This window comes from Micromonospora sp. USAFONa4 (assembly GCF_057197825.1).
Genome location: NZ_CM170072.1, coordinates 5,748,792 through 5,805,772, shown reverse-complemented (window position 1 = coordinate 5,805,772; position 56,981 = coordinate 5,748,792). Strand labels below are relative to the sequence as shown.

Here is a 56,981-nt window from a genome sequence, read left to right as displayed (position 1 = left end):
CCCGCGATGTGCACCTGACCGGTGGTGATCAGGGTCTCCACGGCGACGCGGCTGCGGGGGTCCTCGGCGAGCAGGGCGTCGAGGATGCCGTCGCTGATCTGGTCGGCGATCTTGTCCGGGTGGCCTTCCGTGACCGATTCGGAAGTGAAGAGGCGGCGTGTCACGGCACTCCTAAATTGTGGAAGTCGTTCCGCGGCAGTGTAGTCATCCGCGTCAGAGCCTGGCCTCTTCGGTCGTGCCCGTTTCCAGCCGTCAGGAACGGCCGGGCAACCGGGCCACCACGAGATCCCAGACGCCGTCGGCGAGGTCCTCCTTGGACCGCTCGGGCATCCGGCTGACCGAACCGTCCGCGCCGATGACCGTCGCCGCGTTGGTCTCGGCGCCGAAGACCTTGTCGGACCCGACCTCGTTGATCACGACGAGGTCCGCCCGCTTGCGGGCGAGCTTGGCCCGGCCGTTGGCCTCGGCGTCGCCCGTCTCCGCGGCGAACACCACCAGCACCTGCTCCGGTCGACGGCGCCGGCCCAGCTCGGCCGCGATGTCCGGGTTGGTGACGAGCTCGATGGTGGGCGCGCTGCCGTCGTCCGACTTCTTGATTTTGCCAGGCGCGTAGGTCGCGGGGCGGAAATCGGCCGGAGCCGCCGCCATCACCACCGCGTCGGCGTCGGCCGCCGCCGCGAGCGTGGCGTCGCGCAGCTCGCCAGTGGTGCCGACGCGGACCAGGTCGACGCCGGCGGGGTCGGGCAGCGAGACGTTGGCCGAGATCAGGGTGACCCGGGCGCCCCGGGCCACGGCGCAGCGCGCGAAGGCGTAGCCCTGCTTGCCCGAGGAGCGGTTGCCCAGGAAGCGGACCGGGTCGAGGGGCTCGCGGGTGCCGCCGGCGGTCACCACCACGTGCCGCCCGGCGAGGTCGGCGGGGGCCCCGACGCCCCGCGCGAGGGCCCGGCGGGCGACCGCGAAGATCTCCGCCGGGTCGGGCAGCCGGCCCTTGCCGGTGTCGGCGCCGGTGAGCCGGCCGACGGCGGGCTCGACGACGCGCACGCCCCGGGAGCGCAGCGTCGCGACGTTGGCGACGGTGGCCGGGTGCTCCCACATCTCGGTGTGCATGGCCGGGGCCAGCACGACCGGGCAGCGGGCGGTCAGCAGCGTGTTGGTGAGCAGGTCGTCGGCGAGGCCGTGGGCGGCCTTGGCCAGCAGGTCGGCGGTGGCCGGCGCGACCACCACCAGGTCGGCCTGCTGACCGAGCCGGACGTGCGGCACCTCGTGCACGTCCGACCAGACGTCGTCGGCGACGGGCTGGCCGGAGAGCGCCGCCCAGGTCGGGGCCCCGACGAAGCGCAACGCCGACGCGGTCGGCACGACCCGGACCTGGTGGCCCGACTCGGTGAAGAGCCGCAGCAGCTCGCACGCCTTGTAGGCGGCGATGCCACCGCCGACCCCGAGGACGATCCGGGGGGACATCGACGCGGGGCGGATTACGGCTGGTCGGTCGGCTCGGCGGTGAGCAGGCCCGCGTTGATCTCGCGCATGGCGATGGAGAGGGGCTTCTCCTGCGGCGTGGTCTCGACCAACGGGCCGACGTATTCCAGCAGACCCTCACCGAGCTGGCTGTAGTAGGCGTTGACCTGGCGCGCGCGCTTGGCGGCGAAGATCACCAGCGCGTACTTCGAGGTCGTCTTCTCGAGGAGCTCGTCGATCGGCGGGTTGGTGATGCCTTCGGGGTTTGCGATGGATCCCACGAATTAACCTCTGCGTCTATCGCACCGCGCTTGGCGGTGCTGGCGGTCAACCGCGCATGTGCGGTGGCGCCGGAGCCAGGAAAGAAGAACCGGACAAGCCTACCAGCTCGTCGACGACCCGCCCGGTGAGGTCGTGCGCGAGGGTGTGTTCGAAGGCGGCCGGTGTGACCTGCGGGGGGAGGCGCCCCGGCGGGTGCAGCAGCACCAGCCGGGCATCGGGCAGCACCGCCCGGACCAGCAGCGCGCCCGCCAGGTCGAGGCCGATCAGCACCGGCTGCCCGGCGGCGAGCCGGGCGCGCACCGGTTCGAGGGGGGTGCCGCGCCGGTACGGCCCGGCCCGGCTCCACTCCAGCAGCTCCCCGGCGGCGACCATCCGGTCGAACCCGGCGGGGGTCAGGAAGAGCCGGTCGACGCCGTCCAGCTCGCTCTCCCGGCGGGAGCGCGTGGTGGCCGGCACCGGAACCCACACGGACGGAGAACGCGCCCGGACGCGCTCGACGACACTCTCCGTGCCGGAGCCCGAAGGCCCCGCCAGGACAGTGAGCCGAGCCGCCGGGCGCGCCTCGTCATCCGTGCTCACTGCTTGTTTCTACACGCAGCCAGGCTCAGTTGGCGGCGAACTCTCCAAGCAGTGCCTTGCGCTGCTGCTCGCCGAGGCCACGCAGGCGACGGCTGTCGGCGATCTTGAGCTTCTCCATGATCTGGGTGGCCCGGATCTTGCCGATACCCGGCATCGCCTGCAGCACGGCGGAGACCTTGAGCTTGCCGACGACGTCGTCGGACTCGGCACGCTCGAGGACGGCTCCGAGGGTGGTCTTGCCCTGCTTGAGCTGCTCCTTCAGCTCAGCACGGGCCTTGCGGATCTCCGCGGCCTTCTCCAGCGCGGCAGCGCGCTGTTCGGGGGTCAGTGACGGGAGCGGCACCAGTTCTCCTCAGGTCCCTATCGCGACGGGCGGGACGCACCGCCGCATCTGTGAAACGTGGTGTCGCTGTGAACCAAGGGGTCCGTGGTTCCCAGCGCGGGGAAAACTAGCGGTCGACGGCGCATTCGGCAACGTGGACGCGCGATGATCTTCACAAAGGTGACCGAGCCATCAGTCAGTCACCAGGGGCGAGGGCGGCCCGGCAGCCGGTCAGGGCGCGGTCGGCGGCGGCCCGCAGCGCGTCCGGATCCGGGCCCGCGCCCAGCACCTCGCGGGAGTACGAGGGCAGCACCGCGGGCAGGGCGGAGCCGAAGACGACGCGCAGATCGGCCGCCGTGGCGCCCTGCGCGCCGAGGCCCGGAGCGAGCAGCGGACCGTTCACGGCGGACAGGTCGTGACCGGTGTCACCGATGGTCGCGCCGACCACCAGCCCGACGCTGCCGAGTGGCTGCGCACCCGCGTTGAGCTGGGAAATCTCGTCGATCACGGTCTGCGCGACGGTGCGTCCGTCGGCGGTGCGCGCGCGCTGCACGGCGGCGCCCTCGGGGTTGGAGGTGAGCGCCAGCACGAAGACCCCGCCGCCGTGCTCGGCGGCCAGTTCGAACATCGGGGCGAGCGCGCCGACGCCGAGGTACGGGCTCGCCGTCACCGCGTCCACATGGACCGGGCTGGATGGGTCGAGGTACGCCGAGGCGTACGCGGCGACGGTCGAGCCGATGTCGCCGCGCTTGACGTCCAGCAGAACGAGCGAGCCGGCCTCGCGTAACTGTCGGATAGTTGACTCAAGAATCGCGATACCTTTCGAGCCGAACCGCTCGAAAAAGGCCGACTGGGGCTTGATCACCGCGACCCGGTCACCGAGGGCGTCCGTGACCGTCCGGGCGAACCGGTCAAGCCCCCGGATGTCGTCGTCAAGCCCCCAGCGGGCCAGCAGCCCCGGGTGCGGGTCGATGCCGACGCAGAGCGGACCCCGCTCGCTGACGGCCCGGTGCAGGCGGGCGCCGAAGCTCTCCATCCGGTTCTCTCCCTCTCCTCGGCACCCGGGGCGTCCGCCGCCGGGGCACGCTCCTGTCGCGGGCGGCGCGTGCGCCCGCGTACTCCCACCGGACCGTGACCGGCGGCTCAGCCGGCCCGCACCGCGGCGGCGACCCCGGCGGCGATCCGGGCCAGGTCGGCGTCGTCGGTGACGTACGGCGGCATGGTGTAGACCAGGTCACGGAACGGCCGCAGCCAGACCCCCTCCGCGACCGCCGCGGCGGTGGCGGCGGGCAGGTCCACCTCGTGGTCCAGCTGGACCACGCCGATCGCCCCGAGCACCCTTACGTCGGCCACCCCCGGGGCGCCGCGCAACGGCTCCAGGCCGGCCCGCAGGCCCGCCTGCACCCTCGCCACCCGCCCCGCCCAGTCGCCGGCCCGCAGCAGGCCGAGGGAGGCGTTGGCGACCGCACAGGCCAGCGGGTTGCCCATGAACGTCGGGCCGTGCGCCAGCACCCCGCCGGCGGAGATGCCCCGGGCGACCTCCGCCGTGCAGAGCGTGGCGGCAAGCGTCAGGTACCCGCCGGTGAGCGCCTTGCCCACGCACATCACGTCGGGCACCACCCCGGCGTGCTCGGCGGCGAACATCGTGCCCGTGCGGCCGAAGCCGGTGGCGATCTCGTCGAAGATCAGCAGCACGCCGTGCGCCCGGGTCGCCTCGCGCAGCACCCGCAGGTAGTGCGGATGGTGGAAGCGCATCCCGCCGGCGCCCTGGACCACCGGCTCCACGACGACGGCGGCCAGCTCGTGGGCGTGCCGCTCGACCGCCTCCACCAGGGCCGCCTCGTAGGCCGGCTCGGGCGGGGTGTCGAAGCCGCCGGGCGGCACGGGGGCGAAGACCTGCCGGGGAAGCACGTCGCCCCAGAGGTGGTGCATGCCGCCCTCGGGGTCGCAGACGCTCATCGGGTGGAACGTGTCGCCGTGGTAGCCGCCCCGCCAGGTGCCCAGCCGGCGGCGCTGCGGCCGGCCGGTGGCGCGCTGGTACTGCAGGCACATCTTGATCGCGACCTCGACGCCGACCGAGCCGGAGTCGGCCAGGAAGACGTGCTCCAGCCCGTCCGGGGCCAGCTCGACCAGGGTGGCCGCCAGGCGGACCGCGGGCTCGTGGGTGAGCCCGCCGAACATCACGTGGCTCATCCGGCCGAGCTGGTCGGTCACGGCCGCGTCGAGCACCGGGTGCCGGTAGCCGTGGATCGCCGCCCACCACGACGACATCCCGTCGACCAGCTCCCGGCCGTCGGCCAGCCGCAGCCGTACGCCCGCCGCGCCCTCCACCACGTAGGGCGCGCTCGCCGGCGGCAGGGCCGCGTACGGGTGCCACACGTGCGCCCGGTCGGCGGCCAGGACCTCCTCGGGGGTCACCCGCCCGTCCCCGTGGCGCGGGCGGCGGCGCGGACCAGGGCCGGGCCGCGATAGATGAAGCCGGTGTAGAGCTGCACCAGGGCGGCGCCGGCGTCGAACATCCGGGCCGCCGCGTCCGGGTCCACGATGCCCCCGACGCCGATCACCGGCAGCCGCCCGCCGGCCTCCCGGTGCACGAAGGCGACCACCTCGCGGGCGCGGTCGGCGAGCGGGCGACCCGACAGGCCGCCGGTCTCCGCGCCGCGCGCCCGGTCCGCCGGGGCGAGGCCGTCGCGGGCCAGCGTGGTGTTCGTGGCGATCACCCCGGCCGCGCCCCGGGCCAGGCAGACCTCCAGCAGCTCGGCGATCGCCGGCTCGGTGAGGTCCGGGGCGATCTTCACCAGCACCGGCTTCTCCCCCACCAGCGCCGCCAGGATGGCGTCCAGGTGCGCCCGGTCCTGCAGCGAGCGCAGCCCCGGGGTGTTCGGCGAGGAGACGTTGACCGCGAAGTAGTCGCCGTGCGCCCGCAACGCCCGGTAGGAGGCCTGGTAGTCCGCCACCGCCTCGTCCAGCGGGGTCACCTTGGACTTGCCGAGCGAGATGCCCAGCGGCACGCCGATCGGGCGCGGCAGCGCCGCGAGCCGGGCCGCGAGGGCCTCGGCGCCGGCGTTGTTGAAGCCCATCCGGTTCACCACGGCCTCGCTGCCGGGCAGCCGGAACAGCCGGGGCCGGGGATTACCCGGCTGTGGGTGCGCGGTGACCGTGCCGACCTCGACGAAGCCGAAGCCCAGCGCCGGCCAGGCCGGCAGGGCCGCGCCGTCCTTGTCCATCCCGGCGGCCAGCCCGACCGGGTTGGGGAACTCGACGCCGAACACCCTCCGCGGCGCCCGCACGGCATACCGGGCCCGCAACACCCCAAGCGCCGCCGGCCGGCGGGACAACCCCGCCAGCCGCCGCAACGTCCACTCGTGCGCCGCCTCGGCGTCCCCGCCGCCGATCCGGAACAACCCCGGCCGGACCACCCGCTCGAACATCACGACCGACCACCCCCGTCGATCATGAAGTTGTCGCCGCGACACGCCGTGCCGGCCGGCAACAACTTCATGATCAACGCGTACGGGCGGGGGCGGGGGTGGGGGGTCATTCGGCGGCTCGGAGGGCGGCGTGCAGCTCCTGGAGCGGGCGGACCTGCATGTCGCCCCGGATCCGCGCCTCGATGCCCATCACCGCCGCCGCCGCGCCCGGCACCGTGGTGATGCACGGGATGTCCGCCGTGACGGCGGCGCTGCGGATCTCGTAGCCGTCCGAGCGGGCGCTGGCGCCCGAGCCCTGCGGCGTGTTGATCACCAGCGCCACGTCGCCGCCGAGGATCAGCGACACCGCGTCCTCGCCCCCGCCGGACTCGTAGTGCTTGCGGATCTGCTCGCAGGCGATGCCGTGCCGGCGCAGCACCTCGGCCGTGCCGGTGGTGGCGACGATCTCGAACCCCAGGTCGGCCAGGCGCTTGATCGGGAAGATCATGCCGCGCTTGTCCCGGTTGGCGACCGAGACGAAGATCTTCCCGGCGGTCGGCAGCGAGCCGTACGCGGCCGACTGCGACTTGGCGAAGGCGTGCCCGAAGGCGGTGTCGATGCCCATCACCTCGCCCGTGGACTTCATCTCCGGGCCGAGCAGCGAGTCCACGCCCTTGCCGGTGGGGGTGCGGAACCGCTTGAACGGCAGCACCGCCTCCTTGACCGCGATCGGGGCGCCGGCCGGCAGCGAACCGCCGTCCCCGGTCGCCGGGAGCAGCCCCTCGGCGCGCAGCTCGGCGATGGTGGCGCCCAGCGCGATCCGGGCCGCCGCCTTCGCCAGCGGCACCGCCGTCGCCTTGGAGACGAAGGGCACCGTCCGGGACGCCCGCGGGTTCGCCTCCAGCACGTAGAGCACGTCGTCCTTCAGCGCGTACTGCACGTTGAGCAGGCCCCGCACGCCGACGCCCCGGGCGATCGCCTCGGTGTAGCGGCGCACCTGGGCCACGTGCGAGCCCGCCAGGGTGATCGGCGGCAGCGCGCAGGACGAGTCGCCGGAGTGGATGCCGGCCTCCTCGATGTGCTCCATCACCCCGCCGAGGTAGACCTCGCCGTCGGCGTCGCAGAGCGCGTCCACGTCGATCTCGATGGCGTCGTCGAGGAAGCGGTCGACAAGCACCGGGTGGTCCGGCGAGATCTCGGTGGCCCGCCCGATGTAGTCACGCAGCGTGGCGTCGTCGTAGACGATCTCCATGCCCCGCCCGCCCAGCACGTACGACGGCCGGACCAGCACCGGGTAGCCGATCTCGTCGGCGATCGCCTTCGCCTCGTCGTACGAGGTGGCCATGCCGTGCGCCGGCGCGCGCAGCCCGGCCCGGGCCAGCACCGCCCCGAACGCGCCCCGCTCCTCGGCCAGGTGGATCGACTCCGGCGAGGTGCCGACGACCGGCACGCCCGCGTCCTTCAGCCGCTGCGCCAGGCCCAGCGGGGTCTGCCCGCCGAGCTGGACGATCACCCCGACCACGCCCGGCCCGCCGGCCGCCCTGCCGGAGGAGTCCTCGGCGTGCCAGACCTCCAGCACGTCCTCGAAGGTGAGCGGCTCGAAGTAGAGCCGGTCGGCGGTGTCGTAGTCGGTGGAGACGGTCTCCGGGTTGCAGTTGACCATCACGGTTTCGAAACCGGCACCCGCAGCGCCGGAGGCGGAACCCGCGCCCGCGGCGGCCGGGACGGCGGCGCCGACCGGCGCGCTCCGCAACGCCTGCACCGCGTGCACGCACGAGTAGTCGAACTCGATGCCCTGGCCGATCCGGTTCGGCCCGGAACCCAGGATCATCACCTTCGGCCGGGCCGACGGCACGACCTCCGTCTCCTGGTCGTACGTCGAGTAGTGGTAGGGCGTGGTCGCCTCGAACTCGGCGGCGCAGGTGTCCACCGTCTTGTAGACCGGGCGGACGTCGAGGCGGTGCCGCAGCGTCCGTACGCCGTCCTCGGCGGCCAGCTCCGGACGCAGCGCGGCCAGCTGCCGGTCCGACAGGCCGGCCCGCTTGGCGCGGCGCAGCAGCTCGGCGTCGAGCACCGGGGCGTCCACGATCTCCGCGCGCAGCTCGACGAGGGCGGCGATCTGGTCCAGGAACCACGGGTCGATCCCGCCCGACGCGGCGGTGACCTCGGCGATCGAGGCGCCGAGACGCAGCGCCCGCTCGACGGTGTAGAGCCGGCCGTCGTGCGGCATCCCCAGCGCGGCGAGGGTGTTCTCCTTCGTCGCGCCGGCCGGGTCGGGCAGCGTCCAGAACCCGCCCGCCTTCGTCTCCAGCGACCGCATCGCCTTGTTCAGCGCCTCGCTGAAGTTGCGGCCCAGGCTCATCGCCTCGCCGACGGACTTCATGGTGGTGGTCAGCTCCGGGTCGGCGCCCGGGAACTTCTCGAACGCGAACCGGGGGATCTTCACCACCACGTAGTCCAGGGTCGGCTCGAACGCCGCCGGGGTCTTCAGGGTGATGTCGTTGGGGATCTCGTCGAGGGTGTAGCCGATGGCCAGCTTGGCGGCGATCTTCGCGATCGGGAAGCCGGTGGCCTTCGAGGCCAGCGCCGACGACCGGGACACCCGGGGGTTCATCTCGATCACCACGATCCGGCCGTCGGCCGGGTTCACGGCGAACTGGATGTTGCAGCCGCCGGTGTCCACCCCGACCTCGCGCAGCACCGCGATGCCCAGGTCGCGCAGCTGCTGGTACTCGCGGTCGGTGAGCGTCATGGCCGGGGCGACGGTGACGCTGTCGCCGGTGTGCACGCCCATCGGGTCGACGTTCTCGATCGAGCAGACCACCACGACGTTGTCGTGCCGGTCGCGCATCAGTTCGAGCTCGTACTCCTTCCAGCCGAGCACGCTCTCCTCGATGAGCACCTCGTGCACCGGGCTGGCGGCCAGCCCGTCGCCGGCGATGCGGGCCAGGTCCTCCGGGGTGTGCGCCATGCCGGAGCCGAGACCGCCCATGGTGAACGACGGCCGGATCACCACCGGCAGGCCCAGCTCGGCGACCGTCGCCTCGACCTCCGCCATCGAGTGGCAGACCCGGGAGCGGGGCACCAGGCCCGTCGGGTCGTCGAGCCCCAGGCGTACGCCGGCCTTGGCGACGATGTCCTTGAACAGCTGTCGGTCCTCGCCGCGGTTGATCGCCTCGATGTTGGCGCCGATCAGCTCCACGCCGTACTTGTCGAGCACGCCGGCCTCGTGCAGGGCGACCGCGGTGTTCAGCGCGGTCTGCCCGCCGAGGGTGGGCAGGATCGCGTCGGGGCGCTCCTTGGCGATCACCAGCTCGACGAACTCCGGGGTGATCGGCTCGACGTACGTGGCGTCGGCGAACTCGGGGTCCGTCATGATCGTCGCCGGGTTCGAGTTGACCAGGCTGACCCGGATCCCCTCGCTGCGCAGCACCCGGCAGGCCTGGGTGCCGGAGTAGTCGAACTCGCAGGCCTGCCCGATCACGATCGGCCCGGAGCCGATCACCAGGATGTGCTTGAGATCGGTCCGCTTAGGCATGTGTGCGCCCCTCGCTCTGGGTCCGGCCCTCGATGAGCTCGGCGAAGCGGTCGAAGAGGTAGTCCGCGTCGTGCGGGCCGGCCGCCGCCTCCGGGTGGTACTGGACGGTGAAGGCGGGCACGTCCTTCGCCCGCAGCCCCTCGACCACGTTGTCATTGAGGCAGACGTGTGACACCTGGACGCCACCGAACTCGGTCTCGATCACCTGGTCGGGTACGACCGCCCCGGCCACGGCGCCCGGCACCTGGACGGCGAAGCCGTGGTTGTGGCTGGTCACCTCGACCTTGCCGGTGACCCGGTCGAGCACCGGCTGGTTGATGCCCCGGTGGCCGTAGCCGAGCTTGTAGGTGCCGAAGCCGAGCGCCCGGCCGAGGATCTGGCTGCCGAAGCAGATGCCGAAGAGCGGGATCCTGCGGCTGAGCACCTCCCGCGCCAGGGCCACCGGCGCGTCGGCGGTGGCCGGGTCACCCGGGCCGGGCGAGAAGAAGACCGCGTCCGCGCCGGTGGCGAGCAGGTCGTCGATGGTGGAGGCGGCCGGCAGCACGTGCGTGGTGACCCCGCGGGCGGCGAGCCGGCGCGGGACGTTGCGCTTGATGCCCAGGTCCAGCGCGGCGACCGTGAACCGGTGCTCGCCCTCGGCCCGGACCACGTACGGCTTCTCGGTGGTGACCTCGGCGGAGAGGTCCGCGCCGACCATCTCCGGGGCCTGCCGCACCCGGGCCAGCAGCGCCCGCGGGTCGCTCTCGACGCTGGAGATGCCGACCCGCATGGCGCCGCGCTCGCGCAGGTGCCGGGTCAGCGCCCGGGTGTCCACGCCGCTGACGCCGACCACGCCCTCGGCGGCCAGCCGCTCCTCCAGCCCGCCGGTGGCCCGCCAGTTCGAGCCGATCCGGGCCGGGTCGCGAACCACGTAGCCGGCGACCCAGATGCGGCCCGACTCGTCGTCCTCGCCGTTGACGCCGGTGTTGCCGATGTGCGGGGCGGTCTGCACCACCACCTGACGGTGGTAGGACGGGTCGGTCAACGTCTCCTGGTAGCCGGTCATGCCGGTGTTGAAGACCGCCTCGCCGAAGGTCTCCCCGACGCTGCCGTACGCCTCACCGTGGAACGTGCGCCCGTCCTCCAACACGAGGATCGCGGGCCTCCGCTTCGTCATAGAACAGCCTTTCCGTCCAGGACCGTCGGCTCGCCGCGCAGGAAGGTCGCCACGATGCGACCCGGCAGCGTCATGCGGGCGTACGGGGTGTTGCGGCTACGGCTGGCCAGCTCCGCCGGCTCGATGGTGCGGCGGGCGGCCGGGTCGACCAGGGTCAGGTTCGCCGGCACGCCGGGCGCCGGGTCGAGGCCGTGCCCCTCCAGCCCGGCGATCCGGGCCGGGGTGCGCGACATCCGCTCGGCGATCAGGTCCCACTGCGGGCCGAGCACGTCGAGGGCGATCGACAGCGCCGTCTCCAGGCCGAGCATGCCCGGCCGGGCGTACGCCCACTCGCACTCCTTGTCCTCCACCGCGTGCGGGGCGTGGTCGGTGGCGACGATGTCGATCACGCCCTCGACCAGGGCCGCGCGCAGCGCGGCGACGTCGGCCGCGGTACGCAGCGGTGGGTTGACCTTGTAGACCGGGTCGTAGGTCTCGGCCCGGGAGTCGGTGAGCAGCAGGTGGTGCGGGGTGACCTCGGCGGTGACCCGGACGCCCCGGGCCTTGGCCTGGCGCAGCACCTCCACGCTGCCGGCGGTGGAGACGTGGCACACGTGCAGGCGGCTGCCGACGTGCTCGGCGAGCAGCACGTCCCGGGCGATGATCGCCTCCTCGGCGACCGCCGGCCAGCCGGTCAGGCCCAGCCGGGTCGAGACCTCGCCCTCGTGCATCTGTGCGCCCTCGGTGAGCCGGGGCTCCTCGGCGTGCTGGGCGATGATCCCGTCGAACGCCTTCACGTACTCCAGCGCCCGGCGCATCAGCCTCGGGTCGGCGACGCAGTGCCCGTCGTCGGAGAAGATCCGTACCCGGGCCGCAGAGTCGGCCATCGCGCCCAGCTCGGCGAGGTGCTCGCCGGCCAGGCCGACGGTGACCGCGCCGATCGGCTGCACGTCCACCAGCCCGGCCTCCCGGCCGAGGCGCCAGACCTGCTCGACCACGCCGGCGGTGTCGGCCACCGGCGAGGTGTTGGCCATCGCGCAGACCGCGGTGTAGCCACCGAGCGCCGCCGCCCGGGAACCGGACTCGACGGTCTCGGCGTCCTCCCGGCCGGGCTCGCGCAGGTGGGTGTGCAGGTCGACGAGGCCGGGCAGGGCGACCAGCCCGGTGCCGTCGACGACTGTCGCCTCCGGCGCGTCCAGCCCGGCGCCGACGGCCGCGACGACGCCGTCGCGGATGAGCACGTCGGTCGGCGCGGCGCCGACGACGCTGACGTTGGAGATCAGGTACGAGCTCACCGGTTGTTCCCCCCGAGCAGCAGATAGAGGACGGCCATCCGCACGGAGACCCCGTTGGCGACCTGTTCGACGATGGTGGAGCGGGGCGAGTCGGCCACCTCGGGCGTGATCTCCATCCCCCGGTTCATCGGTCCGGGGTGCATGACGATCGCGTGCTCGGGCAGCCGGCGCATCCGCGGGCCGTCCAGGCCGTAGCGGCGGGCGTACTCGCGGGCGGACGGGAAGTAGGAGGCGTTCATCCGCTCGCGCTGCACCCGCAGCATCATCACCACGTCCGACTGCGGCAGCACCGCGTCGAGGTCGTAGGAGACGTCGGTGCCGGGCGCGAGCGCCTGCGCGATGTGGACGGGGATCAGCGTCGGCGGCCCGACCAGGGTCACCTTGGCGCCGAGCGTGGACAGCAGCAGGACGTTCGAGCGGGCCACCCGGCTGTGCAGGACGTCCCCGACCACCGCGACCGACAGGCCGGCCAGCCGCCCCAGCCGGGAGCGCATCGTGTACGCGTCGAGCAGCGCCTGGGTCGGGTGTTCGTGGGTGCCGTCGCCGGCGTTGACCACCGAGCCGTCGACCCAGTCGGCGAGCCGGTGCGGGGCGCCGGAGGCGGGGTGCCGGACGACCACGGCGTCGGCCCCCATCGCCTGGAGCGTCAGCGCGGTGTCCTTCAGGCTCTCGCCCTTGGTCACGCTGGAGCCCTTGGCCGAAAAGTTGATCACGTCGGCGCTGAGCCGCTTCGCCGCCGCCTCGAACGAGATCCGGGTGCGGGTGGAGTCCTCGTAGAAGAGGTTCACCACGGTGCGCCCGCGCAGCGCGGGGAGCTTCTTGACCTCCCGGCCGGCGACCGTGGCCATCTCGGCGGCCGTGTCCAGGATCTCGGTGGCGGTGGCGGCGTCCAGGTCGGCGCCGGAGAGCAGGTGCCTGATCATGAGGGAGTCCCCCCGTACAGCCTGACCTCGTCGGTGCCGTCGGTCTCCGCGAGGGTGACCTTCACGCTCTCCGCCAGGGACGTCGGGATGTTCTTGCCGACGTAGTCGGCGCGGATCGGCAGCTCGCGGTGGCCGCGGTCGACCAGGACGGCGAGCTGGACGGACGCCGGCCGCCCGACGTCGTTGAGCGCGTCGAGCGCGGCCCGCACCGTGCGGCCGGAGAAGAGCACGTCGTCGACGAGGACGACCCGCTTGCCGTCGATGCCGCCGGGCGGCACCTGGGTCGGCCCGACCGCGCGGGTGGCGTGCCGGCGCAGGTCGTCGCGGTAGAGGGTGATGTCGAGCACGCCGACCGGGACGGTCACGTCCTCGAAGGTGCTGATCCGGGCGGCGAGCCGCTTCGCGAGCGGGGCGCCCCGGGTGGGGATGCCCAGCAGCACGGTGTCCGCGGCGCCCTGGGTCTTCTCCAGGATCTGGTGGGCGATGCGGTCGATCACGCGCTGGACGTCGGCGCTGGCGAGGATCACCTTCACCGAGGGTTGTCGCGGCGGCGACGACTGGGCAGCAGGTGGGTAGGCCACGGCGGACCTCCTTCCCCGCCTCACGGGACGGGTCGTTAAAGGACGTCGGATGCCGGCACCGGGACGCGAGCGGCCCGGACCGGGGCTTCCCGCCACGTTACCAGTGGTCACCGCACCGACCGCCGCCGGCCACTGACCCCCTGGTCAGCCCGGCGAAATGGGGACAACTCCCCCGGTGATCCCAACGGTAAGGTCACGACCACTTGACCAGTTGTGCCAATCCCCGTACCGTCACGCTCCGTAGCGATCGCTGGGAGAACCCCGAGCAGCACTGGGAGTGTTTAATGCCCTCTGAATACGCCAAGTCTCTGGGCGCCCGCCTGCGCTCCATCCGCCAGCAGCAGGGCCTGTCCCTGCAGGGCGTGGAGGAGAAGTCGAACGGGCGGTGGAAGGCGGTGGTGGTCGGCTCCTACGAGCGCGGCGACCGCGCCGTCACGGTGTCGCGCCTGGCCGAGCTTGCCGACTTCTACCGCGTTCCCGTCTCGGAGCTGCTGCCCGACGGCAGCGGGGTTCGCCACGAGCCCACCAGCAAGATCGTCCTCGACCTGGAGCGGCTCTACGACGAGGCCTCCGAGGACCTCGCCTACGTCGCCCGGTACGCGCGTGCCATCCAGCAGCAGCGCGGTGACTACAACGGCCGCGTGCTCTCCATCCGCGCCGACGACCTGCGCGCGCTCGCGATCGTGTACGACGCCTCGCCGTCCGGCCTGATCGAGCGGCTCACCGAGCACGGCGTGCTGGTCGCCGACCCGCGGGCGTTCTTCGCCAGCTGACCAGGAACGCGAGAGGGGCCCGTGCCGTCCGGCACGGGCCCCTCTCATCGTCGTCGTTCGTGTCGCGTCCCGCCTGTTGGGCACACCGGCTGTGACGCACGTCTGGGTGTGACGTGCGCCGCGTCAGCGGGTGGCGTACTCGGCGATGCGGCCGAGGATGCCGTTGAGGAAGCGCGGCGAGTCGTCGGTCGACATCTGCCGGGCCAGCTCGACGGCCTCGCTGATGGCCACCGCGTCGTCGATCTCGTCGACGTAGAGCAGCTCGTAGACCGCGATCCGGGCGAGGTTGCGGTCGACCGCCGGCATCCGGTCCAGCGTCCACCCCTCGGCGTAGCTGGCGATCACCTCGTCGATCCGGTCGAGGTGGGCGGCCACGCCCTCGACGAGGCTCACCGCGTATCCCAGGTGCTCGGGTCGGGGCTTCTCGATCCGCTCGATGTAGCCGGCGAGCACCTCGACCGGCGGGCGGTCCCGCAGGTCGGCCTCGAAGAGCACGTCCAGCGCCCGCTTACGCGCCTTGCGGCGCGCAGGCATCTGCTGCTTGGGGCCCTCGGCCATCAGGCGCGGCCGAGGTAACGGCCGTCGCGGGTGTCGACCTTGATCTTCTCGCCGGTGGTGATGAAGAGCGGCACCTGGACCGTCGCGTCGGTCTCGACGGTGGCCGGCTTGTTGCCGCCGGTCGACCGGTCGCCCTGCAGGCCCGGCTCGGTGTAGGTGACCTCCAGCACGACGCTGGTCGGAAGCTCGATGTAGAGCGGGACACCCTCGTGGGTGGCCACGGTCGCCTCAGCCTCGGGCAGCAGGTAGTTCGCCGCGTCGCCGACGGTGGCACCCGGCACGTTGATCTGGTCGAACGTCTCCAGGTCCATGAAGACGTAGTCCTCGCCGTCGGCGTAGAGGTACTGCATGGTGCGCTTGTCCACGGTCGCGGTCTCGACCTTGGTGCCCGCGTTGAAGGTCTTGTCGACCACCTTGCCGGACAGCACGTTCTTCAGCGTGGTACGCACGAACGCACCACCCTTACCGGGCTTGACGTGCTGGAACTCGACGACGGCCCAGAGTTCTCCGTCGAGGTTGAGTACCAGGCCGTTCTTCAGGTCGTTGGTGGTGGCCATTTCCTGCCTTGATCATCAATTGGCGGACAGACCTGGCAAGTCTACTAGTTGCGCCGAACGCCGCTGTCCGCCGCTTCCCACCGCCCTCCCGCCCGCCCTTTCCGCCGCCCTCCCACCTTTCCTTCCGCCGCCCTTCCCACCGCCCTCCCACCTCCCTTCCGCCGACTTTCCGCCGCGCTTCCGCCACTCTCCCGCCGCCCGCTCGCGACGCTTTCCGCCGTGCCATGCCGTTCTCCGCCGCCGCCGCAGTTGCCCCGCCGAACCCGCCACTGATTGCCCGCCGACCGGCCGAGCCGCAGCCGACACAGCCGCGTCACCGCGCCGCCCAGCCACCGCTGCCCCGCCGGCCGAGCCGCCAGCCCAGCCACCTTGCGGGGTTGCCGGCGACAACGCACGCCGGCGCTCACACTCCGTAAGCCGCCGCGCTCTCCGGCAGAACCCCTCCACCCTCCCTTTGCTCTGCGCCCACGGACGCACCAGTTACGCATGGTGACTTTGTCGCCTCCGGCCACGATTCGCCGCCGACAAGAAATACCAGCTCAGCCCCGTGGTGCGTATTCGGATGCAGAGCAAAGCGCCGGAAGGGCAGAGAGCACGAGCCGCAGAAGCGGTCACTGACAGCAACGAGGAGAGATGTCACTCACCGTCACGACAGCTGAAGCGCAGAGCGCGCCACTGGCACTCATATCGCCGCTCCCGCACGCGACGGGCAGGACGGGCAGGACGGACGGAGCGGGCGCGGGACGCTAGGGCAACCGGGGGTCAGCGGATCAGGGCGGCCAGGTGGTGCAGGGCCAGGCGGTAGCCGTCGACGCCGAGGCCGCAGATCACCCCGGTCGCCACCGCCGACACCACCGAGTGGTGCCGGAACTCCTCGCGGGCGTGGATGTTGGAGATGTGCACCTCGACCAGCGGCCCGCGCAGCATGGCGCAGGCGTCCCGGACCGCGTACGAGTAGTGCGACCAGGCGGCGGGGTTGAGCACCACGGCGGCGCCCTCGTCGGCGGCGGCGTGCAGCCAGGCCAGCAGCTCGTGCTCCGCGTCGGTCTGCCGGACCGTCACGTCCAGGCCGAGCTCCCGCCCGGTCGACTCGCAGAGCGCCACCAGGTCCGCGTAGCTGGTCGCCCCGTAGACGTCCGGCTGTCGGGTGCCGAGCCGGCCGAGGTTCGGCCCGTTCAGCACGTGGACCTTCACGCGGCCACCTCGCGGTAGGCCGCCTCCAGCAGCTCGTCGTCCGGGCCCTCCAGGATCGCCGGCCGGGCCAGCCCGTCCAGCACGACGAAACGCAGTTGGTTGCCCCGGGCCTTCTTGTCCACCCGCATCGTGGCGAGCAGTCCGGGCCAGGCCTGGGCGGGATAGCTGGTGGGCAGGCCGAGCGCCGCCATGGCCGTCCGGTGCCGCTCGGCGGTGGGAGCGTCCAGCCGCCCGGCCAGTCGGGCCAACTCACCGGCGTAGACGACGCCGACCGACACGGCGTGGCCGTGCCGCCAGCGGTAGTCCTCCGCCTTCTCGATGGCGTGGGCCAGGGTGTGACCGTAGTTGAGCACCTCCCGCACACCCGACTCGCGCAGGTCGCCCGAGACCACGTCGGACTTCACCCGGATCGCCCGCTCGATCAGCTCGCGGGTCACCGGGCCGGTCGGGTCGGTGGCCGCCGCCCGGTCCCGCTCCACCAGGTCGAGGATCACCGGGTCGGCGATGAAGCCGCACTTGACCACCTCGGCCAGGCCGGCGGCGAGGTCGGCCTGCGGGAGGCTGTCCAGCGTCGTCAGGTCGGCGAGGACGCCGACCGGCGGGTGGAACGCACCGACCAGGTTCTTGCCGGCGGCCGTGTTGATCCCGGTCTTGCCGCCCACCGCCGCGTCGACCATGCCCAGCAGCGAGGTCGCCACCGGAACCCAGCGCACCCCCCGCAGCCAGCAGGCCGCGACGAAGCCGGCCAGGTCGGTCACCGCGCCGCCACCGACGCCCACCACCGCGTCGGTACGGGTGAAACCCGCCTCGCCCAGCCGGTCCCAGCAGGTCGCCGCCACGTCGATGCGCTTGCCCGCCTCGGCGTCCGGCACCTCGATCAGCAGCGGTGCGACGCCGGCGGCGCGCAGCCGCCCGCCGATCGCGTCGGCCAGTTCCCGGAGCGGGTGCGCGTGCAGCACCGCCACCCGGGTCGCGTCCGGCAGCAGCCCGGGCAGCGCGTCGAGCAGGTCGCGTCCCACCAGCACGTCGTACGGGCGCTCGCCGCCGACCGGGATCCGGGTCACCTCGTCCATCGCCGGCAGCCTAGTCCAGCCGCCCGATCCGAGGTGGGAACTGTCCACTTCGTGGCCACCCGTTCGCGCCGTCCCGCCGTCCCGTAGCCGCCCGCCTCGTCCCCGTGGCCCCCGACGCGAGGCCACGCCCCCGGTGCGGCGCCTGCACGAGATCGCGGCGGCCCAGCCTTCGAGGAGCCGGGCGGCTCAGCGCTTGAGGAGCGCGGCGATCTCGGCGGCGATCTCTGCCGGTTCCCGCCCGTCGGTGACGATCGTGGCGGTGGCCACCTCGGCGTAGAGGGGACGGCGCTGGTCCAGCAGGTACTTCAGCGTCGCCCGGGGGTTTATCGCCAGCAGCGGGCGGCCCCCGCCGAGCCCGACCCGCTTCACCGCGTCGGACAGCTCGACGGAGAGGTGGACCACGGGGTGCCCGACCAGGGCCGCGCGGTTCTCCTCGGCGAGGATCGCGCCGCCGCCGAGGGCGAGCACGCCCTCGCACGAGGCCAGTCCCGCTGCCACGGCCGCCCGTTCGAGGGTACGGAAGTGGTCCTCACCCTCGTCGATGAAGATCTCGGAGATCGGCTTGCCGGCCAGGCGCACGATGTCCACGTCGGTGTCGCGGAACTCCACGCCGAGCAGCTCGGCAAGCGCCAGCCCGACGGTGGTCTTGCCCGAGCCGGGCGCCCCCACCAGCACGCAGACCGGCGCCATCAGCGGCACCGCCGAACCGCCGCGCGCCCCGCCCGCCGGCCCGCGCTCACCGGATCACCAGGGCGTCGAGGTAGCCGGCCAGGTTGCGGCGGATCTCGGCGACCGAGTCGCCGCCGAACTTCTCGGTGGCGGCCTCCGCCAGCACCAGCGCCACCATCGCCTCGGCGACGACGGCGGCGGCGGGCACGGCGCAGACGTCCGAGCGCTGGTTGATCGCGGTGGCGGGCTCGCCGGTGGTGACGTCCACCGTCGCCAGGGCCCGGTTGAGCGACGAGATCGGCTTCATCGCGGCCTTCACGCGCAGCGGCTCGCCGGTGGTGATGCCGCCCTCCAGCCCGCCGGCCCGGTCGGTGACCCGGCGTACGCCGGTGGCGGTGGGGATGATCTCGTCGTGCGCCTCGGAGCCACGGGAGCGCGCCTGCTGCCAGCCGTCGCCGATCTCCACGCCCTTGATGGCCTGGATCGACATCAGGGCGGTCGCGAGCCGGGCGTCGAGCTTGCGGTCCCACTGCACGTGGCTGCCCAGGCCCGGCGGCACCCCGTACGCCAGCACCTCGACCACGCCACCCAGGGTGTCGGCGGCCTTCTTCGCGGCGTCGACCTCGGCGACCATCCGGGCGCTGGCCTCCGGGTCGAGGCAGCGCAGCGGGTCCGCGTCGATGCGGTCGGCGTCGGCGGGCGTGGGGCGCAGCCCCGGCTTGGCGGCGACCGGGCCCAGCTCCACCACGTGCGAGACGATCTCGATGCCGAGGGCCTGCCGGAGCAGCGCCTTGGCGACCGTGCCGACGGCGACCCGGGCGGCGGTCTCCCGCGCGCTGGCCCGTTCCAGGATCGGCCGGGCGTCGGTGTGGCCGTACTTCTGCATGCCGGCCAGGTCGGCGTGGCCCGGACGGGGGCGGGTGAGTGGCGCGTTGCGGGCCTGGCTGGCCAGTTCCTCCGCGTCGACCGGGTCGGCGGCCATCACGGTGCGCCACTTGGGCCACTCGGAGTTGCCGACGCGGATCGCGACCGGGCTGCCGAGGGTCGCCCCGTGCCGCAGCCCGCCGATGACCTCCACCTCGTCCTGCTCGAACGACATCCGCGCGCCCCGGCCGTAGCCGAGCCGGCGCCGGGCCAGCTCACCGGCGATGTCCCCGGTGGTCACCTCGACGCCGGCGGGCACGCCCTCGAGCATCGCGACGAGGGCGGGACCGTGCGATTCCCCTGCAGTCAACCAGCGCAACACAGCGGTCAGTCTGTCACGCCCGGTGGCCGCCGCCGTGCGGTGCCCGCCGCGTCCCGCCCTGCGGACGCGGCACGGCCCGCCCGCGACCGCCGGGGTGGCCCGCCCGGCCCGGCCTCAGCCGCTTCCGTCTGCTCCGGGCCGGTCACCTCCGATAGCGCTGTGCCACTGCCGCGAAGGCGGCCTTGGGCTCCCATTCCATGTCGGGGTAGGTCTGCCCACGGCGTCCTTCGAGGAGCTTGACGATGCCCAGGCTGGCCCGGTCCAGGTCGTCCCTGGGGTCGCCGTCCGGGCGGTGCGGGTAGCCGGGCAGGGCGAACAGGAACACGAACGCGCTGTCCACGCCCTCGGTCTCGAAGATCTCCAGGAGCTCGCTCAGATAGCTGGCCTGGCCGGCCTCGTCCCGCTCGTACACGCCGTTGAGCCGGACCGGGGCCCTGGTCCCGGGGTCGTACTCGACCACTTCCAGCACCCGCCCGCCGCGGTCTCCCGCGCCACGGTAGGCCGCGGTGCCGAACCCGGTGATGGCGAGCGGCTTCGGGCCCCGGGCCAGGGTGCGCACCGCGTCCCGGAACCGGCCGGCGACCTCGGCGGAGCGGATCAGCTCGAACGCCACGATGTCGAAGGGGGTCCAGTCGACCTGCTCGAACTGGATGGATGCGTAGGTGAGCCTGCCATGGAAGCGCTCACGGACCGTGGCCGTGGCGTCGCGGAGGAACGCGTTGATGCGCACGCCGAGTTCGCGGATGGCGTCGGCCCGCCGTTCGGGTCGGCTCATCAGCCGCGCGACCCGATCCTCGGGGCTCTCGCCGGGCAGGAACCCGCGGTTCATCACGCTGAGCTCGACCCCTGCGACGAACACGACTGCGGCCCCCTGCTGCCGGAGCCGTTCCGCGTGCTCGGCGCAGTCGCGGAAGAGCGTGAGGATCTGCTCCGGATCCAGCTCCAGCGGATAGGGCGAGAACCAGACCTCCAGGCCCAGTTCGGCGGCGGCGCCGGCGGCCAGCTCCAGTCGATCCGGGTCGCCGCCGATGATCTGGACCGCGTTGCAGTGCAGGTCGTCGCGGATGGTGGCGAGCTCGCGCCGGACCACCGCAGGATCGAAGTGCTCGCGGGACACCTGGCCGTGCACGACGAATCCGGTGTCGTAGGTCATTCCTCTTGCGCGCATGGCGGCGTCCTCTCCGTCGTCCCGGTCGGGTTGAGACTGACAGGAAACGTGCGCGTACGCAAGTTTTCGTTCGCGCAACTTTGCGGGCGCGTAGCCCTGCGTGGGACGCTGACACCGTGACGACGCCACCACCACCAGGGCTGCGGGAGCGGAAGAAGCAGGCCACGCGCGAGGCGCTACGCGAGGCGGCCCTGCGCCTGGCCGTGCAGCACGGACCGGACCAGGTGCGGGTCGAGGACATCGCCGAGGCGGCCGGGGTCTCGCCGCGCACCTACAACAACTACTTCGCCAGCCGGGAGCAGGCGATCGTCTCCGCCGTCACCGCCGACCGGGAGGCGCGGATCGCGGCGGCGGTCACGGCCCGGCCCGCAGGAGCGCGCCTGGCCGACGTCGTCACCGAGGCGGTGGTCGAGCAGTACGCGAACACCGGCGAGCACGAACGCCAGGTGCTGCTGTTGATCACCACCCGGACCGCGCTGCGCGACGCGTTCCTCGACACCACCACCGGCATCGAGCCCCCGCTCACGGCAGCGATCGCCGGACGCCTGGGTGACGCCGGAGCGCACACGGCCCGCGTCCTCGCGGCAAGCGTGGCCGCGGCGGTGCGCATCGCGCTCGAGGGCTGGCTCCAGCCGGCCGGGAACGCGGGAGCCGCCGAGGGCTTCGGAGCCGGAGGACTGGTCGTGCCCTCCGGCTCGCTGCCCGACCAGCTCCGCGCGGCGCTGGCCCCGCTCGCGCCCGCGTTCGACGCGGCGGAGCGACGCACCCGGCCCTGAACGCGGCTCAGATGCCCCGGCCGCGCTTGTGCAGGGTACGCAGCACCGCGTCGGCGCGGACCATCCGCCCGGCCACGGCGAGGGCCAGGTACGCCCGCGGCTCGCGCGGGTTGCGCCGGATGGTGTGCCGGGCCCAGCGCATCGCGCCCCGCCGGTCGCCGGACGCGGCTCGGGCGAAGGCGATCTGCCCGGTGACCCGCGCCTCGCCGGCCGGCTGGGTGCCGAACTCGGGGTAGCGCTCCAGCAGCCACTGCAACGCCTCGGAGATGGTGTCCCAGCGCTGCGCGAAGTAGGAACGCTTGTGCCAGCGCACCAGCACGTACGGCGTGCGCAGGTTGACCAGCGGCGCGCTGCGGGCGGCCCGGAGCAGGAACTCGTAGTCCTCCGCGTAGCTGCCCGGGATCTCCTCGTCGACCAGCCCGAACCCGTCGCGCAGCGCGGCGGCGCGGATCAGGAAGGTCGACGGGTGCAGCTCCGTCATCCGGTCCCGCAGCAGGTCGGCCAGGGTGACCGAGTCCTTCGGCAGCGCCCGGTCGACGGTGTGCCCGTCGTAGCTGACCCGGATGCCGCAGCTGACGAACTCCGCGTCGGGGTGGGCGGCGAGCGCCTCGACCTGGGCCCGCAGCTTGCCGGGCAGCCACTCGTCGTCGTCGTCGCAGAAGGCGACGAGTTCGCCGGTGGCGGCCAGGACGCCCGAGTTGCGGGCGCCGGCCAGGCCGGGGGCGCGCTCGTTGCGGATCACCCGGACCAGCCGGTCCGGGCGGGACAGCTCGGCCAGCGAGGCGTCCGGCTCGGACTGGTCGTAGACCACCACCACCTCGATCGGGCCGGGGTGGTCCTGGTCGAGGATGGCGCGCACGGCGGCCCGGAGCAGCTCCGGGCGGTCCCGGGTGGGCACCACCGCGCTCACGCTCGGGTGTTCGGTCATCGCCGCTCTCCGTTCCGGGCCGGCCGTGCCCACGGCCGCCACCTCGTCCGCTGCCGTCGTCCGGTCGACGCGGCCACCAGGTCCTCCACGATCCGTCCCACCTGCTCGACCGCCTCGCGGCGCGCCCGGGACGCGTCCGGGTCGGCCGCGACGGCGAACCGCGACGGGTCGGCGAGGCCCGCGGTGAGCGCCTCGAACAGCGCCTCCCGGGTCTCGGCCAGCGCCACCATGCCGGCCGCGCCCAGGCGACGGGCGAACAACTGCTGGTGGTCGTCGACGTGTTCGCCCCGGGTCGGGTCCCGTGGGACGACGATCGGCAGGTGACCGTGCCGGCGGGCCTCCAGGATGGTGGCGGGGCCGCCGTGGCAGACCACGAGGTCGGCCTCGGCCATCGCCGTCTGCAGCTCGTCGTGGCCGAGGAAGGGCATCGCCCCGGGCACCCCGGGGGCCCGGGTGTGTCCATGCTGGACGGTCAGCCCGACGTCCTCGGCGACGGCGGGATGCCACTCCTCCAGCCAGCCGACCAGGCGGTCGAACGGATGCTTGTCGGTGCCGACGGCGACCAGCAGCCGGGCCTGTGCGAGGCCGCCGGAGTCGCGCGGCCGGGGCACCCGGGTGGCGGGCGCGGGCCGGGGACGACCGGGGGCGACGCGGTGGGCGGGGGCGGTTCCGGTGCTCTCGGCGCTCACAGCAGGGTCCCCACGACGGTGGCCTCCGGGTACTGGCGGCGCTGCTCGTCCCACTGCACGAGCATCGCGGAGAGGAACGGCCGGCAGAGCCGGGCGGTCAGGGTCGGGGTGTCGATGCGGTCGTACACCTCGATGTAGACGGTCGGCACGCGCCGGAGCCGGGCCAGCACCACGAACGGGACGGCCACCCCGGCGCCGGTGGTCACCACCGCGGCGACCCGGCGCGACCGCAGCACCCGCCAGGCGAGGACGGCGTTGCGCAGCAGGTTCGGCACGTTGCGGGTGGTCGGGTGGTGCGCCGGGACGAGCTCCTCGCCGGCCAGCAGCGAGAGCGCCTCGGGTGTGTCGAAGGTGACCCAGCACCGCCGCCAGCGTTCGTACCACGGGCGCAGGGCGAGCAGTTGGGCCAGGTGGCCGCCGCTGGAGCCCACCAGGAGCAGGACTCCGGGCTCGCCGGCTTCCTCGGTCGTCGTTTCCACGCGACTCCCCACAAGTTCGCTTGGATGTTCGGTGGTCGCCACGCGACAGCAGATCACACGTCCCCCGGCTGGTGAAATAGGGCGACCGGGCGACAAGTCGATCTCCGCGGGTGGCGGATCGGGTGCGCCGCGTCGACCATCGGTATCGACGATCGTCACGACCTGGAGTTTCTTCGTCACTATCCGGAGTCGACGGTGGCCCGCAGGCCCCGGCGATTTCGGTGGATCAGCCGCTATGTCGTTTCTCGACGACGTCCAGCAGGGCGGGATGCAGCGCCGCGTTCCAGCCCGCGCCCGCGTCGGCGAGGCGCCAGGTGCGCAGCCACATCTCCAGCAGGTAGGCGTCGGCCACCAGCCGGCGGGCCGCCGGCCCGAGCCCGAGGTCGGTCCCGTGCCGGTCGAGGTGGGCGTCGACGGCCCGCGCCGCCGCCGCGGCCGGCTCGCCCCGCAGCACCAGGGCCCGCTGGAACGCGTCGTGCGCCAGGTCGAAGCCGAGCGGCACGTCCGGCCCGCTGTGCTCCCAGTCCCAGGCGACGAGGCGGCCGGCGTGCACGCCGAGGTTCCAGGGCACCCAGTCGCCGTGCCAGTGCCCGAACTCGACGGCTGTGTCGCCGTGCCGGTCGGTCAGGGCGGCGACGGCGGCGACCGCCCGGGCCCCGTCCGGCGTGCCGGCGGCGGCGCGCCCGGCGTCGGCGGCGAGCCGGGACAGGAACGCCGACCCGGCCAGGGGGCGCGGTGGCGCCGGCGGGCGGCCCCGGCGGGCCACGGCCAGCAGGGCCGCGATCCGCGGCGCTTCGCCGGCCGACACGCCCCGCACGGCCGGCGGCAGCGGCTCGACCAGCGCGACGACCTGCCCGGCGGCCGTCGTCTCGGCCAGCAGCCGGGGCGCCGCCGGGTGGTCGGGCACCCCGGTCACCGCTGGCAACTCCCGCAGGGCCGCCGCCTCGGTGGTCACCAGCGCCCGGGTGGCCCCGTTCCAGCCGATCTTCGCGTAGCCGAGGGCCCGGCCGTCCGGGGCGAACAGTTGCAGGGTGGGCTTGTGGTTCGGGTCCGGCGGGCGGACCCCGCAGGCCGCGTACACGGCCTGTCTCCCGAGCGCGGCGCCCAGCCGCCCGGCCAGCAGCGCCTCGTCGGCCGCGACGCCCTCGGGCAGCGACACCGTCAGCCGGGGGAACGGGGCCAGGTCGACCGCGCCGACCCGCGCCAGCGTGCCGAGCCCGGCCCGCACGGCCCGCACCTTCGGCGGGCGCAGCGCGTTGTACGCCAGCAGCGAGGCGGCCGTGGCCCGGGGCGCGCCGAGCGGCAGCAGGAAGCGGGCCCGGGCGAGCGACGGGACGACGGCGTACCGGGCGACGGCGCGGTGCCCGGCCGGCGGCGGGGCGCCCACGGTCAGGGCGATCCGCTCGTCGTCGAACACCGCCCTGGTGACCCAGCCCAGCCCGTCGGTGCGCGTGCGGGGGTCGGCGGCGGTGGTCCGCGCCGTCACGGGGCCTGGTCCGGCCAGTCGAGCTCCAGCCCCAGCCGCTGCCGCAACGCGTCGTTGTACGGGCGGTAGTACTCGGTCAGCTCGGCGCGCACCGCCGGCTCCAGCGGCGACGAGCGGCGGTCGTTGTAGACCTTGAAGTCGGGCAGGTCGTGCGGGGGCAGGCCGAGGAAGTCCAGCGTCCGGCGGTAGGTGGACCGGGCGTCGCGGTAGAGGTCCTCGCTGGGCAGGAAGAGGATCTGCTCCCGGTCGAAGCGCTCCAGCCACGGCTCCAGGTGCTCCAGGTAGCGGCCCCGGGCCCGGTAGGTGTACCAGTCGTACGGCTCGCTGAAGTACTCCGGCTCGGCGATCAGCCGCTCCCGCTCCCCCGCCGTGCGCTCCTGCTCGGCGGCCAGCGCGGCGGCGAAGTCGAGCGGCTCGATGCCGTGCGTGCGCCGCTCCTTCCAGTGCGAGTACGCCCGCTCCACCGGGTCGCGCAGCAGCACGATCAGCCGCACCGACGGCATCAGCGCGGCGACCCGCTGCGCCGCGAGGGGGTGGAACATGTACAACGGCGCCGCCTCGCCGACGCGTACCGGCCCGCCGTGCCGCTTCTCCAGCGCCTCCCGGTGGCGCTCGGTGGGGAAGTGCGAGCGGTACCAGGCCTCGCCCCGGCGCCAGTGCTCCTCGAAGTAGTGCGAGGACTTCGTGTTCCAGGCCGGGAAGAGCCGGGGCACCAGCGGGTGCTGGATCAGGTAGTTCCACAGCGAGGTGGTGCCGCCCCGCTTGGTGCCGATGATGAGGAAGTCCGGCAGCGGTCGCCGGTCGCTGGTCCGTACCCCGTAGTCGACGAGCGACTCCCGCACCCGCTCCGTCACCTGGGTCGGTACGAGCTGCTTCACCCGGTCTCGGATGGACGGCACGACGAACCTCACCTGCCCTTCGATTCCTCCGGGGCGTGCCCGGTGGCGGCCGGGGCCGCCTCCTGCCGCCCACGAACCTGCACCATGGTCACCCGGATGCGGTGCCGCACCCGGGGCAACGTCAACAAGCCGACGCAGCCGGCGGCCAGCACGCCCAGGGCCACGGCCAGGCCGCCGATCCCCCGGCCGCCGGCCAGCACCCCGATCCCCGCCGCGGTCCCCACCCCGGCGACGGTGGCCGCCCCGGCCCGCAGCATCGCCGCGTCGACAAGCGGCTGGCCGACCACGGCCCGGGCGCAGCCGACCGCCGTGAGGTTCTCGGTGGCGATGCCGAGCGCCCAGGCCAGCGCCGCCCCCGTCGCGCCGTGCGCCGGGATCAGCCACAGGCCGAGGGAGACCGTGACCAGCAGCCCGGCCAGCGTGGCGGCCAGGTGCAGCCCGCTGCGCCCGCCCATCAGCAGCAGGCTCTGCACGTTGCCGACCCCGGTGTTCACAAGCATGGCCAGCGCGAGCACGGTCATCGCGGGGGCACCGGCGGTGAACTCGGGCCCGAAGAGCTGGAGGAAGGCCAGCCCGAAGACGGCGAGCAGCAGGTAGACCGGCCAGGACAGCACCAGCCCCCACGTGGTCAACTGCCGGTGCACGGCCGCCGCCGCGGCCCGGTCCCCGCGCCCGAGCAGCCGGGACAGCTGCGGTGACACCGCCACCCGCAGCCCCTGCATGGCCAGCTGCCCGGCGAGGATGTAGCGCCCGACGGCGCCGAACACGCCGGCGTCGGCCGGCCCGGCGAGCACCGACGTGAGCAGCACGCCCACCCACATGTTGCCGGCGTCGATGGCGGCCGACGCGGCCCTCGGCAGCGCGAAGCGCCAGAACGCCGACCAGTCGTCCCGCGCGGGCCGCAGCGGTGCGCCCCGGCCGACGCCGAGCGGGCCGGCCACCAGCGTCAGGCAGGCCAGCAGGGCGAGCGCCGCCGGCACCAGCCAGCCGGTCATGCCGGCCAGCAGGCCACCGCCGGCCAGGGCCGCCGCGCCGACCAGCACGGGCCGGGCCACCGGCAGCAGGAAGAACTGCACCCCGACGTACGCCCGGATCGGGCGCACGCAGCGCAGCGCCGCGAGCAGCAGCGTCATCGCCACCACCACCGGCACCGCGGCGAAGCTGGCCGTCAGCAGGGCCGCGCCGTCGACGCCGGATCCACCGAGCAGGCGCGGGGCCAGCGCGTCGGCGGCGAGCACCCCGCCCACGGCGACGGCGACCGCGACCAGCAGCGGCGGGACCAGCGCCACCGGGAGCACCCGGGCGGCGTCGCCCCGCGCGCCGAGGCGCCGGCGGGGCAGCGCCCACATCAGCCCGGTCTCCGCGCCGAGGGTGCACACGGCGGTGGCGACGGTGACCACACCGATCGCGGCGAAGAACGCCCCGGAACCGACCGTGCCGTAGCCGCGGGTGATGACCACCGCGAGCAGGAAGCCGAAGAGGCCGCTGGTGGCCGCGCCGACCAGCCCGGCCACGCCGCTGCGGACGCTGCGGCGGGTCTCCGTGTCGTCGCCGGTCGGCGCACCGCCCGGACCCGGCGCGGCGGGTGCGGCGGCCGGGTGGGGGCCGGACGGCGGGCGGGTGGCGGCGGTCATGCGGGCACCGCTTCCGGGCGCGGGATGCGGGGACGGTGCGGTCGGGCCGCCGTCTCCCGCTCGGTGAGCGCCATCGCGAAGCCGACCGCGAAGAAGGCGACCGCGAGGTTCTGGTTGGCCATGCCGTAGAAGGGGATCTGCACCAGGCAGACCACCGGCACCACGGCCAGCCACTGCCCGGCGGCGGACGTGGCCCGGGCGCAGATCAGCGCGGCGACCACGAACCAGGCGAGAAAGCACAGCAGCGCGGGGACGCCGTGGCTGAACAGCACCATCCACAACTGCCCCTGGGTGCCGATCGGCGCCTCGGCGCTGACGGTGTCGACGTTCACCGGCGCGCCGTAGCCGAGCCACGGCGACTCCCGTACCCGCCGGATCACCTCCACGTAGAGGGAGAGCCGGTCGGTGTTGGTGTCGCTGGACTCGACCCGGTTGCCGATCAGCTGGGTGACCGGGATGAACAGGGTGACGAGGCCACCGGTGACCACCACCCCGACGATCGACGCGGCCACCCGGACGTTGCCGCGCAGCGCCGCCCGGACGCCGAGCACCGCCAGCCCGGCGCCGAGGCTGAGGAACATCGCCCGGTTGAGCGTGAGGAAGGCCGGCGCCAGCGACAGCGGCAGCGACGCCAGCAGCGCCCAGCGCAGCACGCCGCGCCGGCGCAGCATGGTGAAGGCCACCACGCAGGGCAGCGTCATCGCGTACGCGCTGCCGTAGTTGTTGGTGTACGCGAACGGCGCGGCCGGCCGGTAGATCGGGTTCAACGACCGGGCGCTGTACTCCGCGGTGGTGAGGTGGACCATGTCCTGGATGAACGGGGTGTTGGCCACCCCACCCGGAAGCAGCACCTCCACCGGGGTGGTCAGCGCGAACCGGGGGGCCAGCACGCCCAGCCAGCCCAGCGCGACCAGCCCGAACCAGAAGGCGCAGAGCGGAAGGAGGACGGTGACCTGGTCGGGGCGTTCCCGGGCGACCGCGTAGACGTAGACGCCCACCACGAGCGCGGTGAGGTAGAAGGCGAGCCGCAGGGCGAACGTCAGCACCGAGGCCGGCGAATGCAACTGGGTGGCGCTGACCACCACGACGGCAAGGAACAGCAGCCAGATCCCGGCGGCCGGGGGCAGCGGCACCCGGCCCCGGATGAACAGCAGCGCGAACAGCAGGGCCCCGAGCAGGGGCCACCCGAGGTAGAACGCGCCGGCCAGCCACCACACCGGCACCAGGCCGAACATCAACGCCAGCGGCCAGAGCGGCAACCGTGGCGGGGGCGGCGGCTGCGGCAGCGACGCGGCGGCGCCCGGGCCGCCGCCCGGCTCGGTCGTGGCCGGCGCGCGGGTGACCGGCACGGATCAGCCCCGGCCGCAGCGCGTCAACACGAAGCCGAGCGGGGTGACCCCGGCGGCGCGCAGCCGCTCCACGAGGCGGCGCAGGTCGCCCTGGCGGGTCCGGTCCTGTTCGACCACGACGACCGCCGTGCCCTGCCGGGCGACGGCCACCCCGCGCTCGTCGGACTCCGCTGGCGGGGCGTTGAACAGCACCAGGCTGTGGTCGGCGCCCTGCCGCCAGATGCCGAACCGGACGCTGCCCGCGCCCACGGTCACCGGGTCGGTGCTCGCCGCCTTGCCGTTGCCGCCGGCCGCCGTCGAGGTGACCCGGGGCAGGGTCAGCGTGGCGTCCGGGTCGGTGGACGGGCGGGCGCCGATCGGGTGCGGCGACGGGCGACGGGCCGCGGCCGGCTCCGCGGTGCCGCCGCTCTTGCCGTCCGTCGTCGAGCCGGCCGGCCGGGGCTTCGGGACGAGCGGGCGGGACGGGTCCGCCGCGGCGGGCAGCCGCTCCCGGTCGGCGAGCACGGTGCTGCGCAGCCGGTCGGCGCGCCCGCTGTCGTCGGCGACGAAGACCTCCCGGCCGACGGCGGCCAGCGCCACCGCCAGCCCGGCGGTGATGGCCGTGGGGTCCTCCTCGCGGGCGGTCAGCAGCGACACCCGGGCGGGCTGGCGCACCCGCTCGGCGATGGCCATCGCCACGTACCGGATGTCGGCGTCGACCGCCTCCTTGCCGCCGCGCCACCGGCGGCTGCGGACCGTGCCGAGCAGCGGGAGCCCGGTGGCGTCCCGGCCGTCGTCGACCGACCGGATCCGCCGGTCCATCGACTCCCAGGCGTACGCCAGCACCACGCCGAGCAGCGTCCCGCCGAGCAGGCCGGCGAGCAGGTAGAGCGGGCGGTTGCCGGCGGTGGAGGCCAGGGCCCGCTCGGCGCTCTGGGTGACCCAGCCGGGGTTGACGTCGACGGCGGCGATCTCGGTGCGGGCGGAGTTGAGCTGGGTGAGCTGGTTGTTGATGCCGGTCAGCTCGGTCACCGCGGCGTCGACGGCGCCCTCCCGGGCGTTGTTGACCCGCTTCTGGAGGGCGGCCTGCTGGGCGGCGACCTTGGCGATGCTCTCGTCGTACGAGCGCAGCATCTCCTCACGCTGCTTCTCGTACATCGTGCGGCGCACGTCGAGGTATGCCTGGGCGGCGAGGTTGACGCCCTCGACCGCCTGCTCCGCCGTGGGGGCCTGGTAGACGAAGCGCAGGATCTGCCCGCCGGTGGGCACCTCGACCTCGAGGGCGTCGCGCACCTCGCGCGGGTCCATGTTGCCCGAGTCGGCCAGCCGCTGCACCACGTCGGTGCCCGTGGCGATGCCGCTCTCCACGTTCATGTTCACCGCCCGGTCGGCGGCGGCCCCGCTGGGCGTGAACGCGTCGGTAACGACGGGACGCACCGCCACGACCGCGCTGGCGGACACGGCGGCCGGTACGAGCACCACGTAGCCGAGCGCGGCGAGCAGGCCGATCGCGGCGACGGCCCCGACGAGCCGGATCCGGTGCAGCGGGACGCGCAGCAGGTCGGTCAGCGTGACGGTGCGGCCCGGTGTGCCGCCACCGCTGGCGGGTACGTCCGTGGCCCAGGTGCCTGAGGAAGCGTCAGTCATGGAACTTCTTCACCGTCTGTTGTGGATTTCCAGCGACGACGACCCGCGGCGGCACGTCCGTACGGACCACCGTGGCGGCGCCCACGACACTGTCCCGGCCGATCCGCACGCCCTTCATCACCAGGGCGTGCGCCCCGATCCACACGTTGTCCTCGATCGTGATCGGGGCACGGGTGGCCGGGACGGGCGGGTCGTGCCGCTGCTCGGGGGGCAGGTTGTGGAAGTCGTTGTCCAGCAGCTCGCAGTCCGAGAGCAGGCACCGGTCGCCGATGGTGACCGACGTCCAGGTGCCGATCCAGGTGGCGTTCAACAGGCAGTCGGCGCCGACCCGCACCTCGCCGGGACCGGCGAAGCGGACCAGCTTGTTGATCCGGGTGCGGTCACCGATGCTCACCCGTACGCCCCGGCGCAGCCGGATCCGGCCGCGGATCTCCACGCCCCGACCCAGCGTCAGCCCGGGATAGCGCAGCGTGTACCAGCGGCGCTTGACCGCGAAGACGACCCGCACCGCGAGCCCTCTGCGGTTGCCACCCGAGCCGACCAACGACCCTCCCCACGTCGTGCGGGCCGGCGACGGCTGATCCGTCGCCGGCCCAACGTGAACAATCTACCGATGTTCCGTTACGAACAGTCGACCGTCACTGCACGGAGAAGAAGGTCGACGGCGTTGACCACGTCACGCCGGCGGTCGCCGGGACCACCGTCGCCGTCGTTCCGTCGACCGCCGGGGCGGCCGTCGGGTCGAACGGCACGCTGCGCAGCGTTCCGTCGGTGGCACCGTACACGATCCGGCCGGCGACCCAGGCCATGCCCCGCACGGCCGACCAGGTGACTCCGGTGGTGGGCAGCGTGAACTCGGTGGCGCCGAGGTAGTTGCCGTCGATCTCGAAGTAGCGGTAGTAGAGGCCGCTGGCGCCCGAGCGGGTGTAGTAGAGGCGCCCGTCGAGGTAGAACGCGCCGGTCATCAGCGCCGGGTTGAACCAGTCGTTGTAGCCGGACGCCTCCCACGGGGCGCCGATCGCGCCGCCGTTGAACAGCGAGATGTCGATCCGGCTGCCCGTGGGGGTGCCGGCGACGGTGTGCGACCAGTAGATCCGGTCGTCCACCCGCCAGGTCGCGCCGGCCGCCGTGTAGTTGGGCTGGCTGACCGTGGTCGGGGTGCCCAGGCTGGTCCCGTCGAACGGCACCTTGGCCAGCTCGCCCGCGCCGGTGCCGACGTAGAGGTTGCCGGTGGTCGCGGTCGGCGCGTTCTTCGGGGTGATGGTGCGCCCGCCGGTCAGCGGGAACATCCCGAGCCGGCCGTGGTACTCGTTGCCCATGCCGTCGGAGTTGTGGCCGAAGTAGAGGCCGTCGCTGCCGCGCCAGAGCACCGGCACGGAGGAGCCCCAGTTGCTGGTGCCGGCCGGCATCGACGCGCTGCCGCTGCGGCGGGGGTTCCAGTTGACCGGCATGCCGGTGGCCGGGGTGACCGCGGCGATGCCGAGCCGGTCGATCGCGCCCTTGCCGGCGGTGTCGCTGGCGTTCGGGTTGTTCAGCCAGCGGAAGTGCCCGCCGAGGTAGATGACGTTGTCGGCGACCTCGACGGAGGTGATGGTGTCGTTGCCGGTGTAGTCGACCCAGGTGCCGAGCTGCCCGGTGCCCCGGGCGGCGGTCTCGAAGCGCACCAGCGCGTCGCAGTACGCGGCCGGCCAGCCCGAGCCGCCGTTGGTGCCGACGACGAACCAGCTGCCGTCGCCGCCGAACTTGACGTCCTGCACGTAGTGCACGAAGGTCGCCGGCGACGCGCACGGCGGCACGAACTTCTCCGTGCTCCAGTCCAGCACCGCCGGGGTGCCGGTGAGGTCGACAAGCGCCATCTGGTTGCGCGGCAGGTCGTTGACGAGCGTGAAGTTGCCGCCGACGGCCAGGGTGCCGCCGTCGGGGGCGACGTCGATCGTCCACACGTACGAGGTGGTCCCGTGGCGCCCGACGGTCGCGTCGACGTTGAAGGTCGGGTCGATCGCGCCGGTCGTGGCGTTGAGCCGGCCGAGCCCGGCGTGCGCGGTGCCGTTGAGCCAGTTGAACGCCCCGGCCACGTAGAGCCAGTTGCCGTGCAGCGCCAGGTCGCGCACGGTGCCGCCGTCGGAGCGGCCGACCCAGCTGTCGACGATCGCGCCCGTGGCGGGGTTGAGCGCCACCAGGTTCTTGCGGGAGACGCCGTTGACGTTCTTGAAGGTGCCGCCGACGATCAGCGTGCCGCCGGGCCCGGCGACCAGCGTGTTGACGGCGCCGTCCAGCACCGGCAGGAAGCTGGTCGAGATCGTGCCGGTGGCCCGGTCGTACGCGAAGAGGTAACGCTGGGTGGTCCACGCCGCGCTGGCGGTCTGGCGGATCTGGGTGAAGCTGCCGCCGACGAACACGGTGGAGCCGACCTGCGCGAAGGCGCGGGTCTCGCCGTCCCTGGCGTGCGGTGTGGCGTCGGCCGGATTGGCCGAGACCAGGGTCGCCGGTTCGGGCGCCGGCACCAGGGCGGCGGAGGTCCCGGTGGGGACGGCCAGCACGGCGGCGGCGGTCACGAGTGCGACCACCCCCGCCCGGGTGCGGAGTCCGGCGGTTCGCCGAGAGAGCGGGATGTCGGGCACGCTACGCCTCCATGTCGGGAGAGAACCCGCGTAGCGTGCCTGGTCGACCCAGGCCGGCGATATCCGCCGATTGGGCGGTCACTGCATCAGCAACATGACACCGCACACAGCAAGTCGGATGTCCGACTCGCCCGTATCACTCTGGGGCGAAGTGTGAACGCGCGGTGTCAGCGGGCGCCCCCGGTGGGCTGCCGCAGGTAGCTGTCGCGCCCGGCGCGGGCGAACCCCGCCACCGACGCGGCGTCGTGGTTCATGGTCATGTCACAGGTGTCCGTCCGGCGGGTCATCCCCGGGGAGTTGAAGTAGATCGCCGCCTTGATCTTCGGGTGCGCCTTCAGCGCCGCCGGGAACTCCTCGAACCAGCGCCGCTTCGCGTCCGGGTCGGCCGCGTCGAAGTTGGTGCCGAACTCGGCGAGCATCCGCGGCTTGCCGGCCCCGAGGCGGTTCTCGTCCAGCCAGCGGTAGAAGTTGCCGATGGTGGTGGCCGGGCTCTTCCAGACCTTGCTGCCGTTGCAGACGTGGAAGTTGTACGGGTCGTAGCCCACCCAGTCGACGTACCGGTCACCGGGATAGAGGCCGGCGTAGCGGTCGTAGTGGCCCGACCAGCCCATCATCGTCCACACCCACACCGCGTTGTCGGCGCCCGCCTTGGCGAACCGGTCGTGCACGTGCTGCCAGGCGCGGACAAAGTCGGCGTCGCTGCCCTTGGCCGGCTCGTCCTCCGGCTCGTGGTCGAAGCCCATGAACACGGGCACGCCGGTGTCGCGGATCCGGCCGGCGACCGCGTCGATGGTGGCGTCGTACCGGCCACTGTAGACGTCCTGCCAGGTCAGCACCGTGCCGGAGGAGAAGATCCGCGACTCCCAGGCGAAGAACATCAGCCGACCCTCGCGCATCTGCTGCCGCTGGTAGGCGTCGGGGAAGGCGCCGTTGCTGCCGGCGTTCGAGAAGTCGTGATAGCGGTGCACGATGTCGAACTTGCGCCCGACCTGCGCCTCGACGTCGGCGACCGCGGCGCCGTGGTCCCAGCCGTCACCGGCGCTCGACGGGGAGTACATCCCCCACCAGGCGCCGCAGGAGGGCACCAGCCTGCTCGACACCGCGCCGCACCGGTCCGTACCGGCCGACGGGCTCGCCGACGGGCTCGGGGTGGCGCGGGTGGGGCTGGCGCTGGGCGTCGGCCTCGGCGCGGGGCTCGGCGCGACCGTCCGGCTCGGCGACGGCGCGGCGCTGGTCACCACCGGCGTGGGCCGGGCGCCGACGTCGTAGCGGATCTCCAGGCGCGGGCGCAGGTCGGGGTTGCGGTTCTCCGTCGACGCCCAGTAGATCCGGGTCTCCAGTCCCGTCTGTGCGAGCGAGACCGTGAAGGAGCCGTTGCCCTTCACCAGGGCCGAGACGTCCCACTCGTTGAAGCCCTTCGCCACCTTCGAGACGGTGTCGAGGGCCGCCCCCGGCAGCGCCGGCGTCGGCCGGGCCGCGCGGGCGTCCACCGCGGAGGCGTGCGCGCTCACGGTCGCCGGGAACTCCTGCCACGCGTGCACCCGCAGGGTGGCCCGCACGTTGACCGCCGCCGCCGGCAGGGTGGTCACGGCGAACTGGACGACAGCCTCCCGGCCGCCCCGGGGGTTGCCGTCGCAGCGGGCCGCGCAGGTCGCCAGCGTCGTCTTCGCCCCGTTGTCGCCGTCCTGCGACACCATGGTCGCCGTGGTGTCGGCGGTCGCCGGGATCGACAGGTCGTCGGCGGCCAGCAGCGGCATCGTGGTGGCCACGATGCCGGCCACCACGGTGGCGCCGGCCACGCCGAGGACGACGGCCTTGCGCCGAGGGCCGGCTTGCCGGGTGAGGCGGTGCAGTCCGTGCCGAGCCAAGGTGAACTCCCTGTGTGTCGGGCGGTGACGGTCAGCAGCGTAACCACGGCCACGGCGTGACGTGGGGACGACAGCCGGACCTAAGCGCGTCTTAACCGTCGCCTAAGGATGCCCTGGATGACCACAGGGGACACTCCCGCCCCCGCGCCGGCGGTCAGGCGGCGCGGGCGGCGGCCATCGCGGCCCGGGGCGCCGCGACGCCCGTGAAGTGCGCGAACTGGCCCACCGCGTCGGCCAGGAGCAGGTCGAGGCCGCACGCTTGCGGCGACACACGTGCAGTCGGTCGGTTGCTCTTGTTCATCGGCGGGTATCTGTCGTACGCGGTCGCCGCCATGACCGGTGTCACCATCTGGTCAGGGCAGGAACTCCGACCGTGCGAATCGAAGAAGAGAATCGGGGGCCGCCGAGGTGAGAGAAGCTAGCCGGAACACGATGCAGGCCCGGGGGGCCACAATCCTGGTCATCTCAGCGCTGGTTGCCGTCGGCGCCGGTCTGCTCGTCGCCAGAGCCGACGGCAATGTCACAGCCTATGTCGTCGGTGGAGCACTGCTCGCAATCATGCTCTACATCATCGCCAGCACTGTGATCAACTGGACGAAGGCCACGGCCGGTAAGGACACGTCGCGGTGACGGGCAGCTCTTAGGCGGCGCGGGCGGCGGTCAGGGCGGCGGCCATCGCCGCCCGGGGCGCGGCAACGCCCGTGAAGTGCTCGAACTGGCCCACCGCCTGGGCCAGGAGCAGGTCGAGGCCGGAGACGATCCGGCAGCCGGCCGCCTCGGCCGACGCGGCCAGCGGCGTCGGCCACGGGTCGTAGAGCGCGTCGAAGAGCACCGTGCCGGGCCGCCAGTCCGCCGCGACGGCCAGCGGGTCGGCGACTCCCTTCGGCACGGTCGAGATCACCACGTCGGCGCCGAGGTGGGTCGCCGCGTCGTCGTCCCAGGCCGCCGCGCGCATCGGCACGTCGACGGCGCGGGCCACCGGGCGCAGCTCCTCGACGGCCGCCGGGCGGCGGGCCACCACGGTCACCGCGCGGGCGCCGAGCCGCCCCGCCGCGGCCACCGCCGCGCGGGCGGTGCCGCCCGCGCCCAGCACGGTCACCGTCGCGCCCGGGCGCACCCCGGCGTCGGTGAGCACCTCGACCATGCCGACCACGTCGGTGTTGTCGGCGTACCAGGAGCCGTCCGGTCGGCGTACCAGCGTGTTGGCGGCGCCGACGGCGGCGGCGACCGGCGAGACCTCGTCGGCCACCGCGAGCGCCGCCTCCTTGCCCGGCATGGTCACCGACAGCCCGGCCCACTCCGGGCCCAGGCCGGCGACCACGTCCGGCAGTTCCGCCGCCGCGCACTCGATCCGGGTGTACGACCACCCGGTCAACCCCGCCGCCGCGTAGCCGGCGTGGTGAATCACCGGGGAGAGGGAGTGCGCGATCGGCGTGCCGAGCACCCCCGCACGGCGTGCGGTCGCCATCAGATGATCCCGGCCTCCTTGGCCTTGGCCTCGTTCTTCAGGTGTTCCTCGTAGGTCTCGGCGAACTCGGAGTGCCCCTCCTTGTCGATCGCCACGAAGAAGAGCCACTTGCCGGGCGGCGGGTCCATCGCCCCCTCCATGGCCTGCTTGCCCGGATTGTTGATCGGGGTGGGCACCAGACCCTTGAGCTTGCGGTTGTACGGGTTCTTCGGGTTGTCCAGGTCGGCGGCCGTCATCTGCCCGGACGTCTTGGTCTTCTGCCCGGTCAGCTCCAGGTAGTAGTTGACCGTGACGTCCATCTCCAGGCAGTTGCAGTCGAACTCGCCGAACACCCGGTTGTAGGCCACCCGGGCGACCTTGCCCAGGTCGTCCTTGTTCCCCGCCTCGGCCTGCGCCAGCGACGCCACGATCAGCGCCTCGTACGGGCTGATGCCCCCGCGCTCCTTCTGCACCCGGTCGGCGAACTGCATCTCACCGGTCACGCTGAGGAAGTTCTGGACCATCAGCTCGATGATGGTCTCGGCGGTCGCCTTCGGCGGGATCTCGTAGGTGTCCGGGTAGAGGAAGCCCTCGATCGACGGCTTGACCTTCTTGTTGTCGCTGCGCTTGAACCACCAGTCCGGCACGCCCCGCGCGATGGGGTCCTTCGCCGCCGCCTCGAAGTCCTTCACCGGGATCTTGGTTTCCTTGGAGAGCAACTGGTAGACGTTCTTCGCCGTCCGGCCCTCCGGGATGGTGACCCCGTTGACGATCCGGTTCTTCAGGTCGAGCATCGCGGTGACCGCGCTCTCGCCGCTCATCTGCTTGCGCAGCTTGTACGTGCCCGGCTGGATGTTCTTGCTGCGGGCGTTGCCCTCGGCGGCCTCGATGAACGCCTTGGCGCTCTTCACCACGTCGGCGGCGACCAGCGCGTTGGCCATGTCGGCGATCAGCGCGCCCTGCTTGATCTCGACCGTCACCTCGCCGGTGCCCGCGCCGTCGTAGTCGGGGGTCATGAAGTAGCTCTGGACGCGGTCGAAGCCGTAGAAGGCGCCGCCGCCGATCGCGCCCAGCAGGACGACGGCGAGCAGCAGCGCGAGGACCGTCTTGCCCCGGCCGCCACCGCCGGAGGAGCCCTCCTTGCGCTTGCGCACCGCGCCGCGCCGGTGCTTGCCCTTCTCCCCCCGGTCCTGCTCGTCGAACCCGAGGTCAAGATCGTCCATCATCGCGTCCGCCTCCGCTGCGCGTCCAGCCAGCTCTGCAGAATCTCCACCGCGGCAGCCTGGTCGACCACCGCTCGTTGCCGTTTTCCTCGGACCCCACGCTCGGCAAGCCTACGAGACGCCACGACCGTGGACATCCTCTCGTCGGTGAGCGCCACCGGAACGGGCGCTATTACATCAGCCAGTCGGCCAGCGTACGCCTTCACGTGTACGGCGGCGGGACCGTGCTTACCGGCGAGATTGACCGGAAGGCCGACGACGACCTCCACCGCCTCGTGCTCGGCCACCAGCGCGGCGAGCGCGACGATGTCGGCCGGCACCGCGTCCGGGGCGGCGGTGAGGTCGCGGGCGAGGGTCACCAGCGGGGTGGCCAGCACGCCGTGCGGGTCCGAGCGGGAGACCCCCACCCGGACCTGCCCGACGTCCACCCCGAGCCGGACACCCCGGGACAACCCACTCACGGTCGGTGACTCCCCCTGAAACGACGAACCAGGGCGGACCACGCGGGTCCGCCCTGGCCGCTGCGAGCACGTATCACGCGTCGGCGATCGCCTTCTCGACCGTGCGGAGCAGGTTCGGCGCCTCGGCGGCCGGCAGGCCGCCACCCTGGGCCAGGTCGGGGCTGCCGCCGCCGCGACCGGAGAAGGCCGCCTTGACCAGGTCCGACGCGGCCAGGCCCCGGCTGCGGGCGGCCTGGTTCACCGCGACGACCAGCGAGGCCTTGCCGTTGGCCCGGGCCGCCACCGCGACGACCGCCGGCCGCGCCGGATCGATCTTGCCCCGGACCTCCTGGGCGAGGGTACGCACGTCGTTGCCGGCCGCGCCCTCCGGCGCCTCGGTGCCCACGTACGCGACCCCGCCCACGTCCTTGGCCTGCGCCGCGAGCGCCGCCGCGCCACCGAGCACCAGTTGGGCCCGCAGCTTCTCCAGCTCCTTCTCGGCGTCGCGCAGCTGCGTCACGGTCTGCTCGACCCGGTCGGCGACCTGGTCGTTGGGCACCCGGTACAGCTCGGCGAGGCGGGAGACCAGCAGGTGCTCCCGGGCCAGGAAGTTGAAGGCGTCCATGCCGACCAGGGCCTCGACGCGGCGCACCCCGGAGCCGATCGACGACTCGTTGAGGATCTTCACCAGGCCGAGCTGGCCGGAACGGGAGACGTGGGTGCCGCCGCACAGCTCGCGGGCGTAGTCGCCGACCTCGACGACCCGCACCTCCTCGCCGTACTTCTCGCCGAAGAGCGCCATCGCGCCGATGCGCCGCGCCTCCTCCAGCGAGGTGATGAAGGCGTGCACCTCCAGGTCGGCCAGGAGCACCTCGTTGACCTGCTGTTCGACGTCGCGCAGCACGCTCGGCGCCACCCCCGTCGGGGTGTTGAAGTCGAAGCGCAGCCGCCCCGGGGCGTTCAGCGAGCCGGCCTGGGTGGCGGACTCGCCGAGGAAGTTGCGCATCGTCTGGTGCACCAGGTGCGTCGCCGTGTGCGACCGGGAGATGGCCCGGCGGCGGGTGGTGTCGATCTCGGCGTAGCCGGTCTCCCCCGCCCGCACCTCGCCCCGCAGCACCCGGGCGCGGTGCACGATCAGACCGGGCACCGGCTGCTGCACGTCGAGCACCTCGACCTGGCCGCCGCCGACGGTGATCATGCCGAGGTCGGGCTGCTGCCCGCCGCCCTCGGCGTAGAACGGGGTGGCGTCGAGCACCAGCTCGATCGTGTCGCCCTCGACCGCCGCCTGGCGGGGGCCGTCGACGCCGAGCACCGCCCGCACCGTCGACTCCCGGGACACCTCGCCGTAGCCGGTGAACCGCACCGGGCCGCCCGAGTCGAGCACCGACCGGTACGCCGACAGGTCGGTGTGCCCGGTCTTGCGCGCCTGCGCGTCGGCCTTGGCGCGCGCCCGCTGGTCGGCCATCAGCCGGCGGAAGCCCTCCGCGTCGACCGCCAGGCCCTGCTCGGCCGCGATCTCCAGCGTCAGGTCGATCGGGAAGCCGTACGTGTCGTGCAGCTGGAACGCCTTCTCACCCGACAGCGCCGGCTTGCCGGCCGTGCGGGTCTCCGCGATGGCCGTGTCCAGGATCGTGGTGCCGGCCCGCAGGGTGGACAGGAAGGCGTCCTCCTCCGCGTACGCGTAGTCGGCGATCCGGTCGAAGTCGGCGGCCAGCTCCGGGTACGACGGGGCCATGCAGTCCCGGGCCACCGGCAGCAGCTCGGGCAGCGCCCGCTCCTGCCAGCCCAGCAGCCGCACCGACCGGATCGCCCGGCGCATGATGCGGCGCAGCACGTAGCCGCGCCCCTCGTTGCTCGGGGTGACCCCGTCGCCGATCAGCATCAGCGCCGTACGCACGTGGTCGGCGATCACCCGCAGCCGCACGTCGTCCGGGTGCGACTCGCTGGCGACGTGGCCGGACCGGGCGCCGTAGCGCTTGCCGGTCAGCTCGGCGGCCTTGTCGAGGATCGGCCGGACCTCGTCGATCTCGTAGAGGTTGTCGACGCCCTGGAGGATGGAGGCCATCCGCTCCAGGCCCATGCCGGTGTCGATGTTCTTCGCCGGCAGGTCACCGAGGATCGGGTAGTCCTCCTTGCCGGTGCCCGGGCCGCGCTCGAACTGCATGAAGACGAGGTTCCAGAACTCCATGTAGCGGTCTTCGTCGACCGCCGGGCCGCCCTCGCGGCCGTACTCCGGGCCACGGTCGTAGAACAGCTCGGAGCACGGGCCGCACGGGCCGGGGATGCCCATCGACCAGAAGTTGTCCGCCTTGCCCCGGCGCACGATCCGCTCGGTCGGCACCCCGACCGAGCGCCAGATCTCGAACGCCTCGTCGTCGTCGAGGTAGACCGTCGGCCAGATCCGCTCCGGGTCCAGGCCGAACCCGCCCTGCTCCTGGGACTTGGTGACCAGGTCCCAGGCGAGCGGGATCGCCCCGTCCTTGAAGTAGTCACCGAAGGAGAAGTTGCCGTTCATCTGGAAGAACGTGCCGTGCCGGCTGGTCTTGCCGACCTCGTCGATGTCGGGCGTACGGATGCACTTCTGCACGCTGACCGCCCGCCGGTACGGCGGGGTCTGCTGCCCCAGGAAGTAGGGCACGAACTGCACCATGCCGGCGTTGACGAACAGCAGGTTCGGGTCGCTGATGGCGGGCAGCGGAGCGGACGGCACCACGGTGTGGCCGTTCGCCTCGAAGTGGGCGAGGTACCGCCGCTTGATCTCCGCCGTCTTCATCGCTGGTGTTCCTCCGGAAAGATCTCTCGGTCGCCGATGCGCGGGTCCTCCCGCAGCTCGGCGAACTGGTCGTCGAACGCCTCGCCCTGGGCGAACGCCTCGTGGATCTCCTGCTCGCGCTCGGCCATCGCGATCCGGACGTCCTCCACGAAGCTACGCAGCGACTCCGCCAGCCCGCCAGCGGATTCGGTCACCGTGCTGGCGATGCCGGCCGGGGTGTACGCCTGTGCGGTGCGGGTGGCCTTGCGGACCACCACCACGCCGACGGCCAGCCCGATGCCGAGCCAGAACAACCGCCTCATCTCCGAAGCTCCTCCTGGTCGTGCCGGATCAGCGGTTGCCGCGCTTGGCGGCCCGCCGCTGCTGCTTGATGGTGTCGCGCACCTCGCGCTCGGTCTCGGCGTGCCGACGGGCGGAGGCGGCCTTGCGTACGCCGTAGCCGAAGGCGGCCACCTTGACCAACGGGTTGGCGGCGGCGGCGGAGACGACGGTCGCGAGGTTCGCGACGTTGGCGGTGACGTTCTGCGCGTGACTGGTCATGGTGTCGACCTTGGCGAGCTGGAGGTTGACCCCGTCCAGGGAGGTCTGCACCTGCTCCAGGGCGGTGTTGACGTTCTTCACCGTGGTGTTCACGTCGCCCAGCAGCGGCGCGGTCCGGTCGTTCAGGTCGTTGATCATCCGGGTGGTGGCGTCCACGGTGTGCCGCAGCCGCAGGATGGGCAGCGTCAGGATCAGCACCAGCATCGCGAACGCGATCGCCGCGATCAGCGCCGCGACCTCGAAAAAGCCCACGCCTGTCCTCCTCAAGCAGAGTTCCGGGAACCCGACGCCCCCGGAACGTGCGACCGTCCTGCCCACACCGCCGCCCGGCACCCGCGAGGGGCCGGCGGGGGCTGGCGGTCCGCCAGCCCCAGACCCTACCGTCCGTGATGGAAACCGGCTCAGGACGGTGAGGGTGTCGGCGTCGCGAGCGGATCCTCGCTGACCGTCGGGAAGGGATCCTCCCCGGTGAGTGACGGGTCGGTGGTGGGCTGGGGCCGGGTCCGCTCGTCGTCGATCGCGTTGCGGACCTTCACCGACACCAACGAGCCGGAGCACTGCTCCGCAGCGGTCGCCGGTTCGGGCGACGGCACGACCGCCGGTTCCCCGTCCACCGGCGGCGGCACGCAGGCGGGCTCGCGTACCCACAGGTCGAGGGTCAGCTCGTCCCGGCGCCAGCACGTGTAGCTGCCCTTCGCGGGTTGCTCGGGGCAGCGGGTCACCTTCCACGGCTGCCAGCCGTCGTCGGCCAGCGCCCGCTCGTAGACCTGTGCCGTCTCCGCCGGCGGCCGCTCGGAGGTGGCCGTGCGTTCGCGGAGCCGGCAGTCGAGCAGGCACCACCGGCTGCCGCTGACGTCGTCGACGGTCTGCACCGCCGCCCAGCCCGGCACGTCCAGCTCGTCGAGGGTGTCGAAGACCGGATCGCGGCTGAGCGTACGGATGCCGAAATAGAGCGGGACCGCGCCGAGCAGCACCACGCTGACCAGGGCGAGGATGCCCATCCGCAGCCGTCGCCGCTCACGCATCCGGCGGCGCAGCTCGGACCGCGCGCCGCGCAGCCCGCCGGGGCCGGCCGCGTCGTCGTCCGGCGAATCCGGCTCCGCGGGCCGGCGCAGCGCCGGTCCGTCCGCCGGCTCGACGGGTGGTACGACAGCCGCGGCGGCCCGCGCCACCACCGGCTCGCCCGCGGCCCCCGGCGGTGGCACCGGCGCGACGCCGGACGGCTCGGGCCGCCCCGGCTCGCGGTGCGGCGGGATCGCCCGCCCGGCGGCGCGGTCCTCGGGCCCGGGGCGGGGCACCGGGGCGCCTGCCCGGGCCACGCCGGACGGAGCGCCGGGGCCGGGTCGGGGGCCCGCGCCGGACGTCGGCTCGGGCCGGTCCCGCCCGACAGCCGGCGGCCGGGCGGCACCGGAACCCGCACCGGGCCGGGCCGGGCCCGGCGCGGTGGCGGCCGGGCCGGACGAGGTCTGTTCGGCTCCCCCCGGTACGGCTGGGTGCGTCCCCGGACCGGCGGGGCCCGACGGGCCGGGCCCGGGGCGGCGCGGGCCGGGCGGCGCGCTCAGGTTCGCGGCCGCCGGGGACGGCCCGGCGACGGACGCCGCGCCGGCGGCCCCGGGGGGCGGTGCGACGGGCCGCGCGGCACCCGCCGGGCCGGCGTCGGGACGGGCGGCGCCCCGGACGGGACCTGCCAGGCCAGGATCGGGACGCGCGGCACCCCGCGCCGGACCCGCCAGGCCAGGATCGGGACGCGCGGCGCCCAGGGCAGGACCTGCCAGGCCAGGATCGGGACGCGCGGCACCCCGCGCGGGACCCGCCGGGCCGGCGTCGGGACGCGCGGCACCCCGCGCGGGACCCGCCAGGCCAGGATCGGGGCGCGCGGCACCCAGGGCAGGACCCACCGGGCCGGCGTCGGGACGCGCGGTGCCCCGCGCGGGACCGGCCGGGGGCGGGTCGGGGTGGGGCCGGCCGGCCGGGGTCGGGGCGCCGGGCGGCGGCGGTGCACCGGCCGGCGTGGGGCGGACGGCGCCCCGGGCCGACGGCCCGGGGTGGGGGGTGTCGGCGGGCCGGGGCGGCTCGACGACGGGCCGGACCCGGCCCGCCGGCCGTCCGGGTTCGGTGGCGTCGGTGGGTCGCGGCGGCTGCGCGCCGGGCCGCGCCCGGCCTGCCGGGACGTTGCCGGTCTCGGCGCCGCGCGGCTCCGGCCCGGGCGGCACCGGCGACGGACCGCCCCCAGCGGGCGGCACCGACCGCTTGACCGTCGGCAGGGCGGGGTCGGTGTGATGTGCCCGGCCGGCCTGCCGCAGCCAGTCGGCGGGGCGCTCCGGTCGGCCGGCCCGGGAATCACCAGGCCGGCGGCGCCCCGCTTCCCCGTCGGCCGGGCGCGGCGGGTTCTCCGCCTCGTCCGGGGCCGCGGGGCCGCCGGGGGGTGGGACCACCCCGACGTCCGCACGGCGCGCGGGGGGCTGACCGCCGCCCGTGACGCGTCCGGCCCGGCCGGAGGTCTCGTCGTCGCCGGCCGCACGCCGGCCCCGACCCGTGACCTCGACATCGTCGGGTGCGGCGCGTCGGCCGCGCGGGGCGGAGCCGTGCGGCGGCTGCACCCCGACGCCGGGAGGCGCGGCGGGGGCACCGGGCACGGGCGGGGCGTTGCCGGAACGCGGCACCGGCGGGGCGTCGCCAGTGCCGGGCACCGGCGGGGCATTGCCGGAACGCGGTACCGGCGGGGCACTGCCCGTGCGCGATACCGGCGGGGCACTGCCCGGACGAGGTGCCGGCGTCGCGTCCTCCTCGGCGGCGCGGCGTCGGCCGGCCGGCGCGCCGGGGTGTCGGCTCCGGTCGGTGCCGTCGCCGTCGGGCATTGGCGGGGCGGCCGCCGGCACGGCTCCGGTGCCGTCCGGCGGGACGGGAACGCCGGCGTCGACCGGGCCCCGCCGCATCCGGCCGGAGCGGGGGTCACGTCCGTCGGCGGGGGCGCCGCGCAGCTCGCCGGTCGGCGGACCCGCGGGCGGCTGGGGGGCGCCGGGGGCCGGGACACCGACCCGGGCGGCGCCCACGGCACCGCCGGGCCGCCCGGCGGCGGCCGGTGGCGGCGTACCGCCCGGCACCGCCGCGCGGCCGTCGGGCCGCCGACCGGCCGGGTGCGGCGCGTCCGGGTGCGGGGGCACCGGCGCACCCGGCCGGGGTCCGGTCGGCGTGCCGGGGGGCGTGCCGGGCGGCGGCCCGACCTGGGGGCCTACGGCCGGACCGGGCTGCGGCCCGGTCCGCGGCTCGGCCTGCGGAGCCGCCGGGAAGCCGGCCTGCGGATGCGGTGCGGAAGCCCGCTGCGGGCCGGCCGGCGGAATCGCCTGCGGGCCCGTCGGGGTGCCCGGAACGGGGCGTGGCCGCCGGTCCGGGCCGTCCGGGCCCGGTTGCGGACGACCGGCCGCCGGGGGGCGGCGGACGGGCTGGTGCGATGGGACGGCCTCGGGGGCGGCGGGGCCGGCCGGCCGGGGTGGTTCCGGCGTACCGGGCCAGGGTCCGTCCACCGGACGGGAGCGCGGCGGCTCGGCGTCGCCGCGACGCACCGAGGGTGCGGCGGCGGGGCCGGGGCCACGGTGGGGCGGCGGCCCGGCAGGGCCGGGAGCCGTCGGGTCACCCGGACGGGGGCCGGCAGGCGAGGCGGGTTCCAGCCCGCCCGGCCCCAGCTCGGTGCGCTGCTGCTTGGCCGAGCGCAGGTCGTCGATCCAGCCGAACTCCTCGCCGCTGATCGGCTCCTCGGGCTCGGCCTCGGCCTTGCCCCGTCCCCAGCGGCGCCCCTTGGCGCGGGAGTCGCGCCGCTCTTCGGGGCCGTCCTCCGGTCGCTCCGAACCACGCGATTTCACTGCTGACCCTCCCCGGCGGTGTCACTGCCGCCCTCTCGCGCCGCGTCGGCGCCGCCCGTGTCCGTCTGCCGGCGGCCGTTGTCCGCCGAACCGCTCCCGCCCCCTGCAGCCGGGGGCGCGGCCGGCGCGGGCAGCCCCCGGACGATACGGCGCAGCAGCGGCAGCCGGGTGGCGACCGAGCGCTCGGCGCCGTGCTGACTGGGCCGGTAGTAGTCGGTGCCGGCGAGGTCGTCGGGGGCGTACTGCTGGGTGACCACGCCACGCTGGTCGTCGTGCGGGTAGCGGTAACCGGTCCCGTGCCCCAGCCCCTTGGCGCCCGAGTAGTGCGCGTCGCGCAGCCCGCGCGGCACCGCCCCGCCCCGGCCGGCCCGCACGTCGGCGATGGCCGCACCGATCGCGGTGGTCGCCGAGTTGGACTTCGGCGCGGTGGCCAGGTGGATCACCGCCTGGGCGAGGTTGAGCTGCGCCTCGGGCAGCCCGACGTACTCCACGGCGTGGGCGGTGGCGGTGGCCACGCTCAGCGCCGTCGGGTCGGCCATGCCGACGTCCTCGCTGGCGAAGATGACGAGGCGACGGGCGATGAACCGGGCGTCCTCGCCGGCGACCAGCATCCGGGCCAGCCAGTGCAGCGCGGCGTCCACGTCGGAGCCGCGCATGCTCTTGATGAAGGCGCTGGTCACGTCGTAATGGGCGTCGCCGGCCCGGTCGTAGCGCACGGCCGCCACGTCGACCGCCTGCTCGGCGGTGGCGAGGTCGATCCGCCCGGCGCCGAGGGCCGTGGCGGAGCCCGCCGCCGCCTCCAGCGCCGTCAGCGCCTTGCGTACGTCGCCGGACGCGAGGCGTACGAGATGGTCCTCGGCCTCGGTCTCGAGGGTGAGCGCGCCGCCGAGGCCGCGCTCGTCGGCGACCGCGCGGCGCAGCAGGTCGCGCACCGCCGCGTCGTCCAACGGCTGGAGGGTGAGCAGCACGCACCGCGACAGCAGGGGCGAGATGACCGAGAAGTACGGGTTCTCGGTGGTCGCCGCGAGCAGCGTGACCGTGCGGTCCTCGACGGCGGCGAGCAGCGAATCCTGCTGGGTCTTGCTGAACCGGTGCACCTCGTCGATGAAGAGCACCGTCTGCGGGCCGCCGGAGCGGCGCTGGCGGCGGGCGGTCTCGATCACCGCGCGCACGTCCTTGACCCCGGCGGTGAGGGCCGACATGGCGACGAACCGGCGGTCCGTGGCCCGCGCCACCAGGTGCGCGATGGTCGTCTTGCCGCTGCCGGGCGGGCCCCAGAGGATGACCGACATCGGCGCCGTGGCCGAGACGAGCTGGCGCAGCGGGGCGCCGGGCGCGAGCAGGTGATCCTGACCGACCAGCTCGTCGATGCTGCGCGGGCGCATCCGGACGGGCAGCGGCGAGTCCTCCCCCACCGCGGTGAACCCGTCCACACCGACGGAACCCGCGGGCGTCAGGGGCGCTCCGGCGGGTTCACCGAGGGAGAAGAGGGCGTCGGACTCCATCAGGGGAACAGTACAAGGCCCGGCCGACGGCGCCGGAAGCGCGCCGTCGGGCCGGGCCCGTGATGATCGGATACGGTCAGCCGCGGCCGGGACGACGGCCCCGGTACCAGCGGCCGCCACCGCCGCCGCCACCGCCGCGCGGGCCCCGGCCGACCCCGGCCAGGTACAGGGAGAGCAGCAGCAGGCCGATCAGTACGAGGGTGTTCCAGTTGAACAGGTCCGGGGCACCGAAGTTGGTGTCCAGCAGGTCGATGAGCAGGGCGAAGCCGAAAACGACCGCCGCGAGAATGGCGAGCATGACGTTCCTCCGGTGGGGGTTCCCAGTGGGTCGGCGCGGGATGTACCCAATCGGTCCGCTCGCCAATCTCCACCGTGGATCGGCCCCGTCTCCGGCCGGCTTCGGCGACGGCAGGAGACCGGGGTCCGCCGGCAGGAGGCCGGAGACCGTCCTAGGCTTGCTGACATGATCAGCGCCGACCAGGTCCTGGAGGGGCGGGATGCCATCCTGGCGGCCGCCGGTCACCACCCGTACGTCCGGCACGCGCTCGCCCGCGACGAGGTGCCGCGCGGCTGGCGGCGCGACGACGCGGTGGGCTGGCTGCTGCCGGCGGAGCACGGCCCGCGCGGCGGCGCGATCGGCGCCCCCGGGCCGGCGGTCGAGGTCTTCGCCGACCAGGTCGCGCGGGGCGCGCTGCGGCCTGGCCAGTGGCTGCACCTGCCGCGGCTCGACCCGGCGGCGCTGCCCGGCCGGCTGGCGGTGGCCCGGCACGACGAGTGGGACTTCCTGTGGAGCGCCGCCGCGCCGCCCCGCCAGCCCGACGAGGAGCGGGTGGTCCGGCTCACCGGGGCCGACCACCCCGCGCTGACGGCCCTGATCGACGAGGCGTTCCCGAGCACCACCTCGCGACCGGGCGACCCGAGGATCGTCGACTGGTACGGCATCCGCGACGGCGACCGGATCGTCGCCTGCGGCGCCGACCGCAGCCGGGGCGACATCGGCTTCCTCGCCGGACTGGCCGTCGCCCCCGACCGGCGGGGACGGGGGCTGGGCGCGGCGCTGACCGCCGCCATGACCCGGGCCCTGCTCGCCCGACACGACACGGTGGCGCTCGGCGTCTACAGCGTCAACGTCGGGGCGATCCGGCTCTACCGGCGGCTCGGCTTCACCGGCGCCCTGGCCCGCAGCTCGGTGCACCTGGCCTGAGACGCGCGGCACGGCCCGGGCCGGCGCGGGGACCGTCGCTCGCGCATCGTTGCGCCCCTGCATCGTCCCCGCCCGCAACGCGGGGACCGTTGCTCGTGCATCCTTGCGGCCCAGGCATGGTCTCGGCCCGCGCCGCCGGGGCGACCGTCCGCCGCCCCGGCGGAAGTCAGGCGGGCGTTTCCCGACCGCCATCGGCGTTGCCGCTCGTCAGGGCCATGTCAGCGGCGCGATCCGCGGGCCGCACGGGATCGGCGGTGTCGTGCCCGACCGGGCCCGACCGCCTCCGCCGCTCGGCCCGCCAGGCGGGCAGGTAGAGCGGGGCGGCGACGGCCAGCACCACGGCACCGACGAACATCGCGAGGCTGATGCTGGTGCGGTCGGCCAGGGCGGTCAGGACCACGGCGCCGAGCGCTCCGGCCGGCTGGGACATCATCGAGTTCAGCGAGATGACACTGGTCCGGTAGGGACCGTCGACCTGACGGTGCAGCAGCCCCATGTGCAGCGGGTTCGACGCGCCGTGGACGGCGTAGCAGGCCAGGAAGGCGATCAGCACCCCGACCGGGCCGGCGAAGAGGCCCATCCCGACGACCGTGACGCCCTGCAGGACGCGCAGCAGCGCGGCGCTGGGTGCGGCACCCAGCCGGCGCAGCATCAGCGGGGTCAGCGCGGCGCCGGCCGCGTTCGCCAGCCAGGCCACCGAGGTGGCCGGGCCGAGCAGCGCCGCCGCCCGGTCGGCGTCGCCGACGACCTCCGCGAGGCGGACCGGGAGTAGCGACTCGAAGGTGACCATGCCGAAGCCCCAGAACAGCTCCACGGCCACCAGGGCCAGCAGCACCCGGGAGCGGCGCAGCAGCCCGAACGCCTGCCCCACCATCCGGGGTGCCTCGATGATCGAGGCGCGCAGCGCGCCGGCGCCCTTGGCCGATCGGGTCTCCGCCAGCAGGATCAACAGCGCGACCAGCGCCACCGTCTGAAGGGCGATGGCGGCGAGCACCGGCAGGGTCAGCGCGCTCACCGGCCCGATCGGGCCGAGCGCGACCAGGCCGCCGCTGAGCAGCGCGCCGGCACCGATGGCGACGCCGATCACGGTGCCGGCGTGGCCGAGGCCAGGCTCGTACTCGGCCTCCGGGTCGGCGGCGAGGGTGGCGTCGACGTACCAGGACTCCAGCGGGCCACTGTCCAGCGCCCGGTAGACACCCTGCAGGGCCCAGGAGAGGAAGAAGAGCCAGAACGAGTCGGCCACCGCGAAGACGGCGAGCGAGATCACGCAGGTCACCCAGGCGGTGACCAGCACGGGCTTGCGGCCGAGTGCGTCGGCGAACCCGCCGGTGGGCAGTTCCAGCGCGAGGACGATCAGACCCTGCGCGGTGGCGACCAGGCCGATCTGGGAGAGCGAAAGGCCGCGTTCCTGCATCAACAGGATCATCACCGGGATGAGCAGGCCGGCGGGCAGCCAGCGCAGGCCGTAGAGCACGAGAAAGCGACGCCGGATCTGGCGTACGGACAGGGCGCTCATCGGTCCTCCTCGGACAACGGGTCCGCGAGCCGCATGTCCGCCAGCATCGGGAAGGCGGCGAGGTAGATCTGCACCTGCTCCGCACCCGGCTCGGCCGGGTCCGCCTCGCCGTGGAACCGCTCCAGGACCCGCCACAACTCGGCCGTGAGCGCCGCGAGCCGGTCCGGCGGGACGGTCATGAAGATGTCGCCCATGCCGAGGGCGTCACGCCAGGCCGGCGAGTATCCGTGGCGGACGGCGAACCAGTGCTCGGCGTGCTGGACGAAGTACCGGACCTGGTCGCCTTCGATCCACTCGATGGCCGCCCGGGCGTCCGGGTCGTCGTCGAAGTCGCTGGGCTCCCAGTTGGTGACGTCGTGCGCGGCACGCCAGAACCGCTGCCGCCCGGTGCCGAGGTCAGGATCCTCCACGACGAGGCCGACCTCGGCGAGCTGACGCAGGTGATAGCTGGTGGCCCCGGTGTTGGTGCCGAGCAACTCGGCGAGGCGGGTGGCCGTCGACGGGCCCTTGATCCGTAGTGCACCGAGCAGCCGCATCCGCAGCGGGTGCGCCAGCACCCGCACCTGCCGGTGGTCGATCCGGACCTCGCGAGCCGGCTCACGGGCGGCCGAAGGATTCTCCATTCCTGCACAATATCTGTGCACACTTCCTGTGCACAAGAGTTGTGCACAGGAAGTGTGCATCAACGACGGCATTCGCACGGGTCGTCTCGGGCACGGCTCCCGGGCGGGTCAGCGGGTGAGCAGTTCGCGCACCCCGCGCAGGCGGGTGGCGAGCAGCCTGGCGGCGCGGGTGGAGAGGCGCACCTCCACGGGGCGGAGCACGCCGGCAGCGGCGCCGGTGGTGGTCTTCCTGCCGGCCGGGTCGATGCCGGAGTGCGCGGCGACCAGCAGGCCCAGTTCCGCGCGGCTGACCGCGTCCGGACCGGCCACGTTGAGCGGGCCGGCGTGGTCGGTGCGGAGAAGCTCCAGCACGGCGGCGGCCAGGTCGGTGACGTCGATCGGACAAGGCAGTTCGTCGGTGAACAGGCTCGCCCGGCCGGCGAGCGCGTGGCGGCAGAGCCGGATCTGCTTGCTCCCCTCCCCGACGATCAGCGAGGTACGCACCAGCGCCGCGCCCGGGTCGAGGACGCGGACGGCGGTCTCGGCCGCTGCCTTGGCGGCCCCGTACGGGAAGATCGGGCTGGGCGGCTCGTCGTCGGCGTACAGCTCCGAGCGGCCGGCGTGCACCGCGTCGCTGGACACGTGCACGAGCCGCGCCCCCGCCTCGACGGCGGCGTACGCGACGTGGGCGGCCCCGTCGGCGGTCACCGCCCAGTCGCCGTACCGGTAGGGGGTGCCGACCACGGCTTCGGGGCGGACCCGGGCGACCAGCTCGCGCACGGCGGCCCGGTCCGTCACGTCGAGCCGGCGCGTCTCGACGCCCGGCACTCGCCCCGGCCCGAGTGGTACGTCCCCTCCCCTCTTCCCTGCCACGGACGATCAAGAGGTTTGCGTCATGTCGTCGGGGCAGATCATGACGCAAACCTCTTGATCGACACACGAGGGCGAGCCGGGGCGGAGGCCCCGGCTCGATCTCGCAGGGAAGGCGGGTGGGGTCAGGTGGGGTCGGAGACCGGGGCGGCCGGGCCAGCCGTGCCGGTGTGCGGGGCGGCCGCCGGCTTCGGCTTGGCGTCGATGCCGGCCTCGGTGCGCTGCTGGCCGGTGATCGGCGTGGGCGCGCCGGTCAGCGGGTCGAAACCGCCCCGGGTCTTCGGGAAGGCGATGACCTCGCGGATCGAGTCCGCGCCGGCGAGCAGCATGCAGACCCGGTCCCAACCGAACGCGATGCCGCCGTGCGGCGGGGCGCCGTACTTGAACGCCTCCAGCAGGAAGCCGAACTTGTCCTGCGCCTCCTCGGGGGTGATGCCGAGCAGCTCGAAGACCCGCTTCTGCACGTCGCCCCGGTGGATACGGATCGAGCCGCCACCGATCTCGTTGCCGTTGCAGACGATGTCGTACGCGTACGCCAGCGCCCGGTCCGGCGCCTCCTCGAACCGGTCGACCCACTCGGCGTTCGGCGAGGTGAACGGGTGGTGCACGGCCGTCCAGCCGCCCTCGTCCGTACGCTCGAACATCGGCGCGTCGACCACCCAGCAGAACGCCCAGGCGCTCTCGTCGACCAGGCCGGCCCGCTTGGCGATCTCGATCCGGGCCGCGCCGAGCAGCTCCTGCGCCTCGCGGGTGTTCGTGCTGGCGGCGAAGAAGACGGCGTCGCCCGGCTTCGCGCCGACCGCGTCGGCGAGCCCGCCCAGGTGCTCGGCCGAGAGGTTCTTCGCCACCGGCCCCCGCGCCTCGCCGGTCTCGGCGTCGAGCACCACGTACGCGAGGCCGCGCGCGCCGCGTGCCTTGGCCCAGTCCTGCCAGCCGTCGAGCTCCTTGCGGCTCTGCGCCGCGCCACCGGGCATGACGACCGCGCCGACGTAGCCGCCCGCGTCGATCGCGCCCGCGAAGACCCGGAACTCGGTGCCGCGCAGGTAGTCGGTCAGCTCGGTCAGCTCGACGCCGTAGCGCAGGTCGGGCTTGTCGGAGCCGTAGCGGGCCATCGCGTCGTGCCAGGTGATGCGCGGGATCGGCCGGGAGATCTCGTGGCCGGCCAGGTCCTTCCAGAGCGCCGAGACGATCGCCTCGCCGAGGTCGATGACGTCGTCCTCGGTGACGAAGGACATCTCGATGTCGAGCTGGGTGAACTCCGGCTGCCGGTCGGCGCGGAAGTCCTCGTCGCGGTAGCAGCGGGCGATCTGGTAGTACCGCTCCATGCCGCCGACCATCAGCAGCTGCTTGAACAGCTGCGGCGACTGCGGCAGCGCGTACCAGCTGCCGGGCTGCAACCGCACCGGCACCAGGAAGTCGCGGGCGCCTTCCGGCGTGGACCGGGTCAGCGTCGGGGTCTCGATCTCCAGGAAGTCCCGCTCGTGCAGCACGGTGCGGGCGAGCTGGTTGGCGCGCGAGCGCAGCCGCATCGCCTTCGCCGGGCCGCTGCGGCGCAGGTCGAGGTAGCGGTAGCGCAGCCGGATGTCGTCACCGGCCTCGACCTGGTCGTCGACGGGCAGGGGCAGCGGCGCCGCCTCGGAGAGCACCTCCAGCTCGGCGGCGGTCACCTCGATCTCGCCGGTCGGCAGCTCCGGGTTCTCGTTGCCCTCGGGACGGCGGGTCACCTCGCCGGTCACGCGGACGCAGAACTCGTTGCGCAGCGCGTGCGCGTCCTCCTCGCGGAACACCACCTGGACCACGCCGGACCCGTCGCGCAGGTCGACGAAGATCACGCCGCCGTGGTCGCGCCGGCGGGCCACCCACCCGGCGAGCGTCACCGTGGTGCCGGCGTCCGTCGCGCGCAGGCTGCCGGCGTCATGGGTACGGATCACGACTCGCGTCTCCTCATCTGCGGTACACCGTTACCCCTGGCATTCTGTCAGCCCTCCCCTGCCCGCCGTTGCGGGGTGAGGGGAGGTGGGGTCCGGCCGGCGACGCAGATCCCTCCCCCCGCTACAGCCCGATGTCCCAGGCGCGCGCGGTCAGCACCACCGTCCCGTCGTCGTTGACGTCGGTGACCTGCACCAGCGCCATCTTCCAGGTGTCGCCGCGCTCCCGGGCGTCGCTCAGGGAGGTCCGGACGCACAACACCACGCCCTTGCGGGCGGGAACGTTGATGTCCGTGCCGATGGCACCCTTCGCGATCCGGTCGTCGCAGTCGGCGGCGCTGAGCGCCGCGGCGTCGACCTGGGCGCCCCTCGCCCTGCTGGCCAGGTTGAAGTACGACGAGTCGCCGCCGCAGCGGGAGGTGAACCGGAGCTCCTCGCCGTTGCTGACCCGCACCTCGGGCTTGTCCAGGTCGATGTCCAGGTCGCTGCCGCAACTGGCCCGCAGCGTGAGGCGCTCGTCGACGTACTTCTCCTTGACCGGGGCCCGCGGGTCGAGGGACGGTTCGGCGCTCCCGCTGACGCTCGGCTCCGGTGGCGGCGGTTCCGCCCCGGTCGTCGCCGGCGCCGGCGCGGTCGACGTTCCCGCCGGCTCGCCGGAGCCCGGCCGCTCGTCCACCCGGCCCGCACCGGCCGCCCGGGCGATGTCCCGGGCGTCGTTGGCCTGGTCGAGGGCCCGCAACGACAGCACGGTGGCCAGCAGGCCGAGGAGAACCGCCAGCGCGGCGGCCCCGACCACCACCAGGGACAGTCGGCCACCACCACGCGGTTTCGTGCTGCCGGGCCGCCCTGGACGGGCGGCGGCGGGGGGCCTTGCTGGTCCGAGGTCATCTCGTGGCTCCTCACGTCGGATGGCCGAACAGCCGCCGCCCATGCCTGTTGCCGGGCAACCGCCGGGCACGGGGCGCATTTATCCCAGAAACCACGCAAGATCGCTGTCAGCAACCCGTCACCGGCCGGGGACACCACGTAACCGCCGAGCCGGGATAATGAACCGCCCCCTCGATCTTGCGCAGGTGAACCCCCATGACCGAGCCGTCAACCGGCACGGATTCCTCCCGCCGCCGGCGCGGTCTGACGCCCGGCGAGAAGACCGGCGCGGCGATCGGTCTGGCCAGCCTTCTCGTCGCCGTGCTCGCCTGGCAGTGGCCCCGGCAGAACCAGGACCCCCGGCCCACCCCGCCGCCGAGCCCGTCGCTGGTGACCACGAGCGGCACCGCGCCGGTCAGCACCCCGGCCACCACCGCCAGCGTCGTCCCCAACCGGACGTACCTCGACGCGCTGACGCCCGAGACCGGCGCCGGTTACCTGCGACCGCTGCCGCGCGCGCTCGCCGGCCGGACCGACCTGCCGCACCCGGTGCTGCTCTCCTGCCCGACCAACGACGGCGCGGACCGCGCCCGCTCGGTCAGCTACCCGCTGAAGCGCCGCTACCTCGACTTCTCGGCCACCTTCCGGGCCTGGTACCCGCCCGACCAGGACCCGGAGTCCGCCGTGCGGATCAGCGCCGTGGTGACCATCCGGCAGCCCGACGACACCTTGACCCGGCAGCCCCGACCGGGCCGCACGACCACCATGTCCCGCCCCGCGGAGACGGTCTCCTTCTCCGTGGAGGGGGCCGACCTGCTGACGCTGACCGTCGAGTGCAACCTCGGCGAAGGCCTCGCCGTGCTCGGCGACGCCGCGCTCACCCGCTGATCGGCGGCGGTACGTCGGAGACGGGCGGTTTCTCCAGGATGCCCGGGCGGGCGATCCGGGCCGGGGCACGACGCGGTCAGTCCCGGGGATCGGCCGGCAGGAGATGGTTCACCACGATCTCCCCGACGGTGAGCGCCCGGGCCCGTTCCTCGACGCCCCGGTCGGCGCCGGTGAGCCGGCCGCCGTGCTGGCGCAGATGCTCCTCCCACGACGGCACCTGGTAGACCTCGACGAAGCCGTCCTCCCGTTCGCCCGGGCGGAACAGGCCCCAGCGCATCGCCCCCGTACGCCGTCGGGACCTGCCCACCAGGCGCATCGCCGCGACGAACTCCGCCTGCCGCTCCCGCGGTACCGTGTAGGAGACGGTCACCAGCACCGGCCCGCCGCGTGGGTCCGCGGGCAGCGTCAGGTGCGGCTCCGGCCACCAGACGGCCGGGTCCCGGTCGAGGCCCCGGGTCTCGCGCAGCGGCCAGAGCGGTACGGTCACCGCGCCGACCGCCATCGTCCCGGCCGCCGCGGCGAGCGCCACCACGAGGCTGGTCAGCTCGCCGAGGGCACCCCAGGCGACCGCACCGAGCGCCTGTCCGCCGGCGAAGACCATCTGGTAGACGGAGAGGCCGCGGGCGCGTACCCAGCCGGGCAGGAAGAGCTGCATGGCGGCGTTGACACTGGACAGCACTGTCATCCAGGCCATGCCGGCGGGCACCAGGGCCAGGGCGACCGGCACCGGGCCCGGCGCCAGGGCGAGCACCACCAGGACGGCGGCGTAGACCAGGCCGGCCAGCAGCAGGAGCCGGTTGGTGGTGAGCGCCAGCCGGATCCGGGGCAGTACGAGGGCACCGGCCACCGCACCGACGCCGAGCGCGGCGAGCAGCACGCCGTACCCGCCCGCGCCCAGGTGCAGGCGGCGGCTGGCGACCAGGGGCAGCAGGGCCCACAGTGCGCTGCCCGGCACCACGAACAGTGCGGCGCGCAGCAGGATCCGGCGGACCACCGGCGAGTGCCGCACGTACCGGCCGCCGGCGCGCAGCGCGGCGGTGAACCGCTCCGGCAGGTCGTCGCCGCTGGCCCGTTCCGGCCGCCAGCGCAGCAGCGCCAGCGCGAAGACGGCGAACGACACCGCGTTGACGGCGAAGACGGTGGCGACGCCGGCCCGGGCGACCAGCACCCCGGCCACCGCCGGGCCGACCGCGCGGGCCAGGTTCACGCTGATCGACCCGAGCGCCGAGGCCGAGACGAGCTGGGAGCGGGGCACCAGCTCGGGGATGACCGCCTGCCAGGCCGGCAGGGTCAGCGCCTGCCCGACGCCGAGGGCGAACGTCAGGGTGAGCAGCAGCGCCGGCGGCATCCGGTCGGCGGCGGTGAGGCCGGTCAGCAGTACGCCGACGGTGGCCAGGAAGAACTGCACCCCGATCAGCAGCCGGCGGCGGTCGAGGGTGTCCGCCAGCGCGCCGGCAGGCAGGGCGAGCAGCAGTACGGGCAGCATGCTGGCGGTCTGCACCAGCGACACCAGGGTCGAGGCGTTGGCCTCCTCGACGAGCAGCCACTGGGCGCCGACGGTCTGCATCCAGGTGCCCACGTTGCTGGCCAGGACCGCCAGCCAGAGGCTGCGGAACGCGGCGAGCCGCAGCGGGGCCCAGGCGGACGTGACGGCGTCGGCGGGCGGGGGCGGGGAGGCGCTCACCGACCGGAACGTACCCCGGCCCGCCCGCTTGAGTCCGGCGAACCGTTCCGGGCACGCGGACGGGCCGCCGGGATCACCCGGCGGCCCGTTGCGGTGCGATCGATCAGAAGATGCTGACGCCGTAGCGGCTCAGCGCCTCGCCGACCGGCTGGAAGTAGGTCGTGCCGCCGGTGCGGCAGTTGCCGCTACCACCGGAGGTCAGACCAAGGGCGATGGTGCCGCTGAACAGCGAGCCGCCGCTGTCGCCCGGCTCGGCGCAGACGTTGGTGCGGATCAGGCCGGAGACCGAGCCCTCGGCGTAGTTCACCGTGGCGTTGAGCGCGGTCACCGAGCCGCCGCGCAGGCCGGTGGTGCTGCCGGAGCGCTGCACCGACTGGCCGACGTAGGCGTTGCCGGCGGCGGTGATGTCCCGGAAGCTGCCGTTGTAGAGGGAGACGTTGCCGGCGGCGTTGGCGGAGTTGTTGTGCCGCACGATGCCGTAGTCGTTGCCGGGGAAGCTGGTGCCGGTGCGGCTGCCC

General features: G+C 74.0%; 53 protein-coding genes (2 of these 53 cut by a window edge). 5 read left to right on the top strand and 48 right to left on the bottom strand.

Annotation, left to right across the window (positions count from 1 at the left end; translation table 11 throughout):
* The 13 genes from metK to pyrR all read right to left on the bottom strand — a co-directional run.
* A protein-coding gene (gene metK, locus AC0OO9_RS25600; RefSeq protein ID WP_091632919.1) for a methionine adenosyltransferase crosses the window boundary here: on the bottom strand, positions 1-164 show its beginning. The gene continues 1,030 nt to the left of window position 1, outside the view; 164 of the gene's 1,194 nt are visible here — the first part of the coding sequence; its start codon is at positions 162-164; its stop codon lies off the left edge, out of view.
* Positions 165-252: 88 nt separating this feature from the next.
* Positions 253-1,461, bottom strand: a complete 1,209-nt coding sequence (coaBC, locus tag AC0OO9_RS25595) for a bifunctional phosphopantothenoylcysteine decarboxylase/phosphopantothenate--cysteine ligase CoaBC (protein WP_311414453.1) — start codon at positions 1,459-1,461, stop codon at positions 253-255.
* 14 nt (positions 1,462-1,475) lie between these two features.
* The gene (rpoZ, locus tag AC0OO9_RS25590; RefSeq protein WP_007075826.1) at positions 1,476-1,739 is read right to left on the bottom strand and encodes a DNA-directed RNA polymerase subunit omega; all 264 of its coding nucleotides are present in this window, start codon (positions 1,737-1,739) and stop codon (positions 1,476-1,478) included.
* Positions 1,740-1,785: 46 nt separating this feature from the next.
* A complete protein-coding gene (locus AC0OO9_RS25585; protein ID WP_484512945.1) occupies positions 1,786-2,319 on the bottom strand; it encodes a nucleoside/nucleotide kinase family protein in 534 nt (177 codons plus the stop codon).
* 25 nt (positions 2,320-2,344) lie between these two features.
* On the bottom strand, positions 2,345-2,662 hold the full coding sequence (gene mihF, locus AC0OO9_RS25580; RefSeq protein WP_007458370.1) for an integration host factor, actinobacterial type: 318 nt from the start codon (positions 2,660-2,662) through the stop codon (positions 2,345-2,347).
* A 175-nt stretch (positions 2,663-2,837) separates the two neighbouring features.
* Positions 2,838-3,677 carry an orotidine-5'-phosphate decarboxylase gene (gene pyrF, locus AC0OO9_RS25575; RefSeq protein ID WP_484512943.1) on the bottom strand — a complete coding sequence of 280 codons (840 nt, stop codon included), beginning with the start codon at positions 3,675-3,677 and terminating at the stop codon, positions 2,838-2,840.
* 107 nt (positions 3,678-3,784) lie between these two features.
* Positions 3,785-5,059, bottom strand: a complete 1,275-nt coding sequence (locus AC0OO9_RS25570; protein WP_484512941.1) for an adenosylmethionine--8-amino-7-oxononanoate transaminase — start codon at positions 5,057-5,059, stop codon at positions 3,785-3,787.
* A complete protein-coding gene (locus AC0OO9_RS25565) occupies positions 5,056-6,075 on the bottom strand; it encodes a quinone-dependent dihydroorotate dehydrogenase (protein WP_484512939.1) in 1,020 nt (339 codons plus the stop codon). Before AC0OO9_RS25565 ends, AC0OO9_RS25570 begins: the two co-directional genes overlap by 4 nt.
* A gap of 103 nt (positions 6,076-6,178) precedes the next feature.
* The gene (gene carB, locus AC0OO9_RS25560; protein ID WP_484512937.1) at positions 6,179-9,589 is read right to left on the bottom strand and encodes a carbamoyl-phosphate synthase large subunit; all 3,411 of its coding nucleotides are present in this window, start codon (positions 9,587-9,589) and stop codon (positions 6,179-6,181) included.
* Complete coding sequence (gene carA / locus AC0OO9_RS25555) at positions 9,582-10,745, bottom strand: glutamine-hydrolyzing carbamoyl-phosphate synthase small subunit (RefSeq protein WP_484512935.1); 1,164 nt, start codon at positions 10,743-10,745, stop codon at positions 9,582-9,584. The genes carB and carA overlap by 8 nt, the downstream gene beginning before the upstream one ends.
* Positions 10,742-12,019: a dihydroorotase gene (locus AC0OO9_RS25550; protein WP_132240166.1), complete on the bottom strand. Its 1,278-nt coding sequence runs from the start codon at positions 12,017-12,019 to the stop codon at positions 10,742-10,744. Before AC0OO9_RS25550 ends, carA begins: the two co-directional genes overlap by 4 nt.
* Entirely contained in the window at positions 12,016-12,942 is a 927-nt protein-coding gene (locus tag AC0OO9_RS25545; RefSeq protein WP_121395245.1) for an aspartate carbamoyltransferase catalytic subunit, read from the bottom strand. Before AC0OO9_RS25545 ends, AC0OO9_RS25550 begins: the two co-directional genes overlap by 4 nt.
* Positions 12,939-13,523 (bottom strand): bifunctional pyr operon transcriptional regulator/uracil phosphoribosyltransferase PyrR, encoded by a 585-nt coding sequence (pyrR, locus tag AC0OO9_RS25540; protein ID WP_393166913.1) that lies wholly within the window; start codon positions 13,521-13,523, stop codon positions 12,939-12,941. The genes AC0OO9_RS25545 and pyrR overlap by 4 nt, the downstream gene beginning before the upstream one ends.
* 284 nt (positions 13,524-13,807) lie before the next feature.
* On the opposite strand from pyrR, the gene bldD reads away from it, so the two are divergent.
* Positions 13,808-14,296, top strand: coding sequence for a transcriptional regulator BldD (gene bldD / locus AC0OO9_RS25535; RefSeq protein ID WP_013285505.1), 489 nt, complete (start codon positions 13,808-13,810; stop codon positions 14,294-14,296).
* A gap of 123 nt (positions 14,297-14,419) precedes the next feature.
* Here the strand turns inward: bldD and nusB are convergent, their stop codons facing one another.
* The 7 genes from nusB to AC0OO9_RS25500 all read right to left on the bottom strand — a co-directional run bounded on the left by nusB (position 14,420) and on the right by AC0OO9_RS25500 (position 20,761).
* On the bottom strand, positions 14,420-14,830 hold the full coding sequence (gene nusB / locus AC0OO9_RS25530; RefSeq protein ID WP_172896683.1) for a transcription antitermination factor NusB: 411 nt from the start codon (positions 14,828-14,830) through the stop codon (positions 14,420-14,422).
* A 23-nt stretch (positions 14,831-14,853) separates the two neighbouring features.
* On the bottom strand, positions 14,854-15,411 hold the full coding sequence (efp, locus tag AC0OO9_RS25525) for an elongation factor P (RefSeq protein ID WP_132240163.1): 558 nt from the start codon (positions 15,409-15,411) through the stop codon (positions 14,854-14,856).
* Positions 15,412-16,173: 762 nt separating this feature from the next.
* Positions 16,174-16,605 (bottom strand): type II 3-dehydroquinate dehydratase, encoded by a 432-nt coding sequence (gene aroQ, locus AC0OO9_RS25520; protein WP_132240162.1) that lies wholly within the window; start codon positions 16,603-16,605, stop codon positions 16,174-16,176.
* A complete protein-coding gene (gene aroB, locus AC0OO9_RS25515; RefSeq protein WP_421458269.1) occupies positions 16,602-17,678 on the bottom strand; it encodes a 3-dehydroquinate synthase in 1,077 nt (358 codons plus the stop codon). Before aroB ends, aroQ begins: the two co-directional genes overlap by 4 nt.
* A gap of 186 nt (positions 17,679-17,864) precedes the next feature.
* On the bottom strand, positions 17,865-18,368 hold the full coding sequence (locus tag AC0OO9_RS25510; protein ID WP_484518043.1) for a shikimate kinase: 504 nt from the start codon (positions 18,366-18,368) through the stop codon (positions 17,865-17,867).
* Between the two features lie 46 nt (positions 18,369-18,414).
* Positions 18,415-19,593, bottom strand: coding sequence for a chorismate synthase (gene aroC, locus AC0OO9_RS25505; RefSeq protein ID WP_421458266.1), 1,179 nt, complete (start codon positions 19,591-19,593; stop codon positions 18,415-18,417).
* A 142-nt stretch (positions 19,594-19,735) separates the two neighbouring features.
* A complete protein-coding gene (locus tag AC0OO9_RS25500; RefSeq protein ID WP_484512932.1) occupies positions 19,736-20,761 on the bottom strand; it encodes a hypothetical protein in 1,026 nt (341 codons plus the stop codon).
* A 116-nt stretch (positions 20,762-20,877) separates the two neighbouring features.
* Here AC0OO9_RS25500 and AC0OO9_RS25495 point away from each other — a divergent pair, with 116 nt between their 5' ends.
* Positions 20,878-21,537, top strand: a complete 660-nt coding sequence (locus tag AC0OO9_RS25495) for a TetR/AcrR family transcriptional regulator (RefSeq protein WP_484512931.1) — start codon at positions 20,878-20,880, stop codon at positions 21,535-21,537.
* Positions 21,538-21,544: 7 nt separating this feature from the next.
* Here the strand turns inward: AC0OO9_RS25495 and AC0OO9_RS25490 are convergent, their stop codons facing one another.
* From AC0OO9_RS25490 to AC0OO9_RS25435, 12 genes are all read right to left on the bottom strand, one after another.
* Entirely contained in the window at positions 21,545-22,465 is a 921-nt protein-coding gene (locus tag AC0OO9_RS25490; protein WP_151457204.1) for a glycosyltransferase family 2 protein, read from the bottom strand.
* A complete protein-coding gene (locus AC0OO9_RS25485; RefSeq protein WP_484518042.1) occupies positions 22,462-23,076 on the bottom strand; it encodes a glycosyltransferase in 615 nt (204 codons plus the stop codon). Before AC0OO9_RS25485 ends, AC0OO9_RS25490 begins: the two co-directional genes overlap by 4 nt.
* A gap of 74 nt (positions 23,077-23,150) precedes the next feature.
* Positions 23,151-23,633 carry a UDP-N-acetylglucosamine--LPS N-acetylglucosamine transferase gene (locus tag AC0OO9_RS25480; RefSeq protein ID WP_311414437.1) on the bottom strand — a complete coding sequence of 161 codons (483 nt, stop codon included), beginning with the start codon at positions 23,631-23,633 and terminating at the stop codon, positions 23,151-23,153.
* A 226-nt stretch (positions 23,634-23,859) separates the two neighbouring features.
* Entirely contained in the window at positions 23,860-25,119 is a 1,260-nt protein-coding gene (locus tag AC0OO9_RS25475) for a hypothetical protein (protein WP_484512928.1), read from the bottom strand.
* Positions 25,116-26,018, bottom strand: a complete 903-nt coding sequence (locus AC0OO9_RS25470; protein ID WP_484512926.1) for a sulfotransferase domain-containing protein — start codon at positions 26,016-26,018, stop codon at positions 25,116-25,118. The genes AC0OO9_RS25475 and AC0OO9_RS25470 overlap by 4 nt, the downstream gene beginning before the upstream one ends.
* Before the next feature lie 8 nt (positions 26,019-26,026).
* Positions 26,027-27,652 carry a lipopolysaccharide biosynthesis protein gene (locus AC0OO9_RS25465; RefSeq protein WP_484512924.1) on the bottom strand — a complete coding sequence of 542 codons (1,626 nt, stop codon included), beginning with the start codon at positions 27,650-27,652 and terminating at the stop codon, positions 26,027-26,029.
* Entirely contained in the window at positions 27,649-28,887 is a 1,239-nt protein-coding gene (locus tag AC0OO9_RS25460; protein WP_484518041.1) for an O-antigen ligase family protein, read from the bottom strand. The genes AC0OO9_RS25465 and AC0OO9_RS25460 overlap by 4 nt, the downstream gene beginning before the upstream one ends.
* A 117-nt stretch (positions 28,888-29,004) precedes the next feature.
* On the bottom strand, positions 29,005-30,627 hold the full coding sequence (locus AC0OO9_RS25455) for a lipopolysaccharide biosynthesis protein (protein ID WP_484512922.1): 1,623 nt from the start codon (positions 30,625-30,627) through the stop codon (positions 29,005-29,007).
* On the bottom strand, positions 30,620-31,171 hold the full coding sequence (locus AC0OO9_RS25450; RefSeq protein WP_484512920.1) for an acyltransferase: 552 nt from the start codon (positions 31,169-31,171) through the stop codon (positions 30,620-30,622). Before AC0OO9_RS25450 ends, AC0OO9_RS25455 begins: the two co-directional genes overlap by 8 nt.
* Before the next feature lie 94 nt (positions 31,172-31,265).
* Positions 31,266-33,194, bottom strand: a complete 1,929-nt coding sequence (locus tag AC0OO9_RS25445) for a hypothetical protein (RefSeq protein WP_484512918.1) — start codon at positions 33,192-33,194, stop codon at positions 31,266-31,268.
* A gap of 221 nt (positions 33,195-33,415) precedes the next feature.
* Positions 33,416-35,116, bottom strand: coding sequence for a CBM96 family carbohydrate-binding protein (locus AC0OO9_RS25440; RefSeq protein ID WP_484512916.1), 1,701 nt, complete (start codon positions 35,114-35,116; stop codon positions 33,416-33,418).
* 154 nt (positions 35,117-35,270) lie between these two features.
* Positions 35,271-35,465, bottom strand: coding sequence for a hypothetical protein (locus AC0OO9_RS25435; protein WP_484512914.1), 195 nt, complete (start codon positions 35,463-35,465; stop codon positions 35,271-35,273).
* Between the two features lie 83 nt (positions 35,466-35,548).
* Between AC0OO9_RS25435 and AC0OO9_RS25430 the strand changes: the two genes are divergently transcribed.
* Positions 35,549-35,746 carry a hypothetical protein gene (locus tag AC0OO9_RS25430; protein WP_484512912.1) on the top strand — a complete coding sequence of 66 codons (198 nt, stop codon included), beginning with the start codon at positions 35,549-35,551 and terminating at the stop codon, positions 35,744-35,746.
* Between the two features lie 10 nt (positions 35,747-35,756).
* On the opposite strand, the gene AC0OO9_RS25425 is transcribed toward AC0OO9_RS25430, so the two are convergent.
* The 9 genes from AC0OO9_RS25425 to AC0OO9_RS25385 form a co-directional block, all read right to left on the bottom strand.
* On the bottom strand, positions 35,757-36,584 hold the full coding sequence (locus tag AC0OO9_RS25425; protein ID WP_484512910.1) for a shikimate dehydrogenase: 828 nt from the start codon (positions 36,582-36,584) through the stop codon (positions 35,757-35,759).
* Positions 36,584-37,789: an endolytic transglycosylase MltG gene (mltG, locus tag AC0OO9_RS25420; protein ID WP_484512908.1), complete on the bottom strand. Its 1,206-nt coding sequence runs from the start codon at positions 37,787-37,789 to the stop codon at positions 36,584-36,586. The genes AC0OO9_RS25425 and mltG overlap by 1 nt, the downstream gene beginning before the upstream one ends.
* Positions 37,786-38,247, bottom strand: coding sequence for a Holliday junction resolvase RuvX (gene ruvX / locus AC0OO9_RS25415; protein ID WP_484512906.1), 462 nt, complete (start codon positions 38,245-38,247; stop codon positions 37,786-37,788). The genes mltG and ruvX overlap by 4 nt, the downstream gene beginning before the upstream one ends.
* 73 nt (positions 38,248-38,320) lie before the next feature.
* Complete coding sequence (alaS, locus tag AC0OO9_RS25410; RefSeq protein WP_484512904.1) at positions 38,321-40,999, bottom strand: alanine--tRNA ligase; 2,679 nt, start codon at positions 40,997-40,999, stop codon at positions 38,321-38,323.
* Positions 40,996-41,301 (bottom strand): hypothetical protein, encoded by a 306-nt coding sequence (locus AC0OO9_RS25405; RefSeq protein ID WP_132240143.1) that lies wholly within the window; start codon positions 41,299-41,301, stop codon positions 40,996-40,998. Before AC0OO9_RS25405 ends, alaS begins: the two co-directional genes overlap by 4 nt.
* A gap of 28 nt (positions 41,302-41,329) precedes the next feature.
* Entirely contained in the window at positions 41,330-41,791 is a 462-nt protein-coding gene (locus tag AC0OO9_RS25400) for a DUF948 domain-containing protein (RefSeq protein WP_089000990.1), read from the bottom strand.
* A gap of 149 nt (positions 41,792-41,940) precedes the next feature.
* Entirely contained in the window at positions 41,941-42,564 is a 624-nt protein-coding gene (locus AC0OO9_RS25395; protein WP_132240211.1) for a hypothetical protein, read from the bottom strand.
* A gap of 2,831 nt (positions 42,565-45,395) precedes the next feature.
* The gene (locus AC0OO9_RS25390) at positions 45,396-46,904 is read right to left on the bottom strand and encodes a replication-associated recombination protein A (RefSeq protein WP_484512901.1); all 1,509 of its coding nucleotides are present in this window, start codon (positions 46,902-46,904) and stop codon (positions 45,396-45,398) included.
* A gap of 76 nt (positions 46,905-46,980) precedes the next feature.
* Positions 46,981-47,202, bottom strand: a complete 222-nt coding sequence (locus AC0OO9_RS25385; protein ID WP_089000992.1) for a hypothetical protein — start codon at positions 47,200-47,202, stop codon at positions 46,981-46,983.
* A gap of 165 nt (positions 47,203-47,367) precedes the next feature.
* Between AC0OO9_RS25385 and AC0OO9_RS25380 the strand changes: the two genes are divergently transcribed.
* A complete protein-coding gene (locus tag AC0OO9_RS25380) occupies positions 47,368-48,108 on the top strand; it encodes a GNAT family N-acetyltransferase (protein ID WP_484512898.1) in 741 nt (246 codons plus the stop codon).
* Between the two features lie 166 nt (positions 48,109-48,274).
* Here AC0OO9_RS25380 and AC0OO9_RS25375 read toward each other — a convergent pair whose 3' ends face one another.
* The 5 genes from AC0OO9_RS25375 to AC0OO9_RS25355 all read right to left on the bottom strand — a co-directional run bounded on the left by AC0OO9_RS25375 (position 48,275) and on the right by AC0OO9_RS25355 (position 53,823).
* A complete protein-coding gene (locus tag AC0OO9_RS25375) occupies positions 48,275-49,624 on the bottom strand; it encodes an MFS transporter (protein ID WP_484512895.1) in 1,350 nt (449 codons plus the stop codon).
* On the bottom strand, positions 49,621-50,247 hold the full coding sequence (locus tag AC0OO9_RS25370; protein ID WP_357719067.1) for a helix-turn-helix domain-containing protein: 627 nt from the start codon (positions 50,245-50,247) through the stop codon (positions 49,621-49,623). Before AC0OO9_RS25370 ends, AC0OO9_RS25375 begins: the two co-directional genes overlap by 4 nt.
* A gap of 108 nt (positions 50,248-50,355) precedes the next feature.
* Positions 50,356-51,054, bottom strand: coding sequence for a sugar nucleotide-binding protein (locus AC0OO9_RS25365; RefSeq protein WP_484512892.1), 699 nt, complete (start codon positions 51,052-51,054; stop codon positions 50,356-50,358).
* A gap of 167 nt (positions 51,055-51,221) precedes the next feature.
* Positions 51,222-53,027 (bottom strand): aspartate--tRNA ligase, encoded by a 1,806-nt coding sequence (gene aspS / locus AC0OO9_RS25360; RefSeq protein ID WP_484512890.1) that lies wholly within the window; start codon positions 53,025-53,027, stop codon positions 51,222-51,224.
* Between the two features lie 121 nt (positions 53,028-53,148).
* The gene (locus AC0OO9_RS25355; protein WP_484512888.1) at positions 53,149-53,823 is read right to left on the bottom strand and encodes a hypothetical protein; all 675 of its coding nucleotides are present in this window, start codon (positions 53,821-53,823) and stop codon (positions 53,149-53,151) included.
* Positions 53,824-54,107: 284 nt separating this feature from the next.
* Here AC0OO9_RS25355 and AC0OO9_RS25350 point away from each other — a divergent pair, with 284 nt between their 5' ends.
* Positions 54,108-54,779 (top strand): hypothetical protein, encoded by a 672-nt coding sequence (locus AC0OO9_RS25350; RefSeq protein WP_484512886.1) that lies wholly within the window; start codon positions 54,108-54,110, stop codon positions 54,777-54,779.
* A gap of 76 nt (positions 54,780-54,855) precedes the next feature.
* On the opposite strand, the gene AC0OO9_RS25345 is transcribed toward AC0OO9_RS25350, so the two are convergent.
* Together AC0OO9_RS25345 and AC0OO9_RS25340 are read right to left on the bottom strand one after the other, a co-directional pair.
* Positions 54,856-56,463, bottom strand: coding sequence for an MFS transporter (locus AC0OO9_RS25345; RefSeq protein ID WP_484512884.1), 1,608 nt, complete (start codon positions 56,461-56,463; stop codon positions 54,856-54,858).
* 103 nt (positions 56,464-56,566) lie between these two features.
* Positions 56,567-56,981, bottom strand: partial view of a S1 family peptidase gene (locus tag AC0OO9_RS25340; protein ID WP_484512882.1) — the final stretch only. Its footprint extends 635 nt past the window's final position; 415 of the gene's 1,050 nt are visible here — the last part of the coding sequence; its start codon lies beyond the right edge, outside the window; it ends in the stop codon at positions 56,567-56,569.

Excerpts from the sequence above, each read along its gene's own strand:
- coaBC (WP_311414453.1), bottom strand. The coding sequence starts at position 1,461 with ATGTCCCCCCGGATCGTCCTCGGGGTCGGCGGTGGCATCGCCGCCTAC.
- pyrF (WP_484512943.1), bottom strand. The coding sequence starts at position 3,677 with ATGGAGAGCTTCGGCGCCCGCCTGCACCGGGCCGTCAGCGAGCGGGGT.
- carB (WP_484512937.1), bottom strand. The coding sequence starts at position 9,589 with ATGCCTAAGCGGACCGATCTCAAGCACATCCTGGTGATCGGCTCCGGG.
- carA (WP_484512935.1), bottom strand. The coding sequence starts at position 10,745 with ATGACGAAGCGGAGGCCCGCGATCCTCGTGTTGGAGGACGGGCGCACG.
- AC0OO9_RS25545 (WP_121395245.1), bottom strand. The coding sequence starts at position 12,942 with ATGATCAGGCACCTGCTCTCCGGCGCCGACCTGGACGCCGCCACCGCC.
- bldD (WP_013285505.1), top strand. The coding sequence starts at position 13,808 with ATGCCCTCTGAATACGCCAAGTCTCTGGGCGCCCGCCTGCGCTCCATC.
- nusB (WP_172896683.1), bottom strand. The coding sequence starts at position 14,830 with ATGCCTGCGCGCCGCAAGGCGCGTAAGCGGGCGCTGGACGTGCTCTTC.
- efp (WP_132240163.1), bottom strand. The coding sequence starts at position 15,411 with ATGGCCACCACCAACGACCTGAAGAACGGCCTGGTACTCAACCTCGAC.
- aroB (WP_421458269.1), bottom strand. The coding sequence starts at position 17,678 with ATGGACGAGGTGACCCGGATCCCGGTCGGCGGCGAGCGCCCGTACGAC.
- AC0OO9_RS25510 (WP_484518043.1), bottom strand. The coding sequence starts at position 18,368 with ATGGCGCCGGTCTGCGTGCTGGTGGGGGCGCCCGGCTCGGGCAAGACC.
- AC0OO9_RS25500 (WP_484512932.1), bottom strand. The coding sequence starts at position 20,761 with ATGCGCGCAAGAGGAATGACCTACGACACCGGATTCGTCGTGCACGGC.
- AC0OO9_RS25490 (WP_151457204.1), bottom strand. The coding sequence starts at position 22,465 with ATGACCGAACACCCGAGCGTGAGCGCGGTGGTGCCCACCCGGGACCGC.
- AC0OO9_RS25465 (WP_484512924.1), bottom strand. The coding sequence starts at position 27,652 with ATGACCGCCGCCACCCGCCCGCCGTCCGGCCCCCACCCGGCCGCCGCA.
- AC0OO9_RS25460 (WP_484518041.1), bottom strand. The coding sequence starts at position 28,887 with ATGTTCGGCCTGGTGCCGGTGTGGTGGCTGGCCGGCGCGTTCTACCTC.
- AC0OO9_RS25455 (WP_484512922.1), bottom strand. The coding sequence starts at position 30,627 with ATGACTGACGCTTCCTCAGGCACCTGGGCCACGGACGTACCCGCCAGC.
- AC0OO9_RS25435 (WP_484512914.1), bottom strand. The coding sequence starts at position 35,465 with ATGGTGACACCGGTCATGGCGGCGACCGCGTACGACAGATACCCGCCG.
- AC0OO9_RS25430 (WP_484512912.1), top strand. The coding sequence starts at position 35,549 with ATGCAGGCCCGGGGGGCCACAATCCTGGTCATCTCAGCGCTGGTTGCC.
- AC0OO9_RS25425 (WP_484512910.1), bottom strand. The coding sequence starts at position 36,584 with ATGGCGACCGCACGCCGTGCGGGGGTGCTCGGCACGCCGATCGCGCAC.
- mltG (WP_484512908.1), bottom strand. The coding sequence starts at position 37,789 with ATGATGGACGATCTTGACCTCGGGTTCGACGAGCAGGACCGGGGGGAG.
- alaS (WP_484512904.1), bottom strand. The coding sequence starts at position 40,999 with ATGAAGACGGCGGAGATCAAGCGGCGGTACCTCGCCCACTTCGAGGCG.
- AC0OO9_RS25405 (WP_132240143.1), bottom strand. The coding sequence starts at position 41,301 with ATGAGGCGGTTGTTCTGGCTCGGCATCGGGCTGGCCGTCGGCGTGGTG.
- AC0OO9_RS25395 (WP_132240211.1), bottom strand. The coding sequence starts at position 42,564 with ATGCGTGAGCGGCGACGGCTGCGGATGGGCATCCTCGCCCTGGTCAGC.
- AC0OO9_RS25390 (WP_484512901.1), bottom strand. The coding sequence starts at position 46,904 with ATGGAGTCCGACGCCCTCTTCTCCCTCGGTGAACCCGCCGGAGCGCCC.
- AC0OO9_RS25385 (WP_089000992.1), bottom strand. The coding sequence starts at position 47,202 with ATGCTCGCCATTCTCGCGGCGGTCGTTTTCGGCTTCGCCCTGCTCATC.
- AC0OO9_RS25380 (WP_484512898.1), top strand. The coding sequence starts at position 47,368 with ATGATCAGCGCCGACCAGGTCCTGGAGGGGCGGGATGCCATCCTGGCG.
- AC0OO9_RS25375 (WP_484512895.1), bottom strand. The coding sequence starts at position 49,624 with ATGAGCGCCCTGTCCGTACGCCAGATCCGGCGTCGCTTTCTCGTGCTC.
- AC0OO9_RS25370 (WP_357719067.1), bottom strand. The coding sequence starts at position 50,247 with ATGGAGAATCCTTCGGCCGCCCGTGAGCCGGCTCGCGAGGTCCGGATC.
- AC0OO9_RS25350 (WP_484512886.1), top strand. The coding sequence starts at position 54,108 with ATGACCGAGCCGTCAACCGGCACGGATTCCTCCCGCCGCCGGCGCGGT.